Consider the following 49,128-nt stretch of genomic DNA (forward strand, 5'->3'; position numbering starts at 1 on the left):
GTCATATCTACGGAATAAACCCCGTTGTATCGGGACACCCCTGTCCCGATACCTTGCTGCACCAGGGGCGTTTCGGGAGAAGGGTCTCCCGAAACAACTCTTTTCCGCAAATTTGACATACACCCTCCCTTGTCCACCCATTTGACATAACAGGCTGGCACTGATAAACTACCCAAGGGCGTCCGATCAGTCGGTCGCCTTTCTTACGGGTGAGATATTGAACAAAGTCGAGCTGGTCTCATATGCAAAAGTGAACTTCACGCTTGAGGTGTCGGATAGACGCCCGGACGGCTATCACGAGATCGACAGCATCGTCCAGACAATAGACATCACCGACGATCTGGTAATGACCAAAGCCGAGCCTGGCGTGATTACAGTCACATGTGATATTGATGGTGTGCCTGAGGGACCCGGTAACATAATATACCGAGCCTGCGAAGAGTTTTTTAATCGGGCAGGTCTCCATGCTGGAGTCGAATGCATGCTGAGAAAGCGTATACCTATGCAGGCGGGACTCGGCGGCGGTAGCGGGAATGCGGCTGCAGCAGTCGCGGGTCTTAACCGATTATATGACTGCGGCCTTTCGGCAAAAGAGCTTGCGGATATTGCAGCGGCGGCAGGTTCGGATGCGCCGCTTTTTATATACGGTGGGACTGTGCGCATGCGCGGCAGGGGAGAGATAATTGATCCGCTGCCTGACGTGCTGCAGATGTATCTGGTTGTGATCAAACCCGATGTTGGGGTCTCAACTGCCTGGGCATATGGCGAGTTGGACAAGTCATCGTCAGGCAGGTGTGAGTCGGTGAGCCAGAGAGCCGAAGATGCGGTCCGCGACTCTGATCGAGATAGCCTGATAGCGAGTATGTGCAATGATTTCGATCCGGTAGTGTCCGCTGCCTTTGATGAGGTCAGACTGGCAAAATCCAGATTGATGGAAGCAGGCGCACAGAGAGCCATGCTCTCGGGTTCCGGCTCGGCAGTGTTTGGAGTGTTTGGAACTCACGAGATGGCGCAACAGGCGACTTTGAGCCTGATGGGCGAGTTTGCGCAGGTGTTCTTGACCTGCACAGTCTGCAGGGATAAGTCTTCCCTGATTGGTTAATACAATGAGTAAAATAGATGCAATAATATTGGCCGGAGCGCCCGCTGGTGCGGATTTGAACCCGACAGAGCCGTCCAAAAGCCGTGCTATGGTCGATATAGGCGGCAAGAGCATGCTCGGCTGGGTTGTAGATGCCCTCAGAGCTTCACCGTCAATCGGCAGGATAGCGGCGGTAGGTGATGTCAGCGCCGATGGTCCGGATATGGTTATCGAACCCGGTGATAGCCTGGTAAGCAACATCAAACTGGGCATCGACGCTCTCAAATCGGACGGCAATGTGCTTATAGTTAGCTCGGATATCCCGCTTATCACGCCAGAGGCCATAGAAGATTTTCTTGAGCGCGCAGTCCGGCTTGATGTAGATTTCGCATTTCCGATCATTCCGAAGGCGCACTGTGTCAAACACTACCCTGAGCTTCATCGGACATATCTGAAGACCGGCGACGGCGTATTTACGGGCGGCAACCTTATGCTCGCAAGCCGCAGCTTCTTTGAGCACAGTTGGGACGCCATTGCCAAAGCGTATTCAGCTAGAAAACACGTTATTGGGCTTGCTCGAATGATCGGGCTGAGCGTCCTGCTGAGAGTAATAATAGCGCAGATCATCCCGCAGGTGTTGAGAATATCCATGCTCGAAAGAGCGGTGTCGCGGATGCTTGACGCAAAGGTAGCCGCGGTTGTGAGCGCATATCCCGAGATCGGCGAGGACGTGGATAAGCCCTCCGATCTGGAAGTAGTGAGAAGAATTTTAGGCAGTTAACATGGATAAGCATTTTTCGGTACTTAACAAGATAAATACCCCGGCTGATCTCAAAGGGCTCAGCGATATACAGCGAAAACAGCTCGCCGATGAGATCAGGGCTACTATAATCGACACGGTCTCCAAGACCGGCGGTCACCTTGCGTCCAACCTGGGCGTAGTCGAGCTTACGATTGCTCTCCACAGCGTCTTTAACTCTCCCGACGACAAAATGATCTGGGATGTCAGCCATCAATCATACGCTCACAAGCTTCTCACCGGCCGCCGTGAGTCTTTCTCGACTCTGCGCCAGGGTGGGGGGCTCTCCGGCTTTACCAAGCGCGATGAGAGTGAGTATGACCCCATGGGCGCAGGCCACGCCAGCACGTCCATATCGGCGGCGCTGGGCCTCGCCAAGGCGCGCGACCTGCGCGGCGGCAAGGAGCACGTGATCGCAATCACAGGCGACGGAGCAATAACCGGCGGCCTTGCGCTCGAGGGCATGAACAATGCCGAGCAGCTCAAGACCGATGTGATAGTCGTGCTTAACGACAACAAGATGTCAATTGCCGAGAACGTCGGGGCGATGGCGCTTCATCTGAGCAAACTGAGAATGGCCGAACTTTATAAGAGAGTTGAGACACGCGCCAAGGAAGTTGTAGGCAAGATGCCCGCAGGCAAGACACTTACCCGCACAGCCGAGGGTCTCAGTCATGGCGTGACCCGTCTTCTCGGCTCCAAGACAGGTGTGGTCTTTGAGGAACTCGGGTTTACATACCTTGGTCCCATAGATGGCCACAATACAGAGGTCCTGATGGATGTTTTCGAGAACGCCAAACGCATTAAGGGCCCGCTTCTGATCCATGTGGTCACTCAAAAGGGCAAGGGCTATGAGTTTGCCGAAAACAATGCCCGCATCTTCCACGGCATCTCAGGTTTTGACGTGGCGGACGGCAATATCGAGCGCGCCACAGGCAATACAAGTTATACCAAGGTCTTCTCCGAGACCCTGATCGAGATGGCAAAGCGGGACGAGAGAATAGTAGCGATCACTGCCGCTATGCCCGACGGTACCGGCCTTGCCAGGTTCGCCGACGCCTACCCTGACAGATTTTTTGACGTAGGCATCGCTGAGGAGCATGCGGTCACATTTGCGGCGGGGCTTGCGGCGGGCGGATTGCATCCGGTGGTGGCCTTATACTCCACATTTCTCCAGAGAGCCTATGATCAGGTTATACACGATGTCTGCCTGCAGAACCTGCCGGTCACCTTCGCGATAGACAGAGCGGGCCTGGTCGGCGAGGACGGCCCGACCCATCACGGCGTATTCGACCTGTCATTTCTCAGGCAAATCCCGCATATGGTTGTGGCGGCGCCCAAGGACACGATGGAACTGCGCGACCTTGTGGCTACGGCTCTGACTCACGACGGCCCAATGGCAGTGCGATACCCCCGCGGCAGCGGTCCCTGCGCCTTTGAACCGGGTGAGCCCCAAATTCTGGCGATAGGCAAGGGCGAGAAGCTTACCGATGGTGACGACCTGGCGATAATAGCTGTCGGGGAGACTGTCTACCCGTCACTCGAAGCCGCCAGGATTCTTGATGAGCAAGGACTGAGCGTTGAGGTTATCAACGCACGGTTTGTGAAGCCTCTCGATGAGCAGTTGATACTGAGCGTGTTAAAGCGCGGGCTGCCTGTCTTGGTGATAGAGGACAACACGGTAGTCGGTGGGTTCGGCTCGGCTATACTCGAGCTTGCCTCGTCTAAAGGATACCCGCTAAATACTGTCCACAGGATCGGCGTGCCGGATGCCTTTATCGAGCACGACACGAACGGCAGACTCTATGAAATGCTCGGCCTGACTGCGGATAAGATTGCGGAGTCTGCCAAAAAGCTCCTCAAAGTTAAGAGCCTGGTATCATAAGCCTCTCGTGTTTCCCTTGAGTGGGGTAGCAGTGATAGTGCTGAATTCTACATTGTTGCCAAAACGAACTGAGCGTGAAATTCGGGTTTTTGAGCGTGGGGAGTTCGTTTTGGCTGTTTTTTTATATCTGTAATTCCTTCCTCTTGCAATGATGCTTCGCGAGCGTATGCTCCGAAGCGGCTGCACGGAGCTTCGGGACATATGTCCGCGAAGCATTCACTCCTATAATTATAAGACGACAACTCGGCCAAAATGTGGTTAACGGACCATGGTATTTTGATTAAATGTTGTTCACAGGTTGTGAATGGACGATGGGGTTGGGCGTGCTGCGGGAACTTACGGCAGTGTGGATATGATAACTTGAGATGTATGCGCCGTTCCCGCAGCATAAAACAAGCTATATCAACCAACTATACTGATGGTCCGGGATTTGAATCCCGGATCTGCGTATCAGGGACTTGAGTCCCATTTCCAGCTTTCATTGCCAAACACGGAAAGTATCGCTGGTCCGGCGGCTTCGGCAGCGAGGTAGCTCAAAATTGATAGGCTGTACTAGATTGATTGCTGCACGAAGCAACGAATGGGTTAGGCTTAGAGAGGGTGTATTGAAGCCGTGCGACTGAAGTCACGGCTACAATACACGAAGTGTCCCTTCGGACACTTTGGGAGGGGTTAGTTATATGTAGTGGGAACGGCTGAGTAATAAGATAGCTCAACGGTAAGTTACCGCGGCTCTTCACCTGCGTCGTATAGTGCAAGCTGCAGAAATTACGATTGATTTGGATTTCGAGGTTATATGACTAGCGCCATTCCCGGAGTATATGAATTACATTGCGCAAGCTTCGGGGCATACGCCCGCGAAGTATAAACACTGCTGAAATTTCCTCCCGTAAGTTTATGACCATAAACACGACATGATGATGCAGCTATTACATGCAGCTTAAATGTTGTTCAAAATCTGCGGAAATTGCTTCAGATTGTTTGACAAACAAGCTCTGTCATGATATCTTGCCATACGCTGCTCAATTGTGCATGAGTGGTCAAATAAATAGACCGGGAGGATATCAATATGCAACGAATAGTGACAGAAATGCGAATCTTGATCATGATAATCTCTTGTTTAGTCCTATGCCTATGCCTGCTTGGCTGCGGTGGGGGAGGCTCATCCACTCCAAATGTGACTGCCGCAACGACTACAGCCACCGGACAGTTTATCGATGCTCCTGTGGCGGGGCTTACTTATGAGTCAGGCAGCATAACGGGTGTTACAAACGCTGATGGATCCTTTACATATGAAGTCGGTAAGTCTGTTCGCTTCTCAATCGGCGGCAAGTTGGCCCTTGGTGAGGCACAGGGCCAGTCGGTTATAACTCCTGTGGACCTTGTTGATGAAACCGGCGCTAATGCATCTACTCCGGAAGTTGTAAAGATTGTCAGGCTTCTCATGACGCTCAACAACAGCGGGACCAACGATAAAATGTCTTTCTCGAGTGGTGTGCTTGATAAGGCTGCTGACCAATCAATGACTAATATACAGTCGCTCAGTAGTGATGGTTTGTTGAGTATAGTCAAGGCTCTTGACAGCACCAAGACGGCACTGGTCTCTGAAGCTGACGCGGAGGATCATCTTTCTGACAATCTTGCTAAGCTTCTCGTGGGAACTTGGCTGTATCGTGATGGATCGCATATACTGGCCATTACGTTCCTTGACAGCAGTCGCTACATTGGCATCGAGGAAGGCGCGAGTGATGGCGGTGGCCATACTGGAATGGAGATCGGCTCATATACATGGGACCCCAAAACCAGTGCATTTACCGGCAGTGCGTCTAGTGTGAACACAAATGGTGATTGGGGATTTGACGGCGGCTTTTCGAGCACGGCTGCAATCAGTGGAAATGTGCTGACAATACAGGGAGATATTGATAAGCTTACAAAAGTGGCCTCTGACTCCTCAAAGCCACTGGTTGGCGCATGGATTTCAGCAGATTCTAATAACGATGTTCTGCTCGTTTTTCTTGCGGATGGAACATACCTTATGGCTGAGCATCATACTGCTGTTGAGTATAGCTGCGGAGACGGAATGGAGCGCGGCACATATTCATGGAATCCGGCTACGGGTGTAATCAGCGCGACAGTGATAACAGATACTTCCGGTGACTGGGGCTTTTCGGATGCAGGCATTGTGACGATTACAATTAGCGGCAATACACTGACATGGGTGAACAAAGACGGAACTCATACTGCTATGCGTGTTACTGAGTAGCAGACATATTTGAGTTTGAAATAATGCAGTCCTCTGCGAAGCAGCGCAGGGGACTGCTTCTACCCTCATGATAGCCTCCGAATCCGCCAATATGAACATAGGAACTGTTCGGGTCGCAAAATTCGTATTAACTCTGGTATAATGTTGCATTGACGGTTTCATTTTACTTCTAACTTCTATTCCGGGAGGCGTGGTGTGGTCATGCTGGGACTCAAGCGTCGCAAGCGACAAGAAGGCTGGGCGGTCGAGATCGACCCAAACGACGAGCGGCAGAGCGCCGGCCCTCTTCAGCGTATATCCGATAACAACAAACTCTGGATTGCCAGTTTGATAGCCGTCTTGCTGATGACTGTTGTTCTCATATGGACATCTTCAAGAGGCGGGACGCCTCCGCAGGAGTATGGCGGGCAACCGGGTTACAGGGGCAAGGGCACTTATGATGATGCCGCTCACGCCAAATTTGCGCTTAGTTTTGCAAAGAGCAAGTCCTACGGCACGGCTATTGACTCTGCCCGTTTTGTCGATCAGGAACACTTTGAGATTATTGTGGGTCAGGGTGTAAGCGCCGATGAGATAGACTACGCCGCGAGAATGGCAGCACAGATCATACTTGAGAAGTTCCGTCAGAGGGTAATCGTCGAGGTATACGATCAGGACTCAGCGGGCAAGCATTTCCTGGCGAACACGCTCTGGGATGAAGAGAAATTGGGCTTTATAGTAAAATTTAATAAGTCCAGGTTCGGCACTCGATAACATATAGGATGAGTTTTACGCGCCTCCGGGTATAATAGCGGCAAACCAGCAAATTACTCGGAGGTGTTTTTATGTACCGCATTTGCTTTTCTATCGTTGTAACTTTGTTGCTGTTGCCTGCAATTGCAGCGGCGGCGGATGCAGAGACCACAGGCATAATGGTAACCGGATCGGGTGAAGTCAAAGCTCAGCCGGATATCGCTTACGTGACACTTGGGGTGAATACCCAGTCCGATGATGCCGCAAAAGCCGCCAAGGATAACGCCGGGATAACGAACTCAGTCATCGCCGCTGTCATGAAAGCGGGAATCGCCAAGAGCGATATCGAGACCACCAATTACTCCGTCAACCCGATAATGGACTACAAAAAGTCACCTCCTGTTACTGTGGGATACGGCGTGTCCAACCAGATTCGCCTCACAATCAGGAATTTGGCTCGCGTTGGCTCGATAATTGATATAGGTGTCAAGGCGGGTGCGAACAACGTTCAGGGCGTAGATTTTTCCATAGAGAACGATACTACGCTTCGCGGCCAGGCTCTGGTCAAGGCGATAGCTCAGGCAAAATCCAAGGCGCAGGCAATGGCTGATGCGGCTGGTGTGAAGCTGGGCAGGCTTGTCTCTATGTCCGAGGCGGGAGGTTACGCCCCCAGGCCCATGCTGGCGGGTCTGACCAAGTCCGAGGCCGCTCCGACCCCGATCATACCCGGCGAACTGACAGTATCCGCGTCCGTGACCATGGTTTACGCGATATTGTAGGAGATCGCCCGGTTTGGCGTATTGAGCCTTGGATGTGATACAATGGGGCGACAATACGGATTCAGGTGATGCAATGAGAGTTGGAATCGTGGGGTTGCCGTCGTCCGGCAAGACCACTTTATTTAAGGCCCTGACAAGGGGCACTGTTAAAATTGAGGAGAGCTACGGCCAGTCAGCCAAACCCAATATCGGTGTGGTGAGCGTTCCGGACAGCCGTGTAGATTATTTCGTCGAGGAATATCATCCCAAAAAGATAACATACGCCAGCATTGAGTTTATCGACGGCGCTGCTAAGATATCGACCGACCAGGGTAAGACCAGGTTCGGCTCTGATTTCTTTTCGGACGTGCGGCAGGTGGATGCGCTGGTGCATGTGGTCCGGGGCTTTGCGGGATCAGCAGGCGAGCAGGCGACGCCTGTGGCAGACCTTCAAAACCTGCAGGACGAGCTGATGATTGCCGATCTGCAGCTTGTTGAAAACCGCATTTCGCGTGTAGAAAAGCAGCTTCATGGGGTCAAGAAGGGCACTTTGACACCCGCGGCTACTGAGATGGAACTGCTGGAGCGCATCAAGGCTGCGCTGGAGGAGGGGAACTCTCTCAAGACTCTGGAGTTTACGCCAGAGGAAGAGAAGACCATCCGCGGCTATGACTTTCTGACCCTGAAGCGAATGATTGCGGTGTTGAACATTGCAGAAGACCGTATCGGCTCTGCGGATGAGCAGATACTTGCATTCCGAAAGGCCTGCGAAGAGTCGGGAGTGCCGGTGATCGAGCTGTGCGCACAGGTCGAGATGGAGGTATCTCAGCTTTCTGACGAGGAAGAAGCAGAGTTTTTGCAGTCCATGGGTATTGAGGAGCCTGCCAGAAACGTGCTGATACGGGCTTGTTACAAGGCTCTGGGTCTTATATCATTTCTTACCGCCGGTGAGCCGGAGGTGCGCGCCTGGACGATCCACGCGGGCGACAGGGCAGTCGATGCCGCCGGGACAATCCACTCGGACATCGCGCGAGGCTTTATCCGCGCTGAGATAGCCAATTTTGAGGACGTAAAAGCAGCCGGTGGCTGGGACGCTGCAAAGCAGAAAGGCATAGTGGCGCTTCAGGGAAAAGACTATGTCGTTCAGGACGGCGACGTGATGTATATTAGGTTTAAGGTTTGACCTGCTTGGAGATTGTTGCGATATAGAAAATTTGGCCGCGATTTTATTGCCTTCCCGCTTAATTGAGGAGCGGTCGAGCAGGAAAATCGCTGGGTTTGATCTCATCGCAATTGCCTCGCTTGTAAGATAGTTGAGCGGTATGATATAATTGCTCAAGCTAGGGGGTATAGTAAACGAATGAAACGCACATACCAACCCAAATGCCGGGCGCGCAAGCGTGAACATGGTTTTATGTCACGCATGTCTTCGCGCAATGGACGAAGGGTATTAAAATCAAGGCGCGCAAAAGGCCGCTGGGAACTTACTGTTTAATGATGTGTGATGGCGCGCCCTTTAGCATAGGGCGCGCGGTCGCCGTTGGCGGCGAGGCAGAATAATGTTACCCTCGGCGTGGCGGCTGCGGCGAAGGTCGCAGTTTGCAAAGGTGTATTCAAAAGGGAGGTCCGCTGCAACGGACCTCATTGTAGTGTACGCACTTGCCAATAACGAGCGGATAACCCGCGTGGGTTTTTCCGTAAGCAAGAAGCTCGGTGGTTCTGTCGATCGCAACCGCATAAAGAGGCTTCTGAGGGAGGCCGTCAGGCTGATGCTTACTGATATCGCCGACGGGTATGATGTCGTGATTGTGGGGCGTCGAAGGGCCGCGGGGGCGACGCTGGCCGAGTTTGAAGTGTCCGTCGATAGGCTTTTTCGAAAGCTGGGCATCCTGAAGTGATTCGAAAGATTATCCTACTGCTTATAAGAGGTGTTTACCAACAGGCTTCGAGACGATTTTGGCCGCGGACCTGCAGATATTTGCCGACCTGTTCCGAGTATGCGGCACAGGCGATAGAGAAATACGGCTGCCTTAAGGGCATCTGGATGGGAATCTGCAGAATATGTCGCTGTCACCCCTGGGCTGAAGGGGGCTATGATCCGGTCAAATAACCGATCCGCCTGTCCAGTTACTTACTATGAGACTTCCCAAGACATCACTTGCACTTATATTTATCCTCTTGATTTCTTTGAGCGCTGCAACTTTCAGCTTTGCTTCCAAGGCAGATGTACTCTTCGCCAAGGCAGACAAAGCCGTTGCAGCCGCCGAGAAATCCACGCGTACTTCCGATAAGAACGATAACTACCAGCAGGCAATCAAATATCTCAATGATATAGCTAATAACAAGAAATACTCCGGCATGCCGGAGGGCGCAAAGGCGCTTTATGAGACAGCCCTGATCTATGGGACAGCCGACAAGCGGACGAAAACCTTTAATCTGAACACTTCCGTAGAAACCTTTAAGAGGCTGATCAACAATTATGACCGGCCTAAGTCGGAACTGCTCAATGATATGGAAGATTCTGAAGCTCGGCAGGTTCTTGATATTGTTGCCGATGCTAAGAAGATGCGGCTTAAGTTCGCCAGTGAACTTGATAAACAGAATTCGAAAGGCATTCTATACAAAATCATCGATTCTTTTGTAAAGCTCACAGGTTCCAATCCTGACTACAGCTATGGGATTGCAATTATCCTAATTACGATTATCATAAAAATCCTGATTACACCTCTAACCAAGGCTCAGTTCAAGAGCATGAAAGAGATGCAGAGGATAGCGCCTCTGGTGAAGCAGCTTCAGGAAAAGTATAAGGGCGATCAGAAGGCCATCGGCGAGAAGACGATGGACCTGTATAAAGAGCATGGGGTCAATCCCTTTGCGAGTTGTCTGCCGCTGTTGGTGCAGATGCCGATCCTGATGATGCTCTTTTATATGATAAACGCTTACAAGTTCCAGTTTGAGAAGGCGTCTTTCCTGTGGATAGGCAGCGGCATATCGCACCTTTGGGGGCAAACTCTGCCTATCGGCCCGGTGGGTGGCAAGGTATGGTTTACCGCCGGAAATCTGGCAGAAGCGGACCTGATACTGGTAGTGCTCTATCTGATCAGCATGTATATATCGACCAAGATGTCTGCTGTAGACCCCACGCAGGCCGAGCAGCAGAAGATGATGTCGATAATGATGCCGCTGATGTTTGCGTTTATCTTCGCGGGCTATCCGTCTGCGTTCTTGCTTTACTGGCTGGTGCTGAACATACTTCAGACCGGGCAGCAGTATTTGATCATGCGCGCTCCCGAGCCGCCTGCCGCCGGAGCAGCAGCGCCCGGTGCGCCTGCTCCGACTGAGCCGACCGATACGGACAGAGCCTCGCGCTCCAGGCGCAGACGACGAAGATGATTTGAATGGGTTACTTGAGCACTGAGTGTATGTTGGACAGTGTCAGCCCATCACCCAGCACCCAATACCCAAAACCTATAACTTAATGGAGGCGTCAATTGAATACAGTTGAGGCTAGTGGAAGAACAATAGAAGAGGCCGTGGCAACAGCCGCCCAGCAGTTGGGCGTGAGCGCCGACGGCGTTGAGTATGAAATAGTCGAGGAGGGCACCAAGGGTTTCCTGGGCCTGGGTCAGATGCCGACCACGGTTAAAGCGTGGGTGAAAGAGGGCTATGTGCCAAGCGCGGCGCCTGTTGAAGAAGCCAGAGAGGTGCCTGTGGAAGTGGTTACCGACGAAGAGCCTGCCGGCTTCTCGGGCGAGGGCGATGTCTTTGTAGATGAAACACTGCGCATAGTCGGTGATGTGCTTAAAGCAATGGAAGTCAATGCCAAGCCTGTTTTGAAGTCTGCGGATGCTGAAGAGGTTGTGGTAAACATCGCCGGTGACGACGTTGCGATCCTCATAGGCAAGCACGGTCAGACTCTTGATGCGCTGCAGTATATCGTCGGCCTTGCGGTTGCCAAGTATTCCGATACTCGCCGCCGCTTGATATTGGATGCCGAGAACTACCGCGCACGCCATCAGGAGATTATCGAGGCCAAGGCGCACGAATATGCCGATGCCGTAAGGGCCGAGGGCAGAGAAGCTGTGTTGGACCCTCAGAACCCCCGAGACCGCAGGATCGTGCATATGACTCTGGCCGAAGACCCGGATGTATATACTTACAGCGAGGGCGAAGGCGACTATCGCCACGTTGTGATATCACCGAAAAAGTGATCGGTTGACGGTTGACGGTTATCAGTTGAAATAACCGTCAACCGTCAACTGTCAACCATTATGAACTCAATTGATACTATCGCCGCAATAGCTACTCCTGTCGGGTCCGCAGGCATAGGAGTGATAAGGATAAGCGGCCCCAAAGCGCTCAGCGCCGCATCACGTTTATTTACCTGCGGTGATAAAGATATAGCGAAACTGCCCACACATACCGCCCACCACGGCACTCTGATCGACCCCAAGACCGGCAGCGCAATAGATGATGTAGTCCTGACGATCTTCCGCTCTCCTGCAAGTTACACTGGTGAGGATGTCGTCGAGATATCCTGCCACGGCGGGATCGCGGTTTTAAGGCGTGCATTGTCTGCTGCGCTCGACGCGGGTTCTCGTCTTGCTGAGCCGGGCGAGTTTACTAAGCGGGCGTTCCTAAACGGCAAGATAGACCTAGCTCAGGCCGAAGCGGTCAATGACCTCATACGCGCCCAGACGGATGATGCGCGAAAAGTCGCGCTGCGCCAGCTTGACGGCGCACTCTCGAAGCGGGTGGGGGAGATCAACGCCCGCATCTTGGGAGTGATCGCTGCCATAGAGGCCGCAATAGATTTCCCGGATGACGTTTCTGAGCCCGAGCCGGACTGGATAAAGGCTGAACTCGAAGGCTCGCGGGACGATGTTAACGATCTGCTAAAGTCGTTCGGCAGAGGGCGGGTCTATAGAGAGGGTCTGCGACTGGTGATCGCCGGACAGGTCAATGTCGGCAAGTCGAGCCTGCTCAATGCACTGCTGAGGCACGCCAGGGCGATTGTGACCCCAATTCCGGGTACCACGCGTGACGTGATAGAGGAGAGCCTTGAAATTAACGGCATCCCAATTGTCGCTATGGACACAGCGGGCCTGCGAGCGACGGACGACCCGGTGGAGAAGATAGGCGTCGAGCGGACAAGGGAGTCGATACAGTCGGCCGACCTGGTCCTGCTGGTCCTGGACGCAACAGGCGATCTTCGCGCCACTCTCCCCAAAGAGTGCGAGGGCAAACCTGCGATAATCGTAGTCAACAAAGTCGATCTCGTTCCTGAGGGTGAAATTTCTATTGACAGCAGTATGCCTGTCGTAATGACAAGCGCGGCGACAGGTCAGGGTATAGACGAGCTGGAAGCCAGGATCGCTGATACTGCCGTCTCATCGGCAGCAGCGGGCGAGAGTGTGCTGGTAAGCAATGCTCGTCACCAGCGCTCACTTATCTCAGCCTCCGAGAGCCTTGACCAGGCGCTTGAGACACTCAAATGCGCCGAACCTATAGACCTGCTCAGTGTCGATTTGATTGCCGCTCGAAACAGACTTGGGTTGATTACAGGCGAAAGCGCAAGCGAAGACCTGCTCGACAGGATATTCTCCGAGTTTTGCATCGGGAAGTAGAGAATTTAATTTACCAGCGCTTGCCCGAGGCTTTCCAATTCAGCCTCATTGAGCTTCCGGCCATCCTTGTTCGTGATATAAAAGACGTCCCTCGCCTCGTGTCCCCATGTCGCCACACGAGCGGAGTGTATGTCGAAACCCAACTCGGAAATTTTACGCGTGAGGTAGTGCAAGATTCCGTGCGCATCAAATGCTCGGAATTCGATCACGCTCTCGTGGTCCGAGAGATTATCCAGCACGCTCATGCTCAACTTTTCGGACTTCTCAAACTTCTTCTTTCCCCAGCGGCTGAGCAGGTTGTCAACGCTTACCTGTCCTGTAAGCACGCTTGTCAGATCACCTTCAAGCTGCCACTTTTTCATCTGGGTGAGCTGGCGTCCCTCGAAGTCTATGAAAAGTATGTCTATTGCTATGTGGTCGGTTGAGTGGCGGGTGAATATCTGAGCTGCATGTACGTCGATGTTCATTGCATTCAACGCTCCGGCGATATCGCTTAAGAGGCCTTTTTTGTCCTTCGCGACAACAGTCAGCACTGTAAACTGCCCTGTCCGGTCGTCTCTGATCTCAATAGCGGGAGAGCCTTTTCTGGCATTTCGGACATAGCCTATATGCGCCGCAAGCTCGTCCGGAGGAGTGTTGAGTAGGTAGCTGGCGGGCATGGATGCGCAGTGCTCATCAACCTCGTCCGGCGGCAGGTTTGCCAGGCACAGTTCCCTGCGCACTCTTCTCTTGTGCCTGTCGAGGTCGGGTGACGACGACTCAGGAGACCGCAGTGCAGCCATGGCGCGCTCATGCAGCTCCATCAGGAACCTCACTTGAATCTGATTCCAGTTACGCGTGCCGACCGCTCTCTGATCGGCTACAGTCAGTAAAAAGAGCATATCCAGCAGTTGAGAGTCTTTTACGACCGACATAAAATCTCGGATTGTTCGTTTTTGATGCAGGTCGCGCAGTCTTGCCGTCTCAGCCATTCGCAGATGATGCTTGACCAGGAATTCGACTTTTGATTGTGACTCTTCAGGCATCCCAAGCGCGACTGCCGTCTTGCGCGCGATTGATGCGCCGACCCTGGCATGGTCGCGCCCGGCGTCGGACTTACCTGCGTCATGAAGCAGCGCGGCTAGATACAGTACCTCCAGTTTTTGCACTCGCGAAAGCACATCCGTAAATTGCTCGTCATTACCGGTAAAGAGCGCATCCAACTGCTCGACAGTACGTAGGCTATGTTCGCCGACCGTGAACTTGTGCGCCGCATCACCGGGGACTGTAGTCATCAAGTTCTTGAATGCGGGCACAACCGTTTCAAGCACGTCAAGTTCAGCCATAGATCGCAACACGGCGCCTGCCCCCGGTCTTGAGATGATATCGATAAAGCTCCGCAGCGAATCGCTTCCGGGATTGTGACCATTTGCGCTGTCGGTGATAAGACCGCATGCCTCGCGGTGTATGCGCAGGTCATAGTCGCGCGCATGCTGAAATACTCTGAGCAGAGCGGCTGGTTCGCGTGCAGCAAGACCCCTGTCGAGTATTTTCAGCATTCCTGCATGTGCAAATATGCCGGGCTCGATCTCAAGCTGCTGCTCAAGACATGCCTCCGCCACTTTATGAAAAACCTGCCGGATACTTTGCATGTGATTGTAGAGAGCCGAGAGAAACTTCTGCGGAGTCGGGCAGTTATTACTGCAATAGCCCAGCTTTTCTGCTGTCTCCTGGTGCCTGCCGGAACTCAGAGTATCCATTCCACGACCAGTGAGCAGGTGTAGAGTATTGCGGGTCCTGGCCATGAATTCGGTTGCATTCATTACTTCGTTTATATCGACATCGGATACCACTCCGCGCGACCGCAGGCCGTCCCAAATATCCGGTCCTGTAAGGTCGAACGCGACTTGTGCGACCCACCGCGCGGCGTGCAGATCACGCAAGCCTCCTCGCCCTTCTTTGATGTTGGGTTCGACCAGGTATGGCGTGCCGGTTGAGTTGTCTCTGGTGTTTATATGGCCGATCACGAATGCGGCGGGAGTGATTGCCTGCCTGAGAGCCGACTCGAATGCGTTGAACAGAGCTTTATTGCCTGATATCCATCTTGCATCAAGGAGCGCAGTCTCGGTCTCCAGCGGCAGGTTTTCCACGTCATCTACGCGCCTGTAGGAGTATCCGACCTTGATCTGGGCATGTTCCAGAACGTCCATCAATATCCGAAAAGCGCGCTTGACTACCAGGTCTATATCGTCATCATCACCTGTGCCTGCGATGAATGTGACATCGACATCCGAGAACGGCGACATCTCCCTTCGCCCATAACCTCCGACTGCGGCTATAGCGATTTCGCGCAGAGCTTTCTTTGCGGTGTTGGGATCATCCTGTTCTGCGGCCTTTGCGGCGATTTGAAAAATCCGGCGGACAAGAGCATCGGTGAGGTCGCTGTAGGCGTGCATCATCTCGATGCCGCCCGTTTCGGCTAAATGATCGGCCAACTCCTCGCGCGCGGATGATAGTTTGTCGGCCAGTTGTTTTGCGTCCGTCGAAGATTCGAAGCGTGTCTCCAGTCCGGCTTTAGTAAGGTCCATACTTAAATCGCCGTCTCTCCGCGTTCACCGGTCCTGATTCGGATCACATCATCAATACTGCTCAGGAAAATCTTGCCGTCTCCTATCTCGCCTGTGAACGCCGCTTTAGTAATCGCTTCTACTACTCTTTCGACCATCTCGTCCGGCACAACCGTCTCGATCTTTGTCTTGTCGAGTAGATTTACCACATACTCCTGGCCTCGATAGTACTGCGTGCGGCCGCGCTGTTTGCCCGCGCCCATAACGTTTATGACTGTGATCCCTTTGACTTCGATCTCGTCCAATGCATCTTTGACATCGTCCAGTTTGCCCGGTCTGATAATTGCTTCAACCTTTTTCATGTGAATTCTCCTGTTGAATGTCCACTTTCCCTCCAGGTAGGGATACCTGGAGGGATGAAAAATTACGAAAACACGAAAGGGAAGTTTTCCTATTTCGTTCTCTCGCATTTTCGCGATAAGAAATTCTTATGCCTTCAGATATCTTACCTGGAGGCTGCTAGAGATTGTAGCCGACTTCACCGTGCTGGCTCAGGTCGAGACCGGTCTCTTCGTCTGCCTTGCTGACCCGAAGCGGGGTGAATATATTGATCACTTTCAGGATAATGAATGTGACAACAAACGAGTAAGCTGCGACAGTCACTATTGCAATAAGCTGTTTGCCGAGCAATGCGGCATTTCCATGAAAAAGACCGTTTGCACCGGCAGGATTGATTACTGCGCTGGCGAACAGACCCGTCGCAATGGCTCCCCAGGTTCCCCCGACACCATGCACTCCAAAGACGTCCAGAGCGTCATCGTAACCGAGCTTGCCCTTGATCAGGATTGCGCAGTAACATATCGGGCTGACAACCAAGCCGAGTAAAACTGCTGCCATAGGCCCGACGTATCCGGAAGCAGGCGTGATTGCCACCAGTCCGGCTACGGCTCCACTGGCGAACCCCAGAGCGGTCGGCTGACCCCTGTGCAGCCATTCGATTATAACCCATGATAGCGCGGCTGTAGCTGCAGCCGTGTTGGTTACAACAAACGCGTTAACTGCAAGTCCGTTAGCCGCGAGAGCGCTGCCTGCGTTAAACCCGAACCATCCGAACCAGAGCAGGGCAGTCCCTACAAGTGTCATGGTCAGGTTGTGCGGTTTGAACTCCTCGCGTCCGTAGCCCTTTCTTCGCCCGATCACAATAGCGCAGCACAGAGCAGCGATACCCGAGCAGATGTGAACGACGGTGCCGCCGGCGAAATCCAATGCGCCCATTTTTTGCAGCCATCCGCCTGAACCCCATACCCAGTGCGCGACCGGGCAATACACCACAGTTAGCCAGACTATAATAAATATAAAAAATGCATTAAACCTGATGCGTTCGGCGAAGGCGCCTGTGATTAGTGCGGGAGTGATGATGGCGAACATCGCCTGGAAGATCATAAACGCCTGATGAGGAATGGTCTGGCCGGGCAGTGGAGTCATCCCTACACCCCTGAGGCCAACATATTCAAGGGAGCCTATGAGCCCGCCGTGGTCTGTGCCGAAAGCAAGGCTGTAGCCCCACAGGACCCAGATCACTGCGGCAAGCCCGCACATCATAAAGCTCTGCAAGATTGTGGCCAGAGCATTTTTCTTGCGCACCATGCCTGCGTAAAAGAGTCCAAGACCCGGTGTCATAAGCATGACCAGCGCGCTCGAAACCAGCACCCAAGCAGTGTCTCCGCTGTCTATCTTACCGGCTGAGTCCGCAAATGCCGTTTGCATACCGACCAGCATGCACACGAATATCGCAGCCGCCGTCTTAAAGTTGAGTAGTCTTCTCACTCCGCTCTCCTCCTCATGTAACCTCTGCTTAAAGTTTAGGTAACGTATGTTACAAGCAGGTTTCGGCATGGTTACGCTTTGGTTGCCGGTGTGTTACAAGTGAGCGTGAGGATGCTTTGGCATGCCGTCTACTATGTCTGTATGAGGGCCGGGTTGTCCCTGCAATCCCGCCATGCCTGTATTATTGCGCGTATGTGGCTTTCGGGCAGGTTGCCGGGGAGGTTATGGACGCCCGCGAACAGGTAACCGCCGCCCGCACTGAATATCTCGATGTTGCGCTTGACCGCTTCATAGACCTGCTGCTGCGTCATTTCGTTGGGATACAGCGTGGCGTCGAAGACGCCGCCATAGAAGATTATTTTGTCGCCCCAGTTGGCTTTCAATGTGGTGGGGTCCATCCTGGAGGCGGATATCTGGACGGGGTTATATATGTCTACGCCGCACTCGACCAGGTCGTCCATAATATCGAAGTTCGAGCCGCATGAGTGGAGATTGACTTTCATCTTGGTGATTTTGTGCCACTCGGTAAAAAGCCTTTTATAATGCGGCTTGTAGATTTTTCTCCAAAGCTCGGGGCCTATGGTAACGCCATTCTGGCCGCCGATATCATCTGCGATCCCCATGAACGCGCAATATTTACCGATTGCCTGTTCAAGCTGTCTTATATTTGCAATTGCGGCGTCTACCGCCTTGTCCAGAAACTCGTGGACGGCATCCGGCTCCGTTACCATTCGCATCCACCAGCTCATCAGCCCGCCGGGCGCTATCTGCAGGTCGAAGATATACTCTCCGCATGCGATGGCGTAATCTGTGTTTTCATACAGCCACTTTGCGTCGGCTTCCAGACGTTTGAGCAGAGTCTCAGGCATTTCATGTGGCGGATTGAAGTCGTCAGGGGATGGCTGCTCATTTTCACCAGGAAGGGTATTGTTTTGAGCAGGCGGCATGTCAAAGTAAATCTCTCCCGGAGGGCACTTGGCCGCATTGTTCCACCACCATGTGCCGTCAGGGTCTTTGCGAAACTGCCAGTCCCCTGCCACCTGAATAGTCGTGCCCCATATATCCAGCGGTTTCCACTGCGCATCGGCTTCAGGTGTCCAGAAGCGGGACGGACACATCTTGGAACCAAGCAAAATTACATCGCCGTCCATAGCTTTCAATACCGAAGGTTCAAAGACGGCATTGTTCATGAACGTGCAGACGCGGTTTTTGGGGTCGGATACTCCTAAGATGTTTTTGAGCGTCTTATAAGCCAGATTGTGCAGCCCGGCGGTTTCACAACCTCCGAGTCCGTTGGGTATTCTGTCAGCAGGTTCACGATTGAGCAATCGCATAATCCGTTCGCGAGATGTCATATGTTTCTAAGCTCCATGTAGAGTATATACCTGTTTGCCACTTTGACGATGAAGATAAAGTTCCTTCATACTCTGTTGTGGCAGATTTGCAATCTGTCCCCTTTGGGGCAATCTCTGGATATGAGATTCCGTTAACCGCTAAGCCAGCATATAAGTGCTAGGTAGTGGCATCAGAGATGCCATTTGGCCCTTTTCGGCGCAGATTTTAATCTGCCCGAACAAAGCGGAGACATATTTCTTAAGATGTGTTCGCCCTGACCGCAGGTGCGGATAACAAGCTTTCCTATGCTATACTTATAATTGCCGAGCACTTTCAACTAATTTTGGGGCAACATAACGATGACACAAATAAAGACACTCCTTCATGTCGAATATCTTCAGCAGTTCCTGCCGGGCTGTCCCGATAAAGAGAACGGCTGCTGCGGTCCGGCATCCCTTACGATGTGCGCATGTTACGCCATAAGCAGGAAACCCGAGTCAAACGATATCGTATCGGTCCTGGCAAACCTCGGGCACCGGCTCGACGGCACCGGCGGCGGCACACGCTGGACAGAACTCCTGGGCGCGGGCAAAGAAGTCTTTGGCCTTGATGGCCTGGCGAAAGAAATATGGGGTATTGATGAGATCAAATCCGAGATAGCGCAGGGCAGACCCGTGATCATTGGTCTGAAGTCGGGCTTTCTGACCAATCGCAACTACGAATTTGCAGGCGGTCATTATGTCGCCGCAGTCGGATTCGATTCCGATCACATTATCTGCCTGGACCCCGCCGCCAGGTCGAGCGAGCCTTTTTACTACAGCAATACCGATATGCACTCCGCTATGATTGAGTTAGGAGAAAATGTACCCAACGGCGTTATGCACGGCTTCAGCGTGAAGACCTGATATTTGGGTGTTTGTTCAAACCAGCAAACTGTAGGGAAGAAGCATTTGCCCTTCGCATTTGGCAAGCTTCTCAATTAATGTCGCAAATGCTTCATCCGCCACAACTTCTATACCGGACTATCGTCTCTAATCAATATCGGAAAGACTAAGCCATTTCTATCATTGGAAAGTGGAATAGCCCACTTGATGTTCCGAACGCATTGCTCCAGGCTCATCACCGAGCAGAGTTCCGGCATCTCATCAGTCGGGTAAGTCACCTGACTAAGAACAGCACTAACAGCTTCCGTCGAGTGGGCACGGTAGTAGAAGACAGTCCAATCCGGTCCATCGTGCCGGATTGTGTATTCCCATTGGTCGAAAGTGACGCCGGTCTCTTCCTGAAACTCACGGCACATGGCTTCTATAGGGCGCTCGCCATCTTCAATCTTGCCGCCGATCCCATTCAGCAAACCAGCCTGCCACTGTGGTCGAACCTTTCGGATAAGTAGAACATTGGTTCCTTCATCATCGAACAGAAATCCATCTACAAAATGCATATATCACCCTGCCAAGCCAAGACTACAACAGCATTCGCCTATCGGCATCAATTCCCCTGCCATAAGAAGGAACAATCTTCCAAACGGCTAAGCAGTTATGGAGTATCTTCATACCGGATTGAAAGGAAGAATGGTAATGGCCGACAACTACAAAGCCGAATATAATTTATTAGTCGACAAACTCGCCGCGCGCGGTGTTGACGTTGATAAAGTAAAATCAAAGCTCAAAACGCAAAAGATAGAGACCCCGAGCTGGGGCTTTGCCGATTCAGGCACCAGGTTCGGACCGTATAAGCAGCCCGGCTCGGCAGTCACGATCGAAGAGAAGATCGCCGACGCAGCCCAGGTCAACAAATTCACAGGTATCGCACCGACTGTGGCAGTGCATGTCCTTTGGGACTTTCCCAATGGTCTCCAAGATGCCGATAAGCTTGCCGCCTACGCCAAGTCTCTGGGAGTCAAGATAGGCGCTATCAATCCCAACGTCTTTCAGGACCGCGAATATTTCTTCGGTTCTGTCACCAATGAGGACCCGGCTGTCCGCAAAAAGGCTATCGCGCACATGATCGATTCCGTGGAGATAGGAAAGAAGCTCGGCTCCGATGTGCTCTCACTGTGGTTCGCCGACGGCACCGACTACCCCGGCCAGGGAGACTTCCGACGCAGAAAGCATTATGCCGAGGAGTCACTCAAGGAAGTCTACAACGCCATGCCGGCCAATATGCGCATGCTCATCGAGTATAAGCCCTTCGAGCCTGCCTTCTACCACACCGACTTCGGCGACTGGGGCATGAGCTATTCGTTCGCTAATAAGTGCGGCCCCAACGCTCACGTGCTGGTCGATCTGGGTCACCACTTCATCGGCCAGAATATCGAGCACCTGGTCTCATTCCTTATCGATGAGGAGAGGCTGGGCGGCTTCCATTTCAATAATCACAAATATGCCGACGACGACCTCACAGTCGGTTCGATCAACCCGTATGAGCTCTTCCTGATCTACAACGAGTTGGTCAAGGCAGAGGATAAGCCTAATAACAACCCGCCGATAGCCTATATGGTCGACCAGGCGCACGTCACCAAAGCCAAGATCGACGCCATGATCCAGACGATCATGCACATCCAGAGCGCCTACGCCAAGGCCATGTGTATCGACCGCAAGAGGCTCTATACGGCGCAGATCGGTCAGGATGTTGTCGGCGCCGAGACATGCATGCAGGAGGCTTTTGCTACGGACATCGAACCTCTGCTTAAAGTGGCTCGCGAGGAGATGGGCCTCGATCCCAATCCTCTGGACGCATTCCGCGCAAGTGGCTACTGGGCTAAAGTGAGCAAAGAGCGTGGAATCCGCTCCGGCGCAGGAGTAGGAGCCTAACTGATTTAGTATTTGAGATATTGGATTTTATATTTAAGGTAAATTGATGGGCCGGGGAATCTTTCCCCGGCCCTACACATACGGCGATTTCCTATCGACCTCAACTTTTACTTCTGAACTCTTACTACTTGAACTCTGGTAATCTTCTTTTCGTTGTCTGTCGAAATATTGACTGCGATCTCTTCGCCATTATCGCCCGCAACTGAAAACACGGCCATCTTGTTGTCGCCGGTGTTCTGATTGAATGAGTTCTTTACATTCTTGAGATTCGATTTATAGAACCCGTAGACTTTTTCAAAGTTGTCCGAAGTCGTCAGTATACAATTGTGCATCTTTTCTGTTTGGCCTTTGCTGTCGCCTTCATAGCTGCCGGCAGTCTCGACCTTTGCGCCGGGGTATACGGGCACTCCAAGCTCTTTAGCAGTAATATTCTTTTTATCGACTTCTATCGTCGCCTTGCCTTCGGCTGTCTTAACCTCAACCTTTTTAGCTTTTCCCTGCTTCTCACTTACAGTCACTTTGCCGCCCGGAGCAATATAGGTATGCTTTCTTGCACACCCCGCCGAGATGACAACGATCAACGTCAGTGCAATTGCAACAATTCCTAATCTATTCATACAAGCCTCCCCCAAATGAAATGTAATCAGCCACTTCAACAAGTAAATGCTGCTATCCTCTATTAACATCCTGTTTAGTGAGGCTTGCCGCCGGAGCCGTCGAATGCGCCAACCCATCCGACTGCCACAATGAACATTTGCGCTTTTATCGAAGTCTATTATGTCTCGATGGGCCGGGATTTGAATCCCGGACCATCGTATGGGGGATATTTATCACCAACCATGCCTTGCCTCAATGACATCCCAATCCAAGTATTTGTATTATGCACGAACATTTCTCACGATTGTGCGTTATGTAAGTGACTTACCGTGAATTGCTTGGCACTTCAAAACTCGTGACGATGCAAGGAGGGATATTTTTTAATGCATCGAAATCTACTATAACAAACAGATGGCAATTCAAGCATTCTTGCCCTGGGTTCCATAAAGCTTTCGATCTACCTCCGACTTCTATCTCTAGGGGGCCGACTATGCCGCCAAGTAAAATTGACACCGAGATAAGCACTCTTATACGCGCGCGGTACCCGATTATCTATATCGTTTCATGGGAGGAGCGCCGTGTGGAGGATGCGCTGCGCGAGATTGCTCACCCGTCCAAAAAGATATATACCTGGAGTCTGACGCAGGGGGTTCGTCCGTCGCCGCCGGTCGGTGGGCAGGCGAGCACACTCCTTGCCGCTCTGGAGTTTGTCGATAAGTGTGATGAGGACGCTCTATTTGTCTTCAACGACATGCACTCGATGATCTCCGACCCGGTGATCATCCGGCTGCTGCGGGATATGGTCGTAAACCTCAAAAGCAGCCACAAGAGCCTTATTATCCTTTCACCTATACTTCGTCTGCCGCCTGAGCTTGAGAAAGATATTACTGTGGTCGATTACAGTCTGCCCGATTTTAACGAACTCGGCGATTTGCTGGCACTGATAATCGACAAGATGAAGCGCGACGGCGCCGACGTGAATATCAATCTTAACTCCGATGATCGCGAGAAGATAATCAAGGCAGCGCAGGGGCTTACTATTACCGAGGCCGAAAACGTTTTTGCGCGGAGCCTTGTCGAGAGGCGCGCATTTGATATCGATGTGATCCTCAAAGAGAAGGAACAGATCGTGCGTAAGAGCGGTCTGCTGGAATATTATCCGGCAAATGAGAAGTTCTCCGATATCGGCGGGCTGGGTGTCCTCAAAGACTGGCTTGCCAAGCGCGGATCCTCTTTTACTCAAAAGGCGCGCGATTATGGTCTGCCGGAGCCTAAGGGAATACTGCTGCTGGGTGTGCAGGGCTGCGGGAAGAGTCTGTCGGCAAAGGCTGTCGGTGCGCTCTGGAACCTGCCCATACTGCGGCTGGACGTGGGCAAGATTTTCAGCGGGATAGTCGGCTCCAGTGAGCAGAATGTCCGGCGTGCAATACAAGTTGCGGAGTCGGTGGCGCCTGTCGTGCTGTGGATGGATGAGATGGAGAAGGGCTTCGCCGGTGTGCAAAGCTCGCCGCTATCCGATGCGGGCACGACATCGCGCGTATTCGGCACATTCATCACATGGCTGCAGGAGAAAAGCGCGCCGGTCTTTGTCGTAGCCACTGCGAACGACATCACTCAGCTTCCGCCCGAGCTTTTACGCAAGGGCAGGTTCGATGAGATATTCTTTGTGGACCTGCCGAGTCGTGACGAACGCGCCGAGATATTCCGGATCCACCTTTCAAAGCGAAAGCGTGAGCCTGGCAGCTTTGACGTCGACTCATTTGCCTCAGCATCCGAGGGTTTCAGCGGCGCGGAGATTGAACAAGTCGTCGTGTCGGCGCTTTTTGATGCATTTGCCTCTAGCCGGGAAGTGACGAGCGATGATATACTTAATTGCATCCAATTGTCCGTTCCGATATCGGTCACCATGGCTGAGCAGATCGCCTATCTGAGAGGGTGGGCCGAAAAGAGGGCGCGCAGGGCGTCATAGCTTTCGTTATGAGTTTTGAGTTGTGTGTTTCGAGTTACTTGAGCGGTAGGCTAGCTGAGGAGGAGAGGAATGTCTGTCATTGAAAGATTTGAGGATATTCAGTCATGGCAAGAAGCCCGCGCATTGACTAAGCAGATATACACACTCACTTCACAGGGCGACTGGGCGAGAGACTTTGGATTGCGGGACCAGATTAGGCGGGCTTCAGTTTCGATAATGTCGAATATAGCAGAGGGTTTTGATCGTCGTAACAATGGTGATTTTCATCGGTTTCTTGCAATTGCCAAGGGATCGGCAGCAGAGGTCAAAGCCCAGCTATACGTGGCGCTTGACATGGGATATATAGATGAGGATGTCTTCATGAAAGTATATGGATCAGCGGACAAAACTGCTCGTCAAATAGGAGCACTAATGAACTATCTTAAGGCTCATACCATCAAGACCCATAACCCATAAATCACAACAGGACTGATTATGTTCGTTAAAAAAATAGAATTATTCGGCTTTAAGACCTTTGCTGAGAAGACAACGGTCGAGATGGACCACGGCATTACGGTTATTGTCGGGCCTAACGGTTCGGGCAAGAGCAATATTGCCGATGCGCTGCTGTGGGTCCTCGGTGAGACCAATATCCGCAATATCCGCGGCCAGAAGGCTGTCGATGTAATCTTCAACGGCACCGAGAAGCGCAAGCCGCTGGGTGTGGCTGAGGTCTCGCTCACTCTCGATAACACCTGCGGGACTCTGCCTCTCAATTTTAACGAGGTCACTGTCACCCGCCGCGCATACAGGTCGGGTGAGGCTGAGTATTTCATAAACAAGACCCGCTGCCGCCTCAAAGATATCTACGAGTTGTTCCTGGATACGGGCATAGGCCGCGAGGCGTATTCGTTTATTACCCAGGGTGAGATAGACGCTGTTCTGTCTGCCAAGAGTGAGGATCGCCGTGAGCTTTTGGAAGAAGCAGCCGGTATCAAGAAATATCGCTATCGGCGCACTGAGGCTTTGCGCAAACTCGAAAAGACAGAGGCGAATCTCAACCGCGTCCGAGACATTATGGCTGAGATCAGCGGTCAACTCGAGCCGCTGGCCGAGCAGGCTGAGCAGGCCAGAAGGCTTGATGATCTCCAGAGCAGGCTGCGCGAGATCGAAATTGGAATTTTGATCAGAGATTTGCGGCGCTTTACCGGCAGTCTCGATGATGTGCGCTCATCCAAAGAGGGCGCATCTGAGAAGATCGAGGCTTACGACAAGCAGATCGCCGATCTGGAATGGGAAAAGGAAAAGCAGACCATCAATGTCAAGCATCTTGAGGAAGAGGTCGATAATTCACGGCGAATTGTGCAGAACCTGTCGGCAAATGTGCAGAGGCTGGAGGGCAAGTTTGCGCTGGTCGAGGAGAGGCTCAAATCAGCCGGTTCGGCGCGTGAGCAGGCGGATGAGGATGTAGTCGCGATAGAGTGCAAGATCGAGGAAGCGCGCGAGCGTATAGAGAAGCTGGAGCTTGAAGTGAGTGTCTCTGCCGAGACTGAGCACCGCGCAAAGACAGCCTCCGAAGAACGCGCCGCAGCTCTTGCTGACCTGGACCGCCGCTACGAAGAGATCACTCGCGCGGTAACCGATCAGAAAGCAAATTATCTGGAACTTGCCAAGCAGCTCGCCACAAAGCGCAATGCTCTGCAAAACTCTAGAGACCGTGTAGCTCAGCTCGAATCGGGTCTCAAGAAATATGCCGATGAGATCGACGCTTTGCAGGCTCAGAAGCAGGATGCCGTCAAGCTTGGCGAGGAGGCGTCTGCTCAGGTCGAACAGCTCAAGAAGCAGGTTCAGAATTGCGCTGCGGAAATTTCGCGTCTTGCGGAAGAACGCAAGCAGGCTGAGAAGGAACTGGCTGAGTTTGGCCGCAAGCTATCGGATATCTCACGCGATATCGCGGGCAGGTCATCGCGACTTGCCACTCTTCGCGAGATGGCCGAGTCGCATGAGGGCTTCTTTGAGGGAGTCCGGTCTGTTATGGCGGCTCGAAACGCAGGTAAGCTGCGCGGTGAGTTCGCTGTAGTTGCAGATGTGATCAACGTTCCCAAGGGCTATGAAACGGCCATAGAAATAGCCCTCGGCAGCAGCGTGCAGGATGTCATTACCGATACTGTGGGCGAGGCGAAGCAGGCCATCGCGTTCCTTAAAGAGAACCGGGTGGGCAGGGCGACCTTCTTGCCTCTGGATAATATGAGTGAGCACAAGCATCAGGTTCGCGGAAGGATGGACCCGCGCTCAGGCGCTCTGGGGATTGCAGCCGACCTGATAGGCTATGACGGCAAATACGACCCTGCCATACGCTCACTTCTGGGCCGGACCGTAGTCGCTGAAAATATAGATGACGCCATTGCGCTTTCTCATGAGCTCGACGGCTGGAACAAGATCGTCACTATAGACGGCGAGTTGATTGTCCCGAGCGGAGCCATTACCGGCGGCGCTAAAAAGAACAGAGGCCCCGAGCTTCTGGCGCGCAAACAGGAGATCGATTCGCTGACATCCGAGATCAAGTCTCTCGAAAAGACTCATGATGATCTTAAGTCTGATCAGAAGAACAGTGAGATCAGGCTTTCTGGTCTGCGGGGAATGATCGAGGGCGAGGAGAAATCGCTTTCAGAGAGCAGAATAGCTCTTGCAGAGCATCAGAAGCGAGCCGATTTTGCCGTAAAAGATGCCGAACAGATAAGCAGTCGGCTGGATATGGTCGTGCTCGAAAAGGATGAAGCCGGACTGCTGCTTAAGGACGAGGCCGAGTCGGTCAAGCGTTTGGAGGACGAGCTTCAGACGGCGGGCAAGGAGAACACCGATCTGGACCAGAAGGTGGCCGGAGCCGAGCAGGATATCGAGGAGCTTGCCGCCAAGCGCGCAACTGAGCGCGAGGAGCTCATGCGCCTCAATGTGGAGTTGGCGGGCGCGACTGAGCGCACATCCGCACTTAAAAACTCTTTGCGTGAGGCCAATGCGCACGTCGGTGAGCTTACAGGTTCGCTGGATGCAAGACGTTCTCAGATAGACGGGATCGCGGTCGATGTGACTGCTCTGACTGCTGACCGCGACAACACTCAGATCGAACTCGACCGCCAGAGACAGCTATTTGCCGCTGCTGATGTTTCTCTTAATGAACTGCTTGAAAAGCGCGCGCAGGAGAATGCCAGGGCAGCCGAGATAGATACTAATCTCAGGGAAGCCACTGCGCGCAGAAATCAGCTTGCAATCGACACCCACGATGCCGATGTAAAAGAGGCGCGTCTCGAAGTTCAAATTCAGCAATCGACTGAGAGATTGATGGCGGAGTATGAAGTTACGTTCGAGCAGGCTATGGATTGGCCGGAGGAGATCGAGATCGAACGTGGGACTGCCGGTGAGGTCGCGAGGCTGCGGCGAGAGATAAAAGAGATGGGTCCGGTAAATACCGGCGCTATTGCTGAATATGATCGGATCAAGGAGCGCTGGGACTTTCTCACTGAGCAGCGAACAGACCTGGAAAGCGCGCGCGATCAGATACTCGACGCCATTAAAGAGATCGACACAAATACTCGCGGCCTGTTTATGGACACGTTTAATACGGTCAAGTGCAACTTCGATATTGTATTCAAGCGTCTCTTCGGAGGCGGCAAGACCGAGCTTACGCTTACGGACCCCGCGAACTTATTGGAGACGGGCATCGATATAATCGTCCAGCCGCCGGGGAAAAAGCTTCAGGATATGGCGCTGCTCTCGGGCGGAGAGAGGGCTTTGACTGCAACCGCGCTTGTCTTTTCACTGCTGATGAGCAAGCCAAGCCCGTTTGTATTGATGGACGAGGTAGATGCTCCGCTGGACGAGAGCAATGTGGAGAAGTTTGCAGAAGTGCTGAAAGACTTTTCGACCAACTCGCAGTTCATCGTTGTTACGCACAACAGAGCCACCATGGAAGCCGCAGACAGCCTCTACGGGGTCACAATGCAGGAGCCGGGGATAAGCAAGTTGATATCAGTGAAGCTCACCGCCGAAGGGCCGGTTGCCGGTGGATCAGGCTCCGAAACAAACGGCATTTTTGCTGTTGCTGCAAACTGAGCGGTTGCGCAAACCCAATTAACTCGTATAATAGAGTTGATGATTACGTTATTTTGCCTCTAGCTTTCAGCCTCCAAAGTCTAGAAAAACATGTTAGAGCTCTGCAGGTTTGGGGTAATTAGACTCGACGGGAACAACAATAGCCGAGTTCGCGTATACAAAGCGTCTGCGTGTGGTTTAACCTAAAGATGTCGAGCCAGACGGCGATAATTGATACTGCAGCTAACTGCGGTTTGACGCAAGGAGGATTCAATTCGTGAATAAATTTAGTCCGGCGCTTGTAGCATTAGCGCTGTTTTGCTTCACGTCAATTTCATTTGCGGCTGATGGTCAGGTGTCGAGCAGTTTGAATACTCCTGTCGAGGCTCAAAATCAGCAGGAAGCGCAGCCCGCCAAGGTTGCGACCGATGTGCCTGCGGACTATAAGATAGCCGAAGAAGATGTTTTAAGAATGGATGTGTGGGGAGAGCAGCAGTTATCCAATCTGGAAATGCAGGTAACTCCTGACGGCAAGGTCAATGTGCCCTATATCGGCGAGATGCAGGCCAAAGGTAAAACACAGCAAGAATTGACCCAAGAAATCGCCAAGGAATTTGAAAAAAGAGACATACTCATCAATCCGCAAATTCAGATAAGCCTTATCAACATCCATAAGCCCACGGTGCGCGTATGGGGCGCCGTAAATCGTCCAGGTGAAGTCCAGTATAAGGACGGCGACAGAGTGATGGATGCAGTTGCCGGCGCGGGGAGTTACATAATTGACAATTCATGGCTTGAGAAGGCTACACTTACCAGGAAGGACCCGGAAACAGGCAAGTGGGTGTCTCTGCCGATTGACCTGAAGAAAATGGTGTCTGGAGGCGATCTCACACAGAATTATGAACTTCAAAAGGGCGATACGATCTACATTCCTACCGAGGATTACCAGAACAAATTCTATGTGCTCGGCCAGGTTATGAGACCGGGAATATATGACCTCAAAGACAATACTACCGTACTTTCGGCGATTGGTCTTGCCGGAGGAGCAACTGAACGCGGCAAGCTGCGTTCAACAGTTGTTGTTCGTGGTGATCCCAGCAAGCCCGAACGCGTGAAATGTAATCTTACCAACCTTTTTGATAAGGGAGACCTTACTCAGGATATAGTGCTTCAGCCAGGCGATGTGGTTGTCGTTCCTGAGACAAAGACTCCGGATATGAACAAGATCGCCTCAATCATTAGCTCTGTGATAAACCTGAGCTGGCTTCGCAAGAACGGCTTCTAAGTCGAGGAGGACAAGGATTTGGAATTTTGGCGCTATTATAGGATTATACGCAGGAGGCGTTGGCTGATTATCCTCGGCATGGTGATCTGCGTTGGCGCTGTTCAAATAAATAATATGCTCACGCCTCGGCTTTATATGGGACGGACCACTGTTATGGAGTCTCAGGGGATGTCCAGCGAAGGTACGCCGATCTATGCTGAGCAGCAGATGATGATGATGGACGTTCAGCTCAAACTGTCCAACCTTGGAAATATCGCCACCAGTCAGAGAGTCTTGTCCAATGCGGCTGAGACACTCAAAGACATGAATCTATCCTATACTCCCGAACAAATCCTATCCAGGACTTCCGTTCAACCGGTTAAGGACACTAATATCCTTGCGATCGAAGTTACGATGGAAAACCCGCAGGAAGCAAAGGTAGCTGCGGACGTGATTGCTAATGAGTTCAAGAATGTCTATGCCGATATAAACAACTCAGCCGTCAGGCAGTCTCGAGAGTTCATTGAAGAGCAGTTGGAGACGACCCGCAAAGCTATGGTCAAGGCGCAGACTTCGCTGAAGGATTATAAAGAGAAGAACGGCATTGTAGCCATCGATCAACAGGGTCAGGCCGCTGTCCAGAGACTCATGCAATCCAAGATGGACCTCAACAGGGCACAGGCGGATTACAACGTGAACGCTGCACGTCTTGCGAAGGTAGATAATGAACGAAAAAGTCTACCCGAATATGAAATTTCAAACGAACAGACTTCCCGCGATCCGATATGGCAGCAGTATACTCAACAGCTTGCCCAGTTGGAGACACAAAAAGCAGGTATGCTTAATGGTATTGCAAACCAACCCCGGAGGGGTAAAAACCATCCCGAAGTTATGAATCTGCAGAGGCAGATTGATGACATTTGGAAAAAAATCAGCACTATGAAGCAAGATTTTGTTTCCGGGAAGACCGAAAGCAAAAGTCAGGTCTATGTGAATACCATGGGCAATTGGGTGAATGCAAAGGTCGATGCGGTTGGATCGGCTGCACAATTGCAGGCGATGAATAATGTCCTCGAACAAACGCGCGAAGAAATTTCAGCGCTTCCTGAGCAGCAGGCAAAATATGCCGAGCTGGAGACGGACGTTACGGCAGCAACCAACACTTATGGTCTTATGAGAAGCAAATTGGATGAGGCCAAGATCAAGGAACAGCAGTCTAAGAACGAAGTGACGCTGAAGACAATTGATCCGGCCTACTGGGTACCGGTCGACCAGCGCAAGTCGCTCAAGCTCATAATGGCTCTTCTTCTGAGTCCGCTCCTTGGAATCGGCGCGGCATTTCTGCTCCACTATGCGGACAACGGAATCAGGACTCCTGTCGATGCGGAGAAGCTGCTGGGAATTCCGGTGCTGGCGGCTGTGCCTGCTTCAAGGGCTCACAGTCTGGCTAGGCAGCAGTGTCCGGAGATCGTCGACATATCTTATCAGATGCTTACGTCGAACTTATGGGTCGAAAGCCAAAGCCGGGACTTCAATGCTATTGCTATAATAAGCGCGGAGCCGGATTCAGGGCGCAGCATCACAGCATCCAATTTGGCCGTGGCTCTTGCAAGAGAAGGCGCGCGCGTAGTGTTGGTGGATACCGACTTACGCAAGCCCACTCAGCATTTGATCTTTGGAGTAGATAACAAAGTCGGCTTGACAAATCTGTTAAGCGGCGCTGCCTCTTTGGAAGAGGCGATGGCTCCCACCAGGGTGCAGGGTCTTTTGCTGGTTTCAAGCGGTCCGGTTCCAGAAAATCCAGTAAAGCTGCTGCGCTCGCCCGAAATGAAGGAATTTGCCGACGAGGTCAAATCACTGGCCGATTTCGTTATATACGATACTCCGGCGGCCGTCACATTTCCTGACCCGGTTCTTGTTGCGGCTCAGGTCGGAAACGCAATTGTCGTGCATTCGGCAGGCCGTGTGCCGCGAGGCAGCGAGGCAGAGCTTCAGTCTCGATTGGCCTCGGTCGATGTTCATGAGATCGGCGCTGTGCTCAATAAGGTAAAGCGAGAAGACAGCAGTGGATACTTCCATTACAATCGATCATATGTCGGTGTAGGGACTGCGGGATTGCCTGTCGGACGGAAGGCGATTCGATCGTGATATATGTAGAGTGTATGGATTTATTATGACATATGGACCCTTACCGTTGTGCGGCAAGGGTCCATTGTGCAGCGTCTATTGACGTGTATTCTTCCATTCACACGACTGATCCGACTGTGGAATATATCTATAAGAATGACTCTGCAAAAGCAGCTTGGGAATCTTTGAACGACTATTATCGGTATGAAAAATGCCGAGTTATGAGAAAAAGCAAAGCAGATTATGGAGGACTGGGAATGCCTGAGGTCATATTGGGCAAGGATGCTGAGATTGATGATGGCGTGAAACTGGGCTATCTGACGGGCCGCAAGATCAAGGACCACACACTGCGCATAGGTGATGATGCGTGCATACGCTTCGGCACGGTTATCTATGGCGGTACGACTATAGGAAACCGTCTTGCCACCGGCCACAATGTCACGATTCGTGAGGAAAGTGAGATCGGTGACGGCTTCAACGTATGGAACTGCACTACTATAGACTACGGCTGCAAGATCGGCAACAACGTTAAGATTCACTGCAACTGCTATATCGCGCAGTTTACGGTAGTCGAGGACAATGCATTTATGGCGCCTGGAGTGACAATAGCCAATGATATCCACCCCGGCTGCGAATTTTCAGGCCAGTGTATGCACGGTCCGCACATCGAAGAAGGTGTCGAGATCGGCGTAAACGTTACGATCCTTCCATTCGTGCGGATCGGTGCGCATTCGGTAATTGGTTCAGGCGCTGTTGTGACCAAAGACATCCCCGCCGGGTCGGTGGTGGTCGGCAATCCAGGTCGCGTAATATGCACAATTCATGACTTAAAATGTCAGTCCGGGTTGACAGATGAGCCATATAAAGCTATACTCCTAAATGGCTCCATGGAACCCCTACAGGACCAGAGGTGAGTATGGTTCCCCTTATTGATCTTAAAATTCAGCACAAATCCATCGCTTCAGAGGTCGAGGCAGCAATTAAGAATGTCTGCGACAACACCGCGTTTATTCTCAGCGATGAAATGAAAGAATTCGAGTCGGAGTTTGCCGCCTACTGCGGGGCAAAGCACGGCATAGGAGTAGCCAACGGCACGGAGGCTTTGTTCTTGGCGCTGCTTGGCCTTGGAATCGGCCAGGGCGACGAAGTAATCGTTCCTTCGAACACGTTTATTGCTACTGCAGCGGCAGTTTCGCATACGGGCGCTACACCTGTTTTTGTCGATTGTGACCCCGAGACCTATTGCATCGACCCCGCCAGGATTTGCTCGGCCATCACCGACAAGACAAAGGCCATCATGCCGGTGCACCTCTACGGACACCCCGCTGATATGGACACAATTATGAGCATTGCGCGCGGCAGTGGTCTCAAGGTGATTGAGGACTGCGCCCAGGCGCATGGCACTCATTACAAGGGCAGGCAGGTCGGTTCGATTGGTGACGCGGCGGGCTTTAGTTTTTATCCGAGCAAGACTCTCGGCGCATATGGCGACGCCGGTATGGTGATGACGAACTCAGATGAGGTTGCGGACAGAGTCAAGCTGCTGCGGGACAATGGTCGCACGACGTGGTATGAACATGCGATTATCGGGTATAACTCAAGACTGGATGGCATGCAGGCAGCCATACTGAGAGTGAAGCTCAAATATCTGGATAAATGGGTCGAAGCAAGGCGCGCGCATGCAAAGGCATATCGGGAACTGCTCTCGGACGTTGAAGGGCTTGTCTTACCGACTGAGAAGCCCTACGCTCAGCACTCATATTATGTATATGTAGTGCGCGCGGCAAACAGAGATGCGTTCATGGCCAAGCTTAAAGAGAATGGTATCGGTTGTGGTATACACTATCCGCTGCCTTTGCATCTTCAGCCTGCATTCAGCTCCCTTGGCGGCAAGGTGGGTGACAACCCCGTAGCCGAGAATTATGCAAAGCATATTGTGTCGATTCCGATGTTTCCGGAGCTTACGCCCGAGCAGGTGGCGGAAGCCGCTGAAGTAATCAAGCAAGCTGTCTAATACCAACTAAATAACAAATATAAATTACTCAATACTAAATGAAAAGTCCGCCGTAGAGCGGAGCTATTATCTGGCAGGATGATGAAAAGGAGAGGGAGTATCGTTATGGCAACGGTGGAGGGCGCCGCTGCAAAGGAGAATGGCACGCGGGTATACAGCGTGAGAAAAATCAGGCAGTATAAATCAAAACGCATATTGGACCTGATTGCCGCGTCTGTAGGTCTTGTGTTGGCAGCACCCCTGGCAGCCATCATAGCTTTGTTCATCAAGGTTTCCAGCCCCGGCCCGGTTTTGTTCAAGCAGACCAGGATCGGCAGGGGAGGGGAGAAATTCACGTTCTACAAGTTCCGCAGTATGCGTGTGGGCAACGATGACAGCTCACATCGCAAGTATATGAAGTTCTTCATAGAAGGAAATGAGGAAGGGCTTAAAAACTTCCACCAGCGCGGAAAAAAGATATATAAAATGACTTGCGACGACCGGGTCACGATGGTGGGCAGGTTCCTCAGGCGCACCAGTCTTGACGAACTGCCGCAACTGTTGAATGTGCTCAAGGGCGACATGAGCATGGTCGGCCCGAGGCCGCACATACCCTATGAAGTGGACCTGTACCAGGATTGGCACCGCCGCCGCCTGCAGGGTCTGCCGGGAATTACGGGCTGGTGGCAGATCCATGGACGAAGCAGGGTCACCTTCGACGAGAGCGTGAAGATGGATATCTGGTATCTGGAGCATCAGTCGGTAATACTCGACATAAGGATTATGCTTCGCACCATCACCAAGGCTATCGTCGGACGAGGAGCCTGTTAAAACAAAAATTCTTCTGGCAGGGAAATAATGAACATCAAAGTAGGCGTTGTTGGGGCGGGCTACTGGGGTCCCAATATCATTAGAAACTTCAATCAGATCCCCACTTGCGAGATGGCAATCTGCTGCGATAAGGACGAAAAACGCCTTGCGCACATGAGCCGCCTATATCCGAATGTAAAGACCACTACAAGTTTCGACGACTTGATTAATGATCCGACTATAGACGCTGTGGCCGTATGCACACATGTGTCGGCGCACTATCCGCTCGCAAAAAAAGCATTGGAGGCGGGTAAGCACGTTCTTGTCGAAAAGCCTTTGACTGCCAAAGTCAGTGAGGCTCAGGAACTGGTCGATCTGGCAAAGAAAAACGGCAGAGTCCTGATGGTGGACCACACGTTTGAGTATACCGCCGGTGTCAACAAGATGAAAGAAGTCATTGAGAGCGGCATACTGGGCGATGTGCTCTATGTTCACTGCGCAAGGCTTAACCTCGGCATTTTCCAGCGCGACATCAATGTAGTGTGGGACCTTGCTCCGCACGATCTTTCGGTGATCTTGTATGCTACGGGTCTCAAGCCCAAGACTGTGAGAACTGTCGGCATGAAGCTTCTGCATCCAAAGGTCGAGGATGCTGCGTTTGTGACGTTGAAATGCGAAAACAATGCGAGCGCCGTTATTCATGTCAGTTGGGTCGACCCGCGCAAGGTGCGTTCGGTGAGCGTAGTCGGCACCAAGCAGATGCTGGTATATGACGATCTCGACCCTTTAGCGAAGATACAAATCTATGATAAAGGCGTGGACAACCCGCCGCACTATGATACGTTCGGTGAGTTTCTGTGTTCATATCACTACGGAGATATTCATATTCCCCGCCTGCAGGAGCAGGAGCCTCTTTCCGTTATGTGCAAGCACTTTTTGGAGTGCTGCGAAACGGGCAAAAAGCCGCGCAGTTCAGGCGAGAGTGGACTGAATATGGTCAAGATTCTCGCGGCATCGGATGAGTCCATCGCCAACGGTGGAATGGAGATATCCATCTGATTTATTATCTAGTATTTTATATTGATTATTTTCTAATCCCTCCGGGCATCTAGCCTGGAGGGATTTTCTGTTTCTCTCAGGCTCGATTCCATCTCAACCAGCCTCAGTTCTTTCACCCTCTCACGCCTGCCGGTGTCTTTGAACCCAACTGAGCTCCAGAACGCGAGCGCCGGTTCGTTGTTGACGTAGACATTAGCGATGATAGTCTTGTGTCTGCCGAGTGACCGGCAGTGCTCCTTCACCTTCTCCACGGCCAGATGTCCGAATTTGCGCCTGCGGTGGAGTGGACGGATATAGAACTCATCGATGCGGTAGCTCAGGCAGATATCGCGCATAAAGCAAAAACCTATAGGTTCGTGGTCGTAGAGGATCAGAAACGGCACGCAGTGATCGTCTTGCCAGAAGTGGTCGAAACAGGGGTAGTGATATGCTCCGCCGCGGCGTTTCTCGTGGTCGTATTCAGACAGCTCGTGAGCGTATTCCTGATACATTTTCCAGAGCTTTTCTTTGCTCTCCTCGGGTGCTACTACGATTTCGATCATGGCCGATCTACTCCTTTCGCACTTGATGGAGTACTACCCGCTTACACATTCCGACCCGCTATTCCTCCGTCTTCCGGCAGACGGCGCTAGTGCTCATGTAACAAGTCACCATTACAGGAACATTAGGCTCAAAACTTGCTGAATTGTGCTGATAACGCAGCAAACTAACTGTATGTAACATGGTTGCGGTCCCGCTGATGAATGAAGCAAGCTTTTAATAAGTGCTTGTGCAAAAAAGGAAGGATTGCATCAGCTTGCGAAAGAATGCTGTTATGGATGGGGACATAGGCTCTCATCCGTCGTGTCTGAATTTCCAGCTTAAGGAGAAAACATACAGTGATCAGAAAGTGCTTTTTTTGTATCGCCATGCTGATGCCGATCGGCGCATGTTGCGCCCAGTCGATCCCTCGGCCTGAGTATCCAGTTCCACAGATGAGGAGAGCCGAATGGATGAACCTCAACGGGACATGGGAGTTTGCTGAGACCGATGATAACGCTGCTGTATTTCTTGATGAGCAGCCATATCCCGACAAGATAATCGTTCCGTTTTGCCGCGAGAGTAAGCTTTCGGGGCTGGCACGCAAGGGCTTTATTAACAATGTGTGGTATCGCAGGACTTTTGAGCTGCCGTCGGGCTGGAAGTCGCCGCGCACGCTGCTTCATATAGGCGCAAGCGATTACAGGACCGGTGTCTGGATAAATGGGCAACCTGTAGGTGAGCATATAGGTGGAAGCGCGCCATTTGCGTTTGACATAACTCGTTTCCTCAACAAAGGCAAGAATACTGTGGTTATTCATGCCTTTGATGATACTCGCAGTGGACTGCAGCCCTTGGGCAAGCAGGCGTCATCACTGGAAAGCCAGGGCTGCGTATATACCAGGACTACCGGAATCTGGCAGAGCGTATGGCTCGAGGGCGTCGGCTCCTCATATATCAAAGATTTCAAATTGGAGTCCGACCCGGACAACTCCAGAGCATTGATTCAGGCCGAGATTGACGGACTGAGCAAGGGCATGAAGCTCAAGGTCGACGCATACGCCGGAGGTAAGCTCGTGGGCAGCGCGACTACTACGGCCGATTGGCGAGACAATTATTTGGTGCTCAATCTTGCCAAGAAGCATCTGTGGTCCATTGAGGACCCATTTCTGTATGATTTGAAGTTTACTCTTCTGCGCGGCAAAGATGTGGTCGACAAGCTGGATTCGTATTTCGGACTGCGAAAGGTTTCAATACAGGGCGCAGCCATTCTTATTAACGACAGACCGGTGTTCCAGAGAACTGTTCTGGATCAGGGTTTCTATCCCGACGGAATCTGGACCGCTCCGACTGATGAGGCTCTGCGTCATGATATCGAGATGTCGCAGGCGGCCGGATTTAACGGCGCAAGGCTCCATCAGAAGGTCTTCGATCCCAGATATCACTACTGGGCCGATAAGCTGGGCTACATAACATGGGGTGAGTTCCCTTGTTGGGGCCTTAACTACTCCAAGCCGGAGATCAATTTGAACGTAGTTGACGAGTGGGTGCAGGTTGTCCGCCGCGACCGCAACCATCCTTCGATAGTCGGCTGGTGTCCGTTCAACGAAAGCCCTGGCGATGCGGTTCCTCTTCAAAACAGTGTGGTAAACATTACTCGTGCAATAGACCCCTCGCGCCCGGTTATAGATTCCAGCGGCTGGTCGCATGGTCTGACTGACCCCGAGGTCCTTGACGCCCATGACTATGATCAGAACCCGGATACATTCAGGGGACGCTGGGTCGATGCGTTTGCGGGTGAGAACGGTGGTTTGCCGAAGCGCTATGGAACTTCAAAACTCAGAGCCAGGCTGCCTTTCTTTGTAAGCGAATATGGAGGCATCGGCTGGGAACTAGCCGGAGGCGGCTGGGGATACGGACAGGCTCCCAAAGATTTGGAAGAGTTCTACACCAGATATAAAGGCCTGACGGACGCATTGCTGGACAGCACGCACTTCGGGTTCTGCTATACGCAGCTCACCGATGTCGAGCAGGAGCATAATGGTATCTACACGTATGATCGCAAGCCCAAGTTCGATATAGCCAGGATCAAGCGGATAAACGCACGCAAGGCCAACTACGAGAAAAATCCGCCGATCAATGTCTCTGAGAAGACGGTGGATGATGACTGGGACATACTGGTGGGGGCATTTCAGGACGGCAATATGGCAAAAGCATGGCGCTACAGCTTTGATAAGCCTGCTGATAATTGGATGAATCCTGGTTTTGATGATAATGCATGGCAAGTAGGCCAAGGAGCATTCGGCAGGAAAGACAAGTGGGAGCTCTATATCGGCACGCCATGGACAAGCAAAGACATCTGGCTTCGACAGGCTTTTGATGTCAGCGACGCCAATATCAAAGATGCCATGCTCGCGATCCATTATGATGATGACACTCAAGTATATCTCAACGGTGAGTGCGTCTGGCAGGCCAAGGGATGGAGCGACGGCTATATCGGGATAAACGTTGCCTCTGCCGTCAAGAAAGCACTCAGGTCCGGCAAGAATGTGATTGCTGTTCACTGCTGGCAGAACTGGGGCGGTCAGTTTATAGACCTGGCACTGCTTGCAAAAGACAAGTAACAGGTAACAAACACCAGGCAATAGAAAATATATAATTTCTGTTGGTCCGGGATTTAATCCCGGACCTATGTATGTGGGACTTAAGTCCCAGGGGTCAGTCGTATGATAACCAATCGTGACAGGTTCAAACGTGTTCTGGATTTTCAACCTGTCGACCGTTTGCCAATGGTCGAATGGGCGACATGGTGGGATAAGACAATCGACAGGTGGCATGGTGAGGGTCTGCCTGCCGAGTTGCGCGACGGCGGCGACATTCACGCTTACTTTGGGCTGGATCCTCATCAGCAGTATTGGATTTTTACATGCGGACCGGATTGCCCGCAGCCCTCAGGCCATGGCATGCCTATAATAAATGACCGCGACGATTACCTTCGGATCAAGCCGTTTCTGTATCCCGAGAATGCTTTTGACCGTGATGTGGTCAGAAGCTGGGCAGAGCGGCAAAAGCGCGGCGAACTGGCTGTATGGATTACTCTGGAAGGTTTCTTCTGGTTTCCGCGCGTGCTTTTCGGGATCGAACCGCACCTGTATGCCTTTTACGACCAGCCGGATCTTATGAAGCAGATCAACGAGGACTTGTTGGCTTATCAGATTAGAGTGATTGAGCAGTTCTGCGAGATATGCACGCCGGACTTCATGACATTTGCTGAGGATATGTCGTATAACCATGGCCCGATGCTCTCACATGACCAGTTCGAAGAGTTTATGGCTCCATACTATCGACGAGTCGTACCCATGCTTCTGGAGCGAGAGATTGTGCCGTTTGTGGATACCGATGGCGACGTGACTGTCCCGGCGGAATGGTTTACAAGCGTAGGTGTGCGCGGTCTGCTGCCTCTTGAGAGGATGGCCGGGGTGGATGTCGCCCAGCTCAGAATTGATCACCCGATGCTGAATATGATCGGCGCGTATGACAAGACTATAATGCATCTGGGTGAGGGCAGGATCAGGCAGGAGTTTGACCGGCTGCTGCCTGTGATGCGGCAGGGAGGGTTCATACCCTCTGTAGACCATCAGACTCCGCCGGAGGTTTCGCTGGAAGACTATCGAACTTATCTGCGCGTTCTGAAGGAGTATTGCATCAAGGCGTGTGAGTAGTAATAAGTATGGATAAAGATACAGCAAAGTAATAATTGAGAGATACGCCAAAGCGCTGGCAGATACGCAAGGTGTGGTCGGAGGAGTCCCTGAATCGAAACTACCACCATGGTCAAGGATGCCGCCGGAGAGCGTGGACGCATATCATAAGATGAGGCAGTTCTCCTTGAACAGGAGCTTTACGAATATATGGCAACCGTATCTCGCTAGCCGACAATCCGGGAGAGAGCATGATAGACATAGAACAGATTAGAGATACAATCCCGCATCGCTATCCGTTTCTGCTGGTGGACCGCATTATAGAGGTCAACGAAGAGGGCACTGCTTGTACCGGGATAAAGAATATTACCGCAAATGAAAAGATACTTCAGGGTCATATGCCCGGCCAGGCTATCTTTCCGGGGGCGTTACTGGTCGAGCATATGGCCCAGGTCGGCTGCTATCTGCTGTTGAATAAGCCTGAGGTCGAAAACAAGCTGGCTATGTTTGCTGCGATAGATGACGTCCGATTCAAGCGCAATGCGGTGCCGGGAGACAAGGTCGTTACTAAGGTCGAGCTGCTCTCCGGCAGGCGCGGCATATGGAAGATCAAAGCCGAGTCACGCGTTGAAGGCGAACTCGTCTGTCGTGGTATATTAACCTGCGCACTGGTGGACTATTAGTTAGCCTGCTCCCCTCCCGAAGCGGGATGGGAAAGTCGTCTCCCTACTTGGAACTTGAGCGGAAGAAGAAGGGTTTTTATGTCTCCCCGCCTAATATCCACAGTGTAAGCAGTTCATCTTCTTGGCTACTAACTCTTTGACATATGCGAGGAACAAAAATGGCACGAATCTACAATTTCAATGCGGGACCTGCGGCGCTGCCGCTGCCGGTTCTTGAAAAGGCGCAGAGCGAGCTTCTGGATATCGCGGGCAGCGGCATGTCCGTGATGGAGATGAGCCACCGCAGTAAAGAGTTCAAGGAGATCATCGAATCTGCAGAGGCGGGCGTTCGCAAGCTGATGGGCGTCTCTGACGACTATGCTGTGCTCTTTATGCAGGGTGGGGCAAGTCTGCAGTTCGCGATGATACCCATGAACCTTCGCGCACCGGGCAAGAGCGCTGATTATGTCGATACCGGAAGTTGGGCTTCAAAGGCAATAAAAGAAGCCAAAGTCGGTGACGGCGCTTGCAATGTGGTCTGGTCCGGCAAGGAAGAAAAATATATGCGCGCTCCAAAACCCGAGGAGCTGAAGTTCAGCGCGGATGCCCAGTACGTTCACATATGCTCGAATGAGACCATCGGCGGCATACGTTATCCTGTCTTTCCTAAGACCGACGCGCCGCTCATTGCCGACATGTCCAGCGAGATCATGAGCCGGGTTATAGATGTTAATCAGTTTGGAATGATCTATGCGGGTGCTCAGAAAAATATCGGACCGTCCGGCCTCGCGCTGGTTATTATTCGCAGAGACCTGATCGAGCGCACTCCCGACAGTGTGCCTATTATCCTGCGATACAAGACTCATGCCGAAGAGGGCAGCCTTTACAATACGCCTAACACCTGGGGCATATATATAGTCAAGCTCATTACCGACTGGGTTGCCTCGATAGGTGGGATAGCCGCTCTTCAGAAGACCAACGAGCAGAAGGCTGGTAAGCTCTATTCGCTGCTTGATTCCAGCAACTTCTGGACCGCTCCGACAGACAAAGCCAGCCGCTCGATCATGAACGTGGTCTGGAGACTGCCGAGCGAGGAGCTTGAAGAGAAGTTTGTGAGCGAAGCAAAGAAGGCGGGCATGATCGGTCTTAAGGGTCACCGCTCGGTCGGCGGTATCCGCGCAAGCATCTATAACGCCGTCCCGATGGAGGCTATCGATGCCCTGGTAGACTTTATGAAGGACTTTGAGTCTGCAAACGGCTAAGCGGTGTTAGAAACAAGCTAGATAACATGATGGGCCGGAGAATCTTTCCCCGGCCCTGTTTATTTGCCAAAATCAGTTATGCTGATCTTAGAGTTTACTTTCGGAATCTTCGATATCCGACAATGCCGCCTAGACCGGCCAGAAGAGCCATTATGCTTGTCGGTTCGGGGACTGCCAGTTGTCCGGTGACAGAGGTAGTCTCCCATGCGCTGTTGGCGTCTTCCCTAACCTGAAGATCAGCGCCGAAATAAGTCTGATACGTGATCATCTCCTGGGCAAGAGCTGCAACGTCCGCAGCATCGGTCTCATCATACTTGGTTCCGCCGGTGTCGAGCGGATTGGCGTAGTTGTCGTTTGCCCACCAACTGCAACCTATTGTGCCTACCACACCGCTGACGTTGCTCGAATTTGTATATTCCGTCCAAAACGGGAACGTGGTCCCAGTTGTTATCTGCGACCAACTCGTGCTGTAAGCGGTTCCTTCCCAGTCGTAATTATAGCGAAACTGGACATTGCCACTGAGTGCGGCAATGGTTTTCCCTGGGATCCAGAATGTCCACAAAAGCATGCTGCCGTTGTCTCCGGTGCTGTAGACTATGGCCTCTTGCGCATTGAAGATCGTTGTCCCCGGGTGTGCGCCGCCGCCCATGTTTGTGTATGTGCCGTTTGCTGCCGCGGCAAATGCGCTCGGCGTCCAAGCAGAAAACAGGGTTGAATTCCACCCATCGGGACCGGTGTCTATATACATATGGACATCCACTGCCTGTGCAGCTGCGACTGTGACCAGAAGCAGGACGCAAATGCACACTACTACGCTGATCTTTTTCATAACTTCTCCTCCTTTAGTGTGTGTGGCATCTTCTGTTTGATCGCCGGATAATATATAAGCCCGGTCGTCAACAGAAACGTTACGTATTGTAGCTGCAAATCATTGTAAAGTCAACACATGAAGCAAAATCAGGTAATAATACCGAAAATGATGTTACAGCATGTTAGATATAATTGCATACATTAGACGTAAATGCGAACGGTTGGGTATAGAAAATGCCGAGAATCTTTCGACTCCCGGCACTGTTATTAATGGTAATGTTTCCCGACGAACATGGGACCCTATATGTGGCATGTTTACTTTCGGAATCTTCGATATCCGGCAATGCTGCCGATGCCGACCAGGAGCGCCATTATACTTGTCGGCTCGGGGGTGGCCACATACCCGGTCAGTGTTTGTGACTGCCATGCGCTTTCAGACGAGTCTCGGACCTGTAGCTCGGCTGCGGAATATCCATTGCAGGCTACCATTTGAGCGGCAACAGTGGCTATGTCTGCTGCGTCCGTTTCGTCATATGGTGTTCCACCAGTATCAAATGGAGCAGCGCTGTCGTCAACGGCCCAATTAGCGCATCCAAAAGTTCCCACAACTCCTGTGCCATAGTTTATCATACTGGGGACAGTCGTACGCCAAGTTGTAGTAGCTTCTGTTCCGTCCCAATTGTAGGTATATCTATACTGGATGTTGCCCGTGAGATCAGTGACTGTTTTATCGGGAATCCAGAAAACCCACTGAACAAAATGACCCAGGTCTCCGGTGCTGTAGACTATTGACTCCAGCGGATCGAAGAGATTTGTTCCAGGGTGCGCACCGCTTCGCATATTGACGTATGTCCCGGCTGCAGCGGCAGCATATGCATCTGTCTTCCATGCTGCATATGCAGCAGATGCATTAGGGGCGGTGTCGATATAGAAGTTGACATTCATTGCCTGCGCCATAGTTCCTGCAATTAAAAGCATGGCACAAATACACGTTAGTACAAATACCTTTTTCATGACTTTTCTCCTCTTGATGTGTGTGCGGCTTGTTCTGCTTGCTCCTTAGGTGGCCCTCGGCCTAGGCGGACAAGCAAGATTGAAGCTGGCAAACTGTTAGTTCAATTGAACCGCAGTATTAATCCGAATAGTAAGACAATATCACTAAAATGTCAACTCAAATAATTAAAAACAGGTATTATTGCCGGCATTATATCATTGGCGTTTTCAGCATAATACACAATGGCTGGGAATACTCCGAATACCCACACCAAATTTAGGTGCATCCCTCAAAATTTATTAATGCTGCGTATGTTTATTTTGCGACTTTTCCCAACAAAAACATGGTCGAATATCGCGCTGGGCGGGTAATTATCTCCAAAGCGGGCATTGCGCGCGGCACATGGCACGTGCGGATTGGAGGTGATTTTCGATATGCGCCACTCGCGAATATACAACCGAGCCATGGTCCAAGTTACAGACCGTATGCAAACAGGCAACATGGCGACTTTTTGCATTTGGCCGAGTAAGAGGGTCCATGCTTGAGATTGGAACGGAGGAAAAGATGAACAAGACAACATATCTGATAGTGGTGATATTGCTGCTGTGCGCCGCTCCCATTTATGCTCAGCAGGCTTTCACCGATGTGCCCACCGATCACTGGGCATACGACGCAGTAAGGACACTCGTAGATGACGGGATTATACTCGGCTACCCGGACGGAACGTTCGGCGGCAAGAGAGCAATTACTCGCTATGAGTTCGCTGCCGCTATTGCACGCCTCGTTCAGTATATACCGCAGTTGGTTCCGGGTGAGAGGGGCAAGTTCGTTACGCAGGAAGAGCTTGACAATGCCCTTAAGGATTATGCCAGGAAGAGTGAGATCCCCCCATCTCAGAGCCTGGCTAGTCTTGCGAGCAAAGAAGACCTGGAGTGCGTGCGCAAACTCGTTGACGAATTCAAAGATGAACTTGCTGCACTGGGTGTTGATGTAGACACGTTGAAAACGCAGGTAGCTGATCTTTCCTGCCGGGTCGCTGTGCTGGAAGCCGAGGCCCGAAGGGTGAAGATAACGGGTGACGCCAATGTGTTTGCAATCGCTAATGATCACCGAAGCGGCGTTGTGCCTGCAGTGGACCTCGATAACAGAACGATACCGTTCACGGCCACCCTGGGCCGTACGATAGGCGTGGTGCGTGATTTCGATCTCAATGTCGTGGGACGCATCAACTGCAATACCACTGCTAACGCAACTATCGACTATGGCAACTACCTGAACTATCTGGTTGCGGTTGACGACTATGTTGACGGCGTCCGTCAGACATCCAGAGAGGATTCGAGAACGGTCGGTACGCTGGAACACCAGTTCGTGGATGCGTTCTTCCCATACTATGCATATATTGACGCTGGAATCTGCACCGGTGCCGTAAAAGCCGGACGTTTTCCGCTTCAATTTACTCCGTATACACTTAAGAAAATCGATGTAGATTCTTATACGACGATCCTGAAGACCGATGACGGCTACTATCCTATGGACGGTATCAGCCTGATGAACAACTTCGGCGGGGTGGACATCACTCTGTTCGCTGCAAAAAACAACCAGAACGATTATCTGGTCAACGGCCTGACCGGCCAGCCGAGAAACGACATCGGCACTTTCAACCAGGTCGGAGGTAATGCAGTTGGTGGGCTGACCCAACTGATCTCGCAAACCGCGGGCGGTCGCGCTGTGTTAGGTATTCCATGGAGCGGAAAAGCGGGCTTTACATTCTATCAGGCATGGTCTCAGGACGAGTTCAATGATCTTGCAAACTACGATCAAGCCAGAGTATACGGCGCAGACTTGTCTGTGCCTGTCGGTATATTCAACTTTGCTGGTAGTTGGACTCAGAGCGATGCGCTTGTCCGCAAAGGCGCAGCCGGAGTCACCGATGTAAATGATGACGCCACAGCCTGGGATGGCAGGTTTGGCGCTAATGTCGGCAAACTGGGTGTACGCGCGGGCTACAAGTCTATCGGTCGCAACTTCACCGCCGCCGGCTTCTGGGATAAAATAGGCCACTGGGCCAATCCCGTAAATATCAAGGGTCCATATGCTGATTTTATGTATCCGCTTATGGGCAATTTGAATTTTGTGGCCAATGGGGAGTACCTGACAGTGAAGGACCCGTCAACAGTCACTGGGAATACTGCTCTGACGCAAGATGACAAGATTATCAAGGCCGAGGGCGGCCTGCAGTGGGGCCTGTCCAAAGCCAACTCGCTTGCGTTGGGCTATCAATGGGTGCGATTCAGTCCCGATTCTGCTGCCCTGAATGACGCCACCGAGACATATCTGACAATCGGCTGGGCCTATAAGCTGAACCCGAACACGGCGTTCAACGTAGGCTATCAGTACATCAATTATGACGGCGGCAGTAATCCTGTCGGGACGACCTTTGCCTATGGACCCGATACCTACCGTGCCGGAGAGGGAGTGGTCCAGTTCGGAGTGTCGTTCTAGAAGTCAATATCCTTTCGGACGTCGTGCCTGGATGAAAAAAGAATCTGAAACATATTGATTACACGCCGGGAGGCAGTATCCCGGCAATTTGGTTCCAAAAAGGCAAAAAGCGAGAAACCATCGCAGAGATAGTTTCTCGCTTTTTTTGCGAAATTGATTGCACACTTTCTTGAATCTGCTTTAACTCCGTAAGCCTGCTAACATCGTTTTCGCAGGGCCAGAGATGCACCAGCCAGTGCGCAGAGCAATGTTATGCATGTGCCTGGTTCGGGGACTGTATTAGCTACCACAAACCTGCCTGTGTATGGGGCAAGGTCTATGAACTCTCCAGTGTTCCAGTTGTACCTGGCCAACTTACTATTGGCACCTGCCGACAGGTAGTGGTTCAGGAACAAGTCTCCGTTTGCGGTGAAAGCAACTGAGTCAAAACCATAGTTATTGAGTGGAGGTGCAATTGCCTCATAGAACTGCTTTGTAGACCTGTTCAGTTTATAAAGGCCGAATGCGCACTGGTTTAGGGCATAAATGCCTCCTGATGGGGCTGTTATCAACTGCCGAGGGACGACTAGGTCTTTTGTGCCCGCATACTTTTCCACCAGATTTCCCGTGGCTACGTTATAGCGGAAAACCACATCCGCCGAGGACCAACTGCCCTCACACACATACAAATCACCATCAGCCCCAAATGTTAGGCCTGTAGGTTCATAAATGGATGTGTTTAGAGGCACTGCACTGACTAAGCCCGTGTTCAGATTAACCTGGATAATTCTGTTGTTGTAGCGCTGAGTTGCATAAGCACAGCCGTCCGGGCCGAGTGCGAGCCCACCTATTTCTGTTCCGTAACCTGTCGGGAGCACGTACGAGCGCAGAACCTGGCCGTCATCCAGATTTATCGCCTTTAGTTCGTAGTTGACAGATGTATATAAAGTGCCCTGAGTTCCGGATACCATATATCCGGTTGTGCATTTGACCCTGCCGATCAGAGCACCTGTGGATGGATCATACTTAGCAAATCCTCCTTGTTCCTGCATGACCAGAATCTCTTTTGCGACCGCCGGTAGGGAGACCATCAATACACATGCAGTAAATAGAAATATCTTGATTAGTTTCATTTGTCTTTTTCCTCCTAGAGCAATGTAATTAAGAAGCTTCCGGGCGATATACTGAATGTATGCCTCTATCAACTAGATGCGTCTGCAGGCGCGATGGTTGCGCGTTACTAGATAAATTTTTCTAGAATAAATTGCGGCGCAGAATCGCGCCTAAACGTCAACTCGCCGCGTCTATAATATATACATCATTTGTCGATTGTAGGAGGATTGTACTGTTGAGTGAGGAGTTTGAGCAGGTCTGGGAATCACACTGCAGTCATGTTCGCCTAGTTTTGCTCTCAATCGCTTGTGATGTAGATATTGTGGAGGACTGCCTTCAAGAGACATACCTAAAGGCCCGTGCTGGGTTTTCGAGCTATAGGGGCGAAGGTCTGCATTCCTGGCTTGCTACTATTGCCAGGAATGTATACTATTCATATGCTCGACGAAAATATTTCAACTCCGAAGAGAGCCTGGACAAGATCGATAATTACCCGAGCACCGAGATCGGCGTTGGCTCGGATGACTACCTTTCTCTCCTTGTGATTCGGGAAGCCATTTCTACCCTTCAACCTGAGCTTCGCCAGGCCTTGATCATGAAGCATTATGGTGGTTGCGATTATCGCGATATCGGTAACTATCTCTCCTGTACTCCTAATATTGCCAAACACAGGGTGTGGCGTGCTATGTGTAAGGTCAGGGACATGATCGGTTGGGACAAAACATACGCAGTCGAGTGCAATGAGTTGAGTGGTCTTAAAGTATTGGACTGGCTTTACAACTCACTCCCAGCTCATGAGATGGAGGAGATTAAATCCCATATCAAGTTCTGTCCATCCTGCAGGAAGGTGCTGTCGGAGTTTCGCAGGCTGAGCAGGCTCCTTGACACTATCGAAGGAGACTACCGCATACTCACATTGGTCGAACTCGACGAACATGGACACACAACCCGCTACGCGTGGGTCAAGCATATTAATGAACATCATGATCCCCTGTATACCTGGCGGTGGTTGATGTGGAATGATTGGAGCGTTGAATATCTTGCCCTGCAAAGTGAACCCGCCCAGATACACTGGCTTGCAAAGCCAGCTCCGGCAGGCTTGCGTAGACTTGAGGGTGACTTGCCGAACCCGGTGCCCATGGGTGGGATGGTGGAGGCAATGTATGTAGCATGTCCGCCTTTCGGCTCTCACTGGAATGCTCACAAGCGCGATGATGGCTCTTGGCACTATCACCATAAGCACTCGCCGTTTCCAAAGAGTCAAGGCTTGCTTGTGGTTACTCTCAGGCTGCCAAAGGGAGCCAAGCTCATCGGAGTCAATCCCAGCCCGCAGAAACACACCACCAGCGGAGGCAGGACATCGCTCACGTGGCGGGCAATGCTGGAGCCTATCGAGCTAATTAACGGCGATGATTCGCGCTGGCAATTCGAGGTGCATTTGGACTACCGGCTGTAGATCATCTGGCGATCGTTAGAGGGCTTAATACTCGGGTAAAAACAACGCAAGTTTCGCAAGCTAAGACGAGTCTGATACGAAATACACAGGTCAGAGGCTGTCTCTTGCATTCCACAAATTCGAACCAAGGGCAAAGAACGGAAACTATAGGTGATGTGTGTGGAGGAAGTCCGGTCGCAAGGCTGTTGTCGCGAACTCGTCCTTAGCAAAAACTGAACTCAGGTGCGCTGTGGATCGGTCGTGGGCGATGAAGAATTAAAAAGCGGAAAACCCTACAAGAGAAGGTTTTCCGCTTTACATTTGGTAGCCCCGACGGGGTTCGAACCCGTGATCTCATGGCTGAGAACCATGCATCCTGGACCGCTAGACGACGGGGCCACATTGTGGAATTGCATTGAGAGTATAGCAAACACATAAGGAACTTGTCAATAGTTCGCGTTGCCTCTGCCTCGGGTGCATGTCAGATTTACGGAATCACGCTGCAATTTTGGCAGCCTCTAATATATTGCCAGTTCTTTTATTAAGCACTGCAGAGCGCAAATGTGCGATTGTCTCGATTCCGTGCCTCTTCCAGCGC

40 protein-coding genes and 1 tRNA gene are annotated in these 49,128 nt (G+C 51.8%); 30 read left to right on the plus strand and 11 right to left on the minus strand.

Translation table 11 applies throughout. From position 1 onward, the window contains the following. Positions 1 to 217: 217 nt before the first annotated feature. The 13 genes from ispE (at position 218) to mnmE (ending at position 13,145) form a co-directional block, all read left to right on the plus strand. Positions 218 to 1,102, plus strand: a complete 885-nt coding sequence (ispE, locus tag ABFD83_08675) for a 4-(cytidine 5'-diphospho)-2-C-methyl-D-erythritol kinase (GenBank protein MEN6357142.1) — start codon at positions 218 to 220, stop codon at positions 1,100 to 1,102. Positions 1,103 to 1,106: 4 nt separating this feature from the next. Next, positions 1,107 to 1,862, plus strand: coding sequence for a nucleotidyltransferase family protein (locus ABFD83_08680; protein MEN6357143.1), 756 nt, complete (start codon positions 1,107 to 1,109; stop codon positions 1,860 to 1,862). 1 nt (position 1,863) lies between these two features. Beyond that, positions 1,864 to 3,765: a 1-deoxy-D-xylulose-5-phosphate synthase gene (gene dxs / locus ABFD83_08685; protein ID MEN6357144.1), complete on the plus strand. Its 1,902-nt coding sequence runs from the start codon at positions 1,864 to 1,866 to the stop codon at positions 3,763 to 3,765. Between the two features lie 1,069 nt (positions 3,766 to 4,834). Continuing rightward, complete coding sequence (locus ABFD83_08690) at positions 4,835 to 6,028, plus strand: hypothetical protein (protein ID MEN6357145.1); 1,194 nt, start codon at positions 4,835 to 4,837, stop codon at positions 6,026 to 6,028. 195 nt (positions 6,029 to 6,223) lie between these two features. Continuing rightward, the gene (locus tag ABFD83_08695) at positions 6,224 to 6,781 is read left to right on the plus strand and encodes a hypothetical protein (GenBank protein ID MEN6357146.1); all 558 of its coding nucleotides are present in this window, start codon (positions 6,224 to 6,226) and stop codon (positions 6,779 to 6,781) included. 71 nt (positions 6,782 to 6,852) lie between these two features. Continuing rightward, entirely contained in the window at positions 6,853 to 7,539 is a 687-nt protein-coding gene (locus ABFD83_08700; GenBank protein ID MEN6357147.1) for an SIMPL domain-containing protein, read from the plus strand. Between the two features lie 73 nt (positions 7,540 to 7,612). Further along, the gene (gene ychF / locus ABFD83_08705) at positions 7,613 to 8,701 is read left to right on the plus strand and encodes a redox-regulated ATPase YchF (GenBank protein MEN6357148.1); all 1,089 of its coding nucleotides are present in this window, start codon (positions 7,613 to 7,615) and stop codon (positions 8,699 to 8,701) included. A 177-nt stretch (positions 8,702 to 8,878) separates the two neighbouring features. After that, on the plus strand, positions 8,879 to 9,013 hold the full coding sequence (gene rpmH / locus ABFD83_08710; GenBank protein ID MEN6357149.1) for a 50S ribosomal protein L34: 135 nt from the start codon (positions 8,879 to 8,881) through the stop codon (positions 9,011 to 9,013). Between the two features lie 64 nt (positions 9,014 to 9,077). Beyond that, entirely contained in the window at positions 9,078 to 9,416 is a 339-nt protein-coding gene (rnpA, locus tag ABFD83_08715; GenBank protein MEN6357150.1) for a ribonuclease P protein component, read from the plus strand. Further along, a complete protein-coding gene (yidD, locus tag ABFD83_08720) occupies positions 9,413 to 9,628 on the plus strand; it encodes a membrane protein insertion efficiency factor YidD (GenBank protein MEN6357151.1) in 216 nt (71 codons plus the stop codon). The genes rnpA and yidD overlap by 4 nt, the downstream gene beginning before the upstream one ends. A 26-nt stretch (positions 9,629 to 9,654) precedes the next feature. Next, positions 9,655 to 10,911 (plus strand): YidC/Oxa1 family membrane protein insertase, encoded by a 1,257-nt coding sequence (locus tag ABFD83_08725; protein MEN6357152.1) that lies wholly within the window; start codon positions 9,655 to 9,657, stop codon positions 10,909 to 10,911. A gap of 98 nt (positions 10,912 to 11,009) precedes the next feature. Further along, positions 11,010 to 11,729 (plus strand): RNA-binding cell elongation regulator Jag/EloR, encoded by a 720-nt coding sequence (gene jag, locus ABFD83_08730; GenBank protein ID MEN6357153.1) that lies wholly within the window; start codon positions 11,010 to 11,012, stop codon positions 11,727 to 11,729. A 60-nt stretch (positions 11,730 to 11,789) separates the two neighbouring features. Continuing rightward, a complete protein-coding gene (gene mnmE, locus ABFD83_08735) occupies positions 11,790 to 13,145 on the plus strand; it encodes a tRNA uridine-5-carboxymethylaminomethyl(34) synthesis GTPase MnmE (protein MEN6357154.1) in 1,356 nt (451 codons plus the stop codon). A 5-nt stretch (positions 13,146 to 13,150) separates the two neighbouring features. On the opposite strand, the gene ABFD83_08740 is transcribed toward mnmE, so the two are convergent. From ABFD83_08740 to ABFD83_08755, 4 genes are all read right to left on the minus strand, one after another. Beyond that, positions 13,151 to 15,712: an ACT domain-containing protein gene (locus ABFD83_08740; GenBank protein ID MEN6357155.1), complete on the minus strand. Its 2,562-nt coding sequence runs from the start codon at positions 15,710 to 15,712 to the stop codon at positions 13,151 to 13,153. A gap of 2 nt (positions 15,713 to 15,714) precedes the next feature. Further along, on the minus strand, positions 15,715 to 16,053 hold the full coding sequence (locus tag ABFD83_08745; GenBank protein MEN6357156.1) for a P-II family nitrogen regulator: 339 nt from the start codon (positions 16,051 to 16,053) through the stop codon (positions 15,715 to 15,717). A 157-nt stretch (positions 16,054 to 16,210) separates the two neighbouring features. Continuing rightward, positions 16,211 to 17,470 (minus strand): ammonium transporter, encoded by a 1,260-nt coding sequence (locus tag ABFD83_08750; protein MEN6357157.1) that lies wholly within the window; start codon positions 17,468 to 17,470, stop codon positions 16,211 to 16,213. Between the two features lie 179 nt (positions 17,471 to 17,649). Next, positions 17,650 to 18,873 (minus strand): uroporphyrinogen decarboxylase family protein, encoded by a 1,224-nt coding sequence (locus tag ABFD83_08755; GenBank protein MEN6357158.1) that lies wholly within the window; start codon positions 18,871 to 18,873, stop codon positions 17,650 to 17,652. A gap of 339 nt (positions 18,874 to 19,212) precedes the next feature. Here ABFD83_08755 and ABFD83_08760 point away from each other — a divergent pair, with 339 nt between their 5' ends. Next, a complete protein-coding gene (locus ABFD83_08760) occupies positions 19,213 to 19,758 on the plus strand; it encodes a C39 family peptidase (protein ID MEN6357159.1) in 546 nt (181 codons plus the stop codon). Between the two features lie 107 nt (positions 19,759 to 19,865). Here ABFD83_08760 and ABFD83_08765 read toward each other — a convergent pair whose 3' ends face one another. Then, the gene (locus ABFD83_08765; GenBank protein ID MEN6357160.1) at positions 19,866 to 20,294 is read right to left on the minus strand and encodes an NUDIX domain-containing protein; all 429 of its coding nucleotides are present in this window, start codon (positions 20,292 to 20,294) and stop codon (positions 19,866 to 19,868) included. Positions 20,295 to 20,430: 136 nt separating this feature from the next. Between ABFD83_08765 and rhaI the strand changes: the two genes are divergently transcribed. Beyond that, positions 20,431 to 21,666: an L-rhamnose isomerase gene (gene rhaI / locus ABFD83_08770; GenBank protein MEN6357161.1), complete on the plus strand. Its 1,236-nt coding sequence runs from the start codon at positions 20,431 to 20,433 to the stop codon at positions 21,664 to 21,666. Positions 21,667 to 21,773: 107 nt separating this feature from the next. On the opposite strand, the gene ABFD83_08775 is transcribed toward rhaI, so the two are convergent. Next, positions 21,774 to 22,283 (minus strand): hypothetical protein, encoded by a 510-nt coding sequence (locus tag ABFD83_08775; GenBank protein ID MEN6357162.1) that lies wholly within the window; start codon positions 22,281 to 22,283, stop codon positions 21,774 to 21,776. A 470-nt stretch (positions 22,284 to 22,753) separates the two neighbouring features. On the opposite strand from ABFD83_08775, the gene ABFD83_08780 reads away from it, so the two are divergent. The 9 genes from ABFD83_08780 to ABFD83_08820 all read left to right on the plus strand — a co-directional run bounded on the left by ABFD83_08780 (position 22,754) and on the right by ABFD83_08820 (position 35,553). Then, on the plus strand, positions 22,754 to 24,232 hold the full coding sequence (locus tag ABFD83_08780) for an AAA family ATPase (protein ID MEN6357163.1): 1,479 nt from the start codon (positions 22,754 to 22,756) through the stop codon (positions 24,230 to 24,232). A gap of 69 nt (positions 24,233 to 24,301) precedes the next feature. Then, the gene (locus tag ABFD83_08785) at positions 24,302 to 24,688 is read left to right on the plus strand and encodes a four helix bundle protein (protein MEN6357164.1); all 387 of its coding nucleotides are present in this window, start codon (positions 24,302 to 24,304) and stop codon (positions 24,686 to 24,688) included. Between the two features lie 18 nt (positions 24,689 to 24,706). Next, entirely contained in the window at positions 24,707 to 28,321 is a 3,615-nt protein-coding gene (smc, locus tag ABFD83_08790; protein MEN6357165.1) for a chromosome segregation protein SMC, read from the plus strand. Positions 28,322 to 28,577: 256 nt separating this feature from the next. Then, positions 28,578 to 29,585, plus strand: a complete 1,008-nt coding sequence (locus tag ABFD83_08795) for a polysaccharide biosynthesis/export family protein (protein ID MEN6357166.1) — start codon at positions 28,578 to 28,580, stop codon at positions 29,583 to 29,585. An 18-nt stretch (positions 29,586 to 29,603) separates the two neighbouring features. Next, on the plus strand, positions 29,604 to 31,712 hold the full coding sequence (locus ABFD83_08800) for a polysaccharide biosynthesis tyrosine autokinase (protein ID MEN6357167.1): 2,109 nt from the start codon (positions 29,604 to 29,606) through the stop codon (positions 31,710 to 31,712). Between the two features lie 236 nt (positions 31,713 to 31,948). Continuing rightward, positions 31,949 to 32,605: a DapH/DapD/GlmU-related protein gene (locus ABFD83_08805; GenBank protein MEN6357168.1), complete on the plus strand. Its 657-nt coding sequence runs from the start codon at positions 31,949 to 31,951 to the stop codon at positions 32,603 to 32,605. Between the two features lie 2 nt (positions 32,606 to 32,607). Continuing rightward, the gene (locus ABFD83_08810) at positions 32,608 to 33,705 is read left to right on the plus strand and encodes a DegT/DnrJ/EryC1/StrS family aminotransferase (protein ID MEN6357169.1); all 1,098 of its coding nucleotides are present in this window, start codon (positions 32,608 to 32,610) and stop codon (positions 33,703 to 33,705) included. A gap of 105 nt (positions 33,706 to 33,810) precedes the next feature. Then, entirely contained in the window at positions 33,811 to 34,515 is a 705-nt protein-coding gene (locus tag ABFD83_08815) for a sugar transferase (GenBank protein MEN6357170.1), read from the plus strand. A gap of 27 nt (positions 34,516 to 34,542) precedes the next feature. Further along, a complete protein-coding gene (locus ABFD83_08820) occupies positions 34,543 to 35,553 on the plus strand; it encodes a Gfo/Idh/MocA family oxidoreductase (GenBank protein MEN6357171.1) in 1,011 nt (336 codons plus the stop codon). A 32-nt stretch (positions 35,554 to 35,585) separates the two neighbouring features. Here ABFD83_08820 and ABFD83_08825 read toward each other — a convergent pair whose 3' ends face one another. Beyond that, positions 35,586 to 36,095, minus strand: a complete 510-nt coding sequence (locus tag ABFD83_08825) for a GNAT family N-acetyltransferase (GenBank protein ID MEN6357172.1) — start codon at positions 36,093 to 36,095, stop codon at positions 35,586 to 35,588. Positions 36,096 to 36,545: 450 nt separating this feature from the next. On the opposite strand from ABFD83_08825, the gene ABFD83_08830 reads away from it, so the two are divergent. From ABFD83_08830 to serC, 4 genes are all read left to right on the plus strand, one after another. Beyond that, positions 36,546 to 38,696 (plus strand): sugar-binding domain-containing protein, encoded by a 2,151-nt coding sequence (locus ABFD83_08830; GenBank protein MEN6357173.1) that lies wholly within the window; start codon positions 36,546 to 36,548, stop codon positions 38,694 to 38,696. Between the two features lie 102 nt (positions 38,697 to 38,798). Then, entirely contained in the window at positions 38,799 to 39,794 is a 996-nt protein-coding gene (locus ABFD83_08835; GenBank protein ID MEN6357174.1) for a uroporphyrinogen decarboxylase family protein, read from the plus strand. Positions 39,795 to 40,024: 230 nt separating this feature from the next. Continuing rightward, a complete protein-coding gene (gene fabZ / locus ABFD83_08840; protein MEN6357175.1) occupies positions 40,025 to 40,456 on the plus strand; it encodes a 3-hydroxyacyl-ACP dehydratase FabZ in 432 nt (143 codons plus the stop codon). 158 nt (positions 40,457 to 40,614) lie between these two features. Next, positions 40,615 to 41,697, plus strand: a complete 1,083-nt coding sequence (gene serC, locus ABFD83_08845; protein ID MEN6357176.1) for a 3-phosphoserine/phosphohydroxythreonine transaminase — start codon at positions 40,615 to 40,617, stop codon at positions 41,695 to 41,697. A 94-nt stretch (positions 41,698 to 41,791) separates the two neighbouring features. Here the strand turns inward: serC and ABFD83_08850 are convergent, their stop codons facing one another. Next, positions 41,792 to 42,526, minus strand: coding sequence for a PEP-CTERM sorting domain-containing protein (locus tag ABFD83_08850; GenBank protein MEN6357177.1), 735 nt, complete (start codon positions 42,524 to 42,526; stop codon positions 41,792 to 41,794). A gap of 296 nt (positions 42,527 to 42,822) precedes the next feature. Beyond that, complete coding sequence (locus tag ABFD83_08855; GenBank protein MEN6357178.1) at positions 42,823 to 43,521, minus strand: PEP-CTERM sorting domain-containing protein; 699 nt, start codon at positions 43,519 to 43,521, stop codon at positions 42,823 to 42,825. A 544-nt stretch (positions 43,522 to 44,065) separates the two neighbouring features. On the opposite strand from ABFD83_08855, the gene ABFD83_08860 reads away from it, so the two are divergent. Continuing rightward, entirely contained in the window at positions 44,066 to 46,003 is a 1,938-nt protein-coding gene (locus tag ABFD83_08860; GenBank protein MEN6357179.1) for an S-layer homology domain-containing protein, read from the plus strand. Between the two features lie 197 nt (positions 46,004 to 46,200). Here ABFD83_08860 and ABFD83_08865 read toward each other — a convergent pair whose 3' ends face one another. Next, on the minus strand, positions 46,201 to 47,115 hold the full coding sequence (locus ABFD83_08865) for a hypothetical protein (GenBank protein MEN6357180.1): 915 nt from the start codon (positions 47,113 to 47,115) through the stop codon (positions 46,201 to 46,203). Positions 47,116 to 47,330: 215 nt separating this feature from the next. Between ABFD83_08865 and ABFD83_08870 the strand changes: the two genes are divergently transcribed. After that, on the plus strand, positions 47,331 to 48,551 hold the full coding sequence (locus ABFD83_08870) for a sigma-70 family RNA polymerase sigma factor (protein ID MEN6357181.1): 1,221 nt from the start codon (positions 47,331 to 47,333) through the stop codon (positions 48,549 to 48,551). Positions 48,552 to 48,852: 301 nt separating this feature from the next. Here the strand turns inward: ABFD83_08870 and ABFD83_08875 are convergent. After that, positions 48,853 to 48,929, minus strand: a tRNA-Glu gene (locus ABFD83_08875). Between the last annotated feature and the right edge of the window lie 199 nt (positions 48,930 to 49,128).

It is taken from the genome of Armatimonadota bacterium, from assembly GCA_039679645.1.
In the GTDB taxonomy this organism is placed as follows: domain Bacteria; phylum Armatimonadota; class UBA5829; order UBA5829; family UBA5829; genus UBA5829.

Coding starts and splice junctions, on each gene's coding strand:
- smc (MEN6357165.1), top strand. CDS start 24,707: ATGTTCGTTAAAAAAATAGAATTATTCGGCTTTAAGACCTTTGCTGAG.
- ABFD83_08690 (MEN6357145.1), top strand. CDS start 4,835: ATGCAACGAATAGTGACAGAAATGCGAATCTTGATCATGATAATCTCT.
- ABFD83_08830 (MEN6357173.1), top strand. CDS start 36,546: ATGAACCTCAACGGGACATGGGAGTTTGCTGAGACCGATGATAACGCT.
- ABFD83_08855 (MEN6357178.1), bottom strand. CDS start 43,521: ATGAAAAAGGTATTTGTACTAACGTGTATTTGTGCCATGCTTTTAATT.
- ABFD83_08765 (MEN6357160.1), bottom strand. CDS start 20,294: ATGCATTTTGTAGATGGATTTCTGTTCGATGATGAAGGAACCAATGTT.
- ABFD83_08780 (MEN6357163.1), top strand. CDS start 22,754: ATGCCGCCAAGTAAAATTGACACCGAGATAAGCACTCTTATACGCGCG.
- ABFD83_08725 (MEN6357152.1), top strand. CDS start 9,655: ATGAGACTTCCCAAGACATCACTTGCACTTATATTTATCCTCTTGATT.
- ABFD83_08745 (MEN6357156.1), bottom strand. CDS start 16,053: ATGAAAAAGGTTGAAGCAATTATCAGACCGGGCAAACTGGACGATGTC.
- rnpA (MEN6357150.1), top strand. CDS start 9,078: ATGTTACCCTCGGCGTGGCGGCTGCGGCGAAGGTCGCAGTTTGCAAAG.
- rhaI (MEN6357161.1), top strand. CDS start 20,431: ATGGCCGACAACTACAAAGCCGAATATAATTTATTAGTCGACAAACTC.
- ABFD83_08850 (MEN6357177.1), bottom strand. CDS start 42,526: ATGAAAAAGATCAGCGTAGTAGTGTGCATTTGCGTCCTGCTTCTGGTC.
- ABFD83_08750 (MEN6357157.1), bottom strand. CDS start 17,470: ATGCTGGTCGGTATGCAAACGGCATTTGCGGACTCAGCCGGTAAGATA.
- ABFD83_08805 (MEN6357168.1), top strand. CDS start 31,949: ATGCCTGAGGTCATATTGGGCAAGGATGCTGAGATTGATGATGGCGTG.
- fabZ (MEN6357175.1), top strand. CDS start 40,025: ATGATAGACATAGAACAGATTAGAGATACAATCCCGCATCGCTATCCG.
- rpmH (MEN6357149.1), top strand. CDS start 8,879: ATGAAACGCACATACCAACCCAAATGCCGGGCGCGCAAGCGTGAACAT.
- ABFD83_08825 (MEN6357172.1), bottom strand. CDS start 36,095: ATGATCGAAATCGTAGTAGCACCCGAGGAGAGCAAAGAAAAGCTCTGG.
- ychF (MEN6357148.1), top strand. CDS start 7,613: ATGAGAGTTGGAATCGTGGGGTTGCCGTCGTCCGGCAAGACCACTTTA.
- mnmE (MEN6357154.1), top strand. CDS start 11,790: ATGAACTCAATTGATACTATCGCCGCAATAGCTACTCCTGTCGGGTCC.
- ABFD83_08775 (MEN6357162.1), bottom strand. CDS start 22,283: ATGAATAGATTAGGAATTGTTGCAATTGCACTGACGTTGATCGTTGTC.
- ABFD83_08860 (MEN6357179.1), top strand. CDS start 44,066: ATGAACAAGACAACATATCTGATAGTGGTGATATTGCTGCTGTGCGCC.
- ABFD83_08700 (MEN6357147.1), top strand. CDS start 6,853: ATGTACCGCATTTGCTTTTCTATCGTTGTAACTTTGTTGCTGTTGCCT.
- ABFD83_08835 (MEN6357174.1), top strand. CDS start 38,799: ATGATAACCAATCGTGACAGGTTCAAACGTGTTCTGGATTTTCAACCT.
- ABFD83_08815 (MEN6357170.1), top strand. CDS start 33,811: ATGGCAACGGTGGAGGGCGCCGCTGCAAAGGAGAATGGCACGCGGGTA.
- ABFD83_08740 (MEN6357155.1), bottom strand. CDS start 15,712: ATGGACCTTACTAAAGCCGGACTGGAGACACGCTTCGAATCTTCGACG.
- serC (MEN6357176.1), top strand. CDS start 40,615: ATGGCACGAATCTACAATTTCAATGCGGGACCTGCGGCGCTGCCGCTG.
- ABFD83_08755 (MEN6357158.1), bottom strand. CDS start 18,873: ATGACATCTCGCGAACGGATTATGCGATTGCTCAATCGTGAACCTGCT.
- ABFD83_08760 (MEN6357159.1), top strand. CDS start 19,213: ATGACACAAATAAAGACACTCCTTCATGTCGAATATCTTCAGCAGTTC.
- dxs (MEN6357144.1), top strand. CDS start 1,864: ATGGATAAGCATTTTTCGGTACTTAACAAGATAAATACCCCGGCTGAT.
- ABFD83_08680 (MEN6357143.1), top strand. CDS start 1,107: ATGAGTAAAATAGATGCAATAATATTGGCCGGAGCGCCCGCTGGTGCG.
- ABFD83_08785 (MEN6357164.1), top strand. CDS start 24,302: ATGTCTGTCATTGAAAGATTTGAGGATATTCAGTCATGGCAAGAAGCC.
- ABFD83_08820 (MEN6357171.1), top strand. CDS start 34,543: ATGAACATCAAAGTAGGCGTTGTTGGGGCGGGCTACTGGGGTCCCAAT.
- ABFD83_08865 (MEN6357180.1), bottom strand. CDS start 47,115: ATGAAACTAATCAAGATATTTCTATTTACTGCATGTGTATTGATGGTC.
- ABFD83_08810 (MEN6357169.1), top strand. CDS start 32,608: ATGGTTCCCCTTATTGATCTTAAAATTCAGCACAAATCCATCGCTTCA.